Below are 57,671 nucleotides of genomic sequence, written 5' to 3' on the forward strand. Positions count from 1 at the left end.
CCCACCCACCACCACATCCCACAACCCCTCCGGCGACACCACCCCACCCGGCAACCGGCACGCCATCCCCACGATCGCCACCGGCTCGTCGGCGGTGGCCCGCCGGGGCTGGGCGGTGGCCGGCGCCTGCGTGGCGGCGGGTATACCGAGGAGCCCGCGCCGCAGCTCGGTGGCCAGGGCGAGCACGGTCGGATGGTCGAAGGCGACCGTGACAGGCAGCTGGAGCCCGGTGGCCGTAACGAGCCGGTTGCGCAGTTCGACCGTCGTCACGGAGGTCAGCCCCAGGTCCCGGAAGGAGGTGTGGGTGCCGACGACGTCCGCGGCGGACCCGCCGACGACCCGGGCCAGCTCGGCCCGCACCAGCGTCGTCAGCACGCCGACGCCGTCGGCCTCCGGGCGGCCGGCCAGCCGTGCGCGCAGCTGGGCCACCACCGTGTCGTCGGGGGCGGAGCGAGGGGCCGGAGCGTCGATGAGGTCGCGCAGGAGGGCGGGCGGTGCGTCGTCGGTGAGCGCGGCGGCGTCCGGACGCAGGACGGCGAGCACACCATGGTCGGCGGCAAGGGCGGCGTCGACCATCGCGAGGCCTTCTCGTACCCGCAGCGCACGCGTGCCGGGCAGCTCGGGTAGGCCGGTGTCCTCCCACGGCCCCCAGCTCAGGCTGGTCGCGAGCAGCCCGCGGGCGGCGCGGTGCTGGGCCAGCGCCGCGAAGAAGACGCCCACCGCGGCGCGCTCGGCCTGCCCGACCCCGCCGAGCAGCCCGGCGGCCGAGGAGAGGAGGACGAACGCCCGGGTCTCGGGGCCCGTGGCCAGATCATGCAGGTTGAGGGCGGCCGCCATCGCCCCCGCGAGCCGCCGCGTAGCCTCGTCGACCCCGCCGGCTGCGCCGGTGCCGCCAGCTGCGCTGGTGCCGCCGGCCGGGTCAGTGCCGCCGGCCGCGCCGGTGCCATCGGCCGCCTCGTCGATCCCCTGCGCGTGGAAGACCGCCCAGACTGCACGCGCGTGCCGCCGCAGCACGGCGCGCAGCGCGGCCCGGTCACCCAGATCGCACCGGACGTGCACGACGGCCGCGCCCGCACCGGCCAGCTCGGCACGCAGCGCCTCGGCGGCCCGCTCGCCCGGGGTGGCCTCCGGGATGGCGGCGGCCGGATTGTCCGCATCGCCGGGTCGGCTGATGAGCAACAGCCGCCGCACGCCGTACCCGGCGACCAGATGCCGCGCGAGGGCCGCGCCGGCCGGGCTGTCCGCCCCGGTCAGGACCACCGTGCGGCGCGGGTCCGCGACGAGGGGGCCGCCAGCTGCCTGCTCGGCGTCGGACGTCCCGGTGGCGACCCGGGCAAGCCGGGGCAGCAGCACAACCCCCTGCCGGACGGCGACCTGCGGCTCGCCGGAGTCGACGACGGCCGCCACGGCCGCCGCCGCGGCCGGGTCGTCCGCGGTGAGGTCGAACAGGACGAACCGGCCCGGATGTTCGGTCTGCAGCGCACGCACCACCCCCCACAGCGGCGCGCGGATCAGGTCCTCGACGTCGTCGTCCGGCCCGACCGCGACCGCACCCCGGGTGGCGACGACCAGCTGGACGTCGGCCAGGCGCTCCTGTGCGAGCCAGCCGGCGAGCTCGGAGCGCAGCCGGGCCACCGCCCCGGCCGCCTCGTCGGCGAGCACCCCGGCCGGTCCGAGCCCGGACCCGCAGGTCAGCACGGCGACATCCGGCAGCGGGTCGCCCTCGGCGGCGGCCCGGCGGACGGCGTCGAGGTCCGGGTAGGCGGTGACCTGCGCGCCGGACCCGGTCAGCGCCGGAGTGAAGCCGAACACGTCCCCACCGACGACGGCCCACCGGCGGCCGCCGTCGCGCACGATGCGGGCCCGGACCGAGGCCGAGGTCACCGACGGCCGGGGGATCCAGTCCACCCGGAACAACGCGTCGTGATAGCCGCTGCTCGCAGCCCGCAGCCGCGCCGGCCGGTCCAGCAGCACATGTCGGGTGATCTTCCCGGACGCGGTCCGCGGGATGCGGTCGATCTCGTACAGCTCCTCGGGAACCTTGAAGTAGGACAGCCGTTCCCGGCAGGTGGCCAGCACCCGGTCGGGGTCGAGCCCGTCCGGGCCAGGCACGAGGAAGGCGACGGGCACCTCTCCGAGCAGTTCGTGCGGACGTCCGACGACCGCCACGTCGGCGACACCGGGAACCTCCCGCAGCACCTCCTCCACCTCGCCGGGGTGGATGTTCTCCCCGCCCCGGATGATGAGCTCCTTGATCCGGCCGGTGATGGTGAAGTAGCCCGCCTCGTCACGGCGGGCGAGGTCACCGGAGCGGTACCAGCCGTCGCGTAGCACGGCGGCGGTGGCCTCGGGCTGGTTGTGGTAGCCGAGCATGACGTTCGGCCCGCGCACCCACACCTCCCCCTCCTGGCCGTGGGGGACGTCGAGGCCGCTCTCGRGGTCGACCAGCCGCACCCCCAGTCCGGGCACGGGCAGCCCGCACGAACCGTCCACGCGGGCGCCGGTCGGCCAGTTCATGGTGATCGACCCGCAGGTCTCGGTGCTGCCGTAGGCGTCCAGCAGCGGGACGCCGAAGGTGTCCTCGAAGTCCCGGCGCAGCGCCGCGGTGGTGATGGCGCCTCCGACGAGGCACATGCGCAGGCCGGGCGCGGTGAAACCGCGCTCGCGGGCGGCCCGGACGAGGTAGTGGTACATCGTCGGGACGCCGGCCAGGAACGTCGACCCGTCCTGTTCGATCGCGGCGAGCACCTCGTCGGCGGAGAAACCGTCCAGGATCCGGGCGCTGGCGCCGACCGCGGTGACACCGAGCACGCAGGCGATGTGGGACAGGCTGTGGAACAGCGGCAGCGGCCACAGCACCCGGTCCTGCTCCGAAAGCCCGGGGATCGGGACGTAGCAGGCCGCCACCGACCACAGGCAGCTCCGCTGGGTCGACAGCACTCCCTTGGGACGTCCGGTCGTCCCGGAGGTGTAGAGCATCCAGGCGACGTCGTCGAGGCCGAGGTCGTCGCGGGCCGCGGAGCGCGGCTGTGCCGTGGCCAGCGCCGTGAACGACTGCGCGCCGACCGGCGCCGCCGTGGGCAGGACGGGGTCTCCGGTCACGAGCAGCCGCACCTGCGGCCGGTCCCGCAGCACGCGCGCGACCAGGTCGACCCGGGCCGGGTCGGTGACGACCAGGCGGGCCCCGCTGTCGTCGAGCAGGTAGGCCAGCTCGGCCTCGGTGACCCGCGGATTGATGGGAACACCGACCACGCACGCGCGGGTGAAGGCCAGGTAGCTCTCCACCATCTCGACGCTGTTGCCGAGCACGATCGCCGCCCGGTCGCCGGGCTGCAGCCGCAGATCGGCCAGGTGCCCGGCGAGCCGGCCGGTGCGCCGCTCCAGGTCCGCGTGGCCGACGGCCCGGCGGGCGTCCTGGAATGCGATCCCGTCACCGAGGCGCTCGGCGTTCGCGCGCAGCAGTCGGGGCAGCGGCGAAATCAGCTCGGTGCGCAGCATTTCGCATTCCTCCGTCGGGTGCGAGGCCGCCGTCCGCCGGATGTACGAGCACAACCCCAGGTACGGACACAATGCCGTGGCGGTCATACGGCCATTACCAGTCTGACCGAGAAAACACTTTTCACCTCCCCTGCTGCACCCCTGTTCCCAGCCGGGGGCAGGGCGGTGAACCCCCTGCCCCCGCGGTGGGGACCGGCCGTTTCCTCCCCGGCCGCCACCCCTGTGCTCAGCGGGCGCGCGCGGACCGTTCCGGCAGCACCGCGAGCAGGTCGGCCGGCCGCCGCAGGACGATGTCCGGACCGGCGCGCAGCAGGTCCGCCTCGTCCGGGGTGCCCCACAGCGCCGCTGCCGAGCGGACCCCGGCGCCTTGGGCGCTGCGCAGGTCGTTCGCTGCATCACCGACCATCAGTGCCTGGTCAGGAGGGGTTTCGAGCAGCAGCAGAGCCCGCTCGACGATGTCGGGTGCGGGCTTCGGACGGGCGATCTCGTCCGATCCGACGACGTGGTGGAACCAGTGGAGCAGGCCGAGGTGATCGAGCAGGTCCCGGGCCCGGGGGCCGGACTTGCCGGTGGCCACGGCCAGGCCGAACCCCCGGCCGCGCAGCGCGCCGAGCAGCTCCGCCACCCCGTCGTACACCCTGACCTCCCCCCGCAGCCGGTGACTCTCCCGGACGAACGGCTCCTCCATCGCACCGGGAAGATTCATGATCCGCATGATGTCGGGAAAGTAGCGACCCTGATGTCGATGGTATTCCTCGAAAGGAGCGTCCCCGACTCCGACCACCTCTCGGTAAGCGATTTCAAAAGCTTCCCGCATGACGTCAAAGCTGTCGACGATGACGCCGTCGAGATCCAGGACGACGACCGTGGTGGAGTTCCACCGCGGCTTACTGAACGGAGCCGGGACGAACGGGCGGGTGGTGAGGGTCCTGTGTTCCATCATGTCCTCCGTGACCGGGGCCCGGGCCCCGCCGGCAGTGCGGTGCGGGAGTGCGCCGAGCCGTAGAACCGTTCGACGGCGTCGACGGCGCGGCGCGCCTCGGCGACGGCCCGCCCCGGGGAGTCCGGATCGGCGAGCAGCCCCGGGATCTCGTCGAGCTGACGGCGGTACTCGGTGCCCACCGCCTCGGGCGGGACCGGCACGCGGACGGTGTCGCCGTCGCGGGTGTAGGTCAGCACCGGGCCGCCGCGTCGGTTCGGGCTGAAGCCGAAGGTGCAGGCCAGTGTCGCCGTCCCGGCGCTGCCCTCCACCCTGATCACGGTGCTGTCCCACGCCTCGTGCGAGGCCCAGCTCGCCCGCAACGACACCGAGACACCGTTCTGCGTGATCAGAAAACCGCGCGCGGTGTCCTCCACGTCCACGCGTCGGACGGCCGACGCGAGGTCGGCGCCGGAGTCGGTGTCGGGGTGGGGGTCGGGGTCGGGGTGGGGGCCGGGGTCGGGGTCGAGGTCGCCGGCTCGCCGCCAGGTGGCGGCGCCGGTTCCGGCCCGGACGAAGTCCGCCGAGACCGTGCCCACGACCTCGTCGAACGACGCGGTTCCCAGCAGGGGGGCCGCGGTGTCGAGCAGGTGCCAGCCGAGATCGAGCAGCGCGCCGCCACCCGCCCGCCGGCTGTCGGTGAACCAGCCACCCGCGTCCGGCACGCCGCGCGCACGCACCCAGGACAGGTCAACATGCCGGATCGTCCCGCAGGCCCGCGCCAGGTCGTACAGCGCCCGGACGTCGGCCCGGCAGCGCGCGGCACTGCCCGCGAGGAGCACCGCCCCGCCGGCCCGCTCGGCCTGGGCCAGCTCGTCGGCCTCCACGGCGTTCAGGCACACCGGCTTCTCCAGGAACACCGGGACGCCCGCCGTCAGGAGCCGGGCGGCGACCCTGCTGTGCAGGTGGTTCGGCACGGCGACGACCGCCAGGTCGACGTCCCGCGCGGTCAGCAGGCCCGGGTCCGCCAGGAGCCGCGGGCCCGACGGATCATCCCGGCCGCCGCCGGTCGACCGGGCCGCCGCGACCGAGGCCCGGGCCCCCGCGTCCGGGTCGACGGCGGCGGCGACGGTGAACCGCGGATGCTCGTCGAGCCGCGGAATCCAGATCGAGCGGCCGGCCCAGCCCAGGCCGACGACCGCGACCCGCAGCGGGCCGGCCCCCGGCCGGGCAGGCTCCCAGGCCTGCTCCGCCAGTTGAGCGCCACTCACCAGCCGCTCCGGCTCTCGCCGACCGCCCACGCGATGATCTCTGCCACGTTCTGGATCTGGTCCTCGTCGGCGAGCAGCGTGCGGTGGTGCAGCCAGATACCGTCGGCCCCGAGAGCCTCCGCGTTCGGGCAGCGCCGCGCGAGCTCGTCCACGGAGGCCTGCGGCGCCCCCGTCTCCCAGAAGCCGTCGGACCGGTAGATCACCCGGAAGGTGGCGAACGCCGGCAGACCCGCGCCGACCAGCCGGTCGACGAGCTCGTTGCGCTGGATCTCGTTCAGCCCGGGAATCCGGAACATCGCCATGTAGTGCGAGGTGCGGTCGTTACGCCGGTCCTTGCCCCGAGGTTCCACACCGGGAATTCCGGAGAGCAGACCTGCCAGCAGCGGCCAGCGCTTCTCCCGCGTTTCGACCTGGYCGTCGAGCCGCGCCAGCTGGGCCCGGAGAACCGCGGCCGTGAACTCGTTCATCCGGAAGTTGGAGCCCGACGTCTGATGAAAGTAGAACCGATCGGTCCGGGGACGTCCACAGCTATGCCGAAGAAAGGCCTCCTCGTACAGGCCGGCGTCCGGGAAAAGAACCGCGCCGCCTTCACCGGCGGTCATGAGTTTTCCGTTCTGGAAGCTGAACGCGGCGATCGAGCCCAGCTCGCCGACCCGACGTCCCTGTCTGCGCGCACCGTGCGCGTGCGCGGCGTCCTGCACGAGCGGGACACCGGAGTCGGCGGAGAGCTTGGCCAACGCGTCGATGTCCGCGATCTCGCCGGCGATGTGGACCGGCATGATCGCCCGGGTCCGCGGGCTGATGGCGGCGGCAACGGCCGCCGGGTCGATGTTGTAGGTGTGCGGGTCGATGTCGACCGGCACGGCGACCGCCCCAAGGCGCTGCGCCGCCTGCGACGACGAGATGAAGGTGAAGGCCGGGACGATGACCTCGCTGCCCGGCCCGACCCCGAGGACCTGCAGGGCGAGTTCGAGCGCGTGCGTGCCGTTCGTGACCGCCAGGGCGTGGTCGGCGCCGTGGTGGCTCGCGAACTCACGCTCGAAGGCGTCGACCTCGCCGCCCCCCATCCGCCACCACTGACCCTGTTCGAGAGCGCGGACGAGCCCCGCACGCTCGTTGTCGTCATACTGCGGCCACGCGGGCAGCGGTGACCTCAGAACCGGGGCAGCACTCATCGTTCTCCTCTTTTCACAGCGAGACTGACGACCATGGAGGGAAGAATTCACCGGTACCGCAGAACCGATTTCGCGGTATTATCGGCGACCGCGCCGGATCACTGCACCAACCGGCCCGAAGAACACGATCAGCATAATTTTCAGACTATCTTGGGTGCAGTTGCGTGTCAGCCCCAGAGGCAACCCCTGAACCCCCCCTAAGACCGGAAACGGCAAAGCTCACGGGTATCCGGCAACGACGACAGCGGCTCTCCCGAAAACCGCACCCGGATAGCACCTAAAAGGCAGGCGAAAAACGGCCACCGCCGGCCACCGGCGGGCGGCCGGCTGCCGGCGGTGGCCGGGGTGAGGGTCGTGAGGCGGGGGTGAGGGTCGTGAGGCGGGGGTCAGCTGGCGGCGGCCGCGAGGCTGTCGGCCCGCCGGTGATGGTGCCGGCGCAGATCGTCCTCGGTGACCGGGCCACGCGGGGCCCGGTCACCCGTGACAGCGGTGACGGCCGCGGTGCCGGCGGCGCGGGCCGGGCGGCTCATCGCCGTGCGCGCCGCATCGGCCGAGCCGACCCCGGCGGCGGCACCGGGCGCGGTGCGGGTGCGCGGGCCGGGCATCGTGCCCGCCCGCCGGTCGTCGCCCAGCCATCGGGCGAAGCGCAGGTGCCACCGGCCGCGGGCCGCCCGGGGAATCTGCGAGTAGGCGACGTCCCGGACGAAGACATGCCGGAACTCGTAACGGGGGTCGGGATCGGCGAGCATCAGCACCTGACGCAGGACGCCCCGGCGCACAAGGTAGTCCAGCTCGCGCAGGATCTCCTCCTGGGGAAGCCCGCAGGCTGCCGCGACCGGCTCGGCCCAGGCGGTCGCCCCGAACACCGCCGCGCCCTGCAGGACCCGTCGGGTGCGCGGGGGCAGCGTGTCCAGCCAGGCGGCGATGACCCCGTGCACGGTACGGGGGATCCGCACCATCGCGGAGGCGGGGCCGACCGGTCCGGCACTGTCGATCTCCAGGGCCGGCGACGGACCCTTCCCGGCCGAACGGGCCACCTCGCGGAGCATGTCGACCAGCGCGACCGCGAACAGCGGGTTGCCGCCGACCTTCGCGACCGTCGAGCACTCGTGGGGCTGCCCGGACGGGGGCGGCGGGGCCGGTGTGGGGACCTCGACAGGCCCCGACTCGGCCAGCGCTGGTTCCGCGAGCCCAGGTTCCGCGGGACCCGGGCCCGCGGAACCTGATTCGGCACCGGACGGGAGCGGCTGGGGAGGAAGTGCCGGACGCAGGCCGTACCGCACCGCCAGGTCGACCATCAGGTGCTGGATCGCCGCCTCGGAGAGCTGGTCGATGTACATCGTCGTCGCGTCACGCTTGCCCCCGGCCCAGCGCGTGCGCCGCTCGAGCAGGTCCGGCCGGGTGCTGAGGACGACCAGCAGGGGGACCTGGCCGAGGCCCTCGTCGAGGCCCTCCAGGACGTCGAGCAGGCGGTCGTCCCCGCGGTGCAGGTCCTCGACGATCAGGACCGTCGGGCCGGCAGCCGCGAAGCGCGTGAGCACCCGGCGCCAGGCCGCGAGGACGGCCGGGGCCTGCTCACCTCCCGGCCAGGCGGGGTCGAGCAGCGGGGCCAGCTCGGCCGCCGCTCGGCGTGCCGTGCCCAGAGTCGCGCCCGTCATCCCGATCGCGGCGGCGAGCCGAGCCACCGCCGCCTCCCGGGAGTCACCCGCGGTGATCCCGGCCCACCGGCGGACGATGTCCGAGAGCACTTCGAACGGACCGGCGGGGAACCGTCCGATCCGGCCGTACAGGAACCTGACGTTGCCACCGACCGCTGCCTCGCCGGCCTCCCGGCAGAACTCCCAGAGCAGGCGGCTCTTACCGATCCCCGGCTCCCCCGAGATCGTGACCAGGCAGGGGCGCCGGCGGCGCCCCGTCTCGGCGAGCAGGCGGTGCAGCAGGTCCTTCTCGTGGTCGCGTTCGAGGAACGGGGTGCGGCGCGACTCCGCGACCGCGGCCGGGCTGTCCACGGCGGCGGGTTCCAGTCCGGCCGTGCGGACTCCGACCACCCCGCCCACGCCACGACCGTGCTCGTCGACCGACGCATAGGTGAACGCGCCGTCGGACGCCGCCCGGGTCGCCTCGCAGACCCGCAGCTCACCGCTGGGCACGGACGCCAGCAGCCGCATGGCCCGACCGGTGACGTCTCCGGACAGGCCGGCCGCGGTCGCCGCGCCGCTGTCGGTGAAGGTCGCCAGCACCTCGCCGGTCGTGACCGCCATCCGCAGGTCCCACGGACCCGCCCCGCCCGCGCCCGCGGCCGTCTTCGCCAGGGCCGCTGCGGCCCGGCGGATCGCCAGGCCGGCCCGGACCGCGCGCTCCGCGTCCTCCTCACGGGTGCGGGGCAGGCCGAAGACCACGATCCACACGGAGCCGAGCGCGGTGTACACCTCGCCGCCGAAACGGCTGGTCTCGGCCCGCACTCTGGCGGTGACCGCGCGCAGCACCGTGTCGACGTCCTCGGGATCGGAGGTCTCCACGCCTGTCCCGAGTTCCAGCCGGCCGGCCAGCACGCTGACCCATTTCCGGGCGGTGTACCCGCCCTGGGCCCGCGGGGAAGGAAGGTTGCGGGCCGGCCCGTCCGCCTGTTCGACCTCGGGGCAGTCCCGCGGGCCGCCCTCCCGCCCGGCGCCCATCCCTGCGCCGCACCCAGCTCCGGCCTCGAACGGGCCCGCGCCCGCGACCCCCTGCACGTCACGCCCGGGCCGGTCACCGGCCGGCGCCGGGGCGCTACCGCCAGGATGGACGGGGAGTACCGCCGCCGCCCGCGGGGTCAGCCACGGCTCGTGGTCGAGGATCGCGCGCTCCAGGCGCCGAAGCTCGTGGCCGGGGTCGAGTCCGAGCTGGTCGACGAGCGCCGTCCTGGTGCGCCGGTAGCACTCGAGCGCGTCGGCCTGCCGGCCGCACCGGTAGAGCGCCACCATGAGCTGGCCGGTCAGCCGCTCCCGCAGCGGCGCGGCCTCGGCCGCCGCCTCCAGCTCGGGCACCAGCTCCTGGTGCTGCCCGAGCGCCAGCCGGGCCTGTGCCCAGTCCTCGAAGGTGACCATGCGGGCGCTGTCCAGGGCCGCCGCCTCCGGCCAGACCAGGCCTTCCTCGACCAGATCGGCCAGCGCCGGACCGCGCCAGCACGCGAGCGCGCCGGCCAGGGAGTCGGCGGCAGCGCCCCACGAGCCGGCGGCCAGCTCGGCCCGGCCTCGGGCGCTGAGGCCCTGGAAGGCGGTGAGATCGACCTGGTCCGAACGGACGCTGAGCTGGTAGCCGGGCGGTCTGGTCAGCACGTCGGCGTCGTCCCGGACGGTACGCCGCAGCCCGGCCACCGCGTTCTGCACCATCTTGCGGGCGGTTACCGGCGGCTCGTCGCCCCACAGGGCCCGCAGGAGGCGGCTCGTGGCCACCGCCGCGTTCGGGTGCAGCAACAGGAATCCCAGCGTCGCACGCTGGTGGATGCCTGGCACGACGACAGGCCGGCCGTCCCGGACGACTTCCAATGGCCCCAGCACATGGAATCGCACTCTGTCTGCCTTCTGAGCGCGGACGCGGCCTCGACAGTCACCCGGCCTGGCTGTGCGGCGGGCGGCTCCGGGACGTTTCCTGACCTGCTTGCGGGAGAGGGTCGAAGCTCGGTCCGGACCGCTCCGCCCGAGGCGGCGCGCAGCTCACAAAGGAGGCGAGCGGGCCGCGCCGGGCGGTGACCGGTGCCCCGCGGAATGCCACGCGGTGCACCGGGGCGGCCACGGCGCTAGCGACAGACTGCGCCGTTCACATGCTCACAATCCAGATAGATACGGCGAGTCAGCAGAAGATCACCGCACACAGGATGAAGTGTAGGCTCCACCGCGATCAGCTGTCCACAAGTCAAAGCCAGGAGCGTGATCTGACGCGCCGACCGTCCCTGCCGAGCAGCAGCAGGCTGACGGCGACGGATCAGAGATTGATCATGTGGCCGGCGAGGCCGTGGATCGCCTCCTGCAGCGCCTCGCTGAGCGTCGGGTGGGTGTGCACGTTGCGGGCGAGCTCGAACGCGGTGAGGTCCCACTTCTGCGCGAGAGTCAGCTCGGGCAGAAGCTCGGAGACGTCCGGGCCGATCAGGTGGCCGCCGAGCAGCTCCCCGTACTTCGTGTCGGAGATGAGCTTGACGAAACCGCTGGCGTCGCCGAGGCCGTGCGCCTTCCCGTTCGCGGTGAAGGGGAACTTGGCGACCTTGATGTCGTGGCCCTCCTCGCGGGCCTGCGCCTCGGTCAGGCCGAAGCTGGCGACCTGCGGCTGGCAGAACGTGGCCCGGGGCATCATCCGGTAGTCGCCGAGCGTCTTCGTCTCGGCGCCGGCGATGGCCTCGGCCGCGACGACGCCCTGCGCCTCGGCGACATGCGCCAGCATCAGCTTGGCGGTCACGTCACCGATCGCGTAGATGTGCTCGACGTTGGTGCGCATGTAGTCGTCGATCGCGATCGCGCCGCGGTCGGTGAGGGCGACGCCGGTGTTCTCCAGGCCGAAGTTCTCGATGTTCGGCGCGAACCCGATGGACATCAGGACCTTGTCGACCTGCAGCGAGCCGTGCGCACCGTCCTTGCCGGTGTACTCGACGGTCACCGAGGAGCCGTTGTCGGTCACCGTCTCGACCTTGGTCGAGGTCAGGATCGGCACGCCCAGCTTCTTGTACTGACGGAGAATCTCCTTGGAGACGTCCGCGTCCTCGTTCGGCAGCGGCCGGTCGAGGAACTCGATGATGGTGACGTCGACGCCGTAGTTGCGCAGGACGTAGGCGAACTCCATGCCGATGGCGCCGGCCCCGACGATCGCCATCGAGCGTGGCAGGTCGCGGGTGAGGATCTGCGTCTCGTAGGTGACGACGTTGTCGGACAGCTCGACCCCGGGCAGCAGCCGCACCCGCGAGCCGGTCGCGATGATCACGCTGTCGAACGTCACCTGGTCGCTGCCGCCGTCGGAGAGCGCCACGTCCAGGGTGTTCGGGTCGCGGAAGGTGCCGCGACCCGTGTATTCCGTGATCTTGTTCTTCTTCATCAGGAAGTGCACGCCCTTGACCCGGCCGTCCGCCACCTGGCGGCTGCGGTCGAAGGCGGCACCGAAGTCGAAGCTCACCTCACCGGAGATGCCGAAGGTCTTGGCCTCGTGCGCGAACAGATGGGCGAGCTCGGCGTTGCGCAGCAGCGCCTTGGAGGGGATGCAGCCGACGTTGAGGCAGACCCCGCCCCAGTACTTCTCCTCGACGACGGCGACCGACATCCCGAGCTGGGCCGCGCGGATCGCCGCGACGTAGCCGCCCGGACCCCCACCAAGGACAACGAGATCAAAGTGCGCTGCCATAGGTCCACCCTACGATCGTCCTGGACGCCGGATCACGGCGCGGTGCGGAGACTTCAGCCACGCATGGTGCCAGCCTTGTTCGAGTCGCCCACAGATGGGCACGCCGGGCCCGCCGCCAAACGGGGCGGCCGCCAGCGCTCACTGCGATCAGGCCGGACTGACGACCGGGCGCACTATGACGCACTATTCACAGCCCGCGGACCGCGGAAGTCCCCCGGGCCGACCGCCACCCGGAAATCAGGCGGAGCCCCTCGCGTCGTCCCTGCTGGAGACCGGCGTCGAGCCCGGTGCCGGGCCGTGCGCCGGGCCCGGCGCCGGGCCCGCAGGCGGGTCACCGCCGGCGTCGGGTCCAGGTGTGCCGGCCGGCACCTGATCGCCATCGTGGCCGCCTGCTTCCCGACCGTAGCCGCGGTCACAGCCGTGGTCCTGACGCCAGGGCCGGAAGGCCGGCACCAGGTCGGGCCCTGCGGCCCGCTCCCACCCATCCGGGCGGCCCGTCGGGGCGACGGGCGCCTCGTCCGGACGGCGCACGGGCATCCCGCCAGGGTCCGGACCAGCACGGACGGCCCTGCCTGTCCACTGCCCGACACTGCCTGTCCGACGCAGGTGGCAGGCCCGGACACGGCCGCCCGCGGACGTCCGGCAATCCCCCGCGCGGCCGGAGCGGCGGTCCGGGAGCGGCTGGCAACCGGAGGTACGCCACCCGCACGAACAGGCGGTTGCCCTGGTACCCACCCATAAGATGCGATGACTGCCTTAATCCCATTTGCGATGACACGACCGTTCTCCAGGACGTGGTCATTCGATTTGGGCGCGGCCCCGGGAGGGGGACGATGAACAACACACCGCCAAGCGCGGTCGGGGTAGGTCCAGGCGAGCCGGCAGCGCCCGCCGGTCGGATCGAGCCCGTGCGCGATGCGGTGTTTACTCCGCTGACACCGCATGATCCGCACAGTGTGAGCCGATATCTGCTGCGGGCCCGGATCGGTGAGGGTGGCATGGGCGCGGTGTACCTCTCGTACACCCCCGGCGGGCGTCCGATCGCGCTCAAGGTCGCCCGCCCGGAACTCGCCACCGACCCCGATTTCCGCAGCCGGTTCGCCAAGGAGGTGGCGATCGCCCGGCGGGTCCAGGGGCCCTACACGGTGCCGGTCATCGACGCCGATCCCGAGGCCCTGCGCCCGTGGATCGCCACCGCCTACGTCGCGGCACCCTCGCTCGCGGTCGCCGTCGTCCGCCAGGGCGCCCTGCCGTCGGCGACCGTGCTCATGTTGATCGCGGGCGTCGCCGAAGCACTGCAGTCCATCCACAGCGCGGGCGTGATCCACCGTGACCTGAAACCCGGCAACGTAATCCTCGCCGACGACGGACCACGGGTCATTGATTTCGGTGTGGCGCGTGCGATCGAAACATCAACCGCGGCAATGACCCAAACGGGTGTACGCATAGGAACACCCGCATTCATGTCACCGGAACAGGTCCGCGGAAAGCAGATCGACGCGGCGGGCGACGTGTTCGCACTCGGCTCGACCGCGTATTACGCGCTGACCGGACGGCCGCCGTTCGGTTCCGACGCCGCGGTGTTCCACCGCATCGAGCACCAGCAGCCCGACTGGGATCACTGCCCGGAGAACGTCCGGGAGGTGCTCGCCCGGTGCCTGGCCAAGGATCCCGCGGAGCGCCCGACGTCCACGCAGGTCATCGATCTGTGCCGGTCCGCGATCACCGACGACCTGTTCCTCTCCACAGGGGGCGGGTGGCTGCCGCCGACGGTGGCCGCCGAGGTGACCCGCTACCGGATCTCCACCGTGCCCTCCCCGACGACGACGCTGCTGCCGGTGCCGCCGTCGACGTTCCAGTCCGCGCCGACCGGCGCACCGGACGCGATGGACGCCCTCGGCACGCCTTTCCCCAGCGAGCCCGCACCGACCGACGCGATCGCGGGACCGCACCCGTCGTCCGCGCCGTTCCCGCACCGACCGCCCGGCACTCCCGGCGGTCCTGGCGTGCCCGTCAGCGCCGGTGTGCCCGGCCTGCCGGCAGCACCGGCACCACTCGCCCAGTCAGCACCACTCGCCCAGTCAGCACCAGTCGCGCACGCGGCCCACCATGCTCTGCCACCCCACCAGACCCACCAGGCCCCTCGGGCGCTCAGCACAGCCGGCGCCCCCCGGGCGCTCACCGCGGGGCGGGTGCCCCGGGCACTGTGCGCGCCGCCGACTCCCCGCGCGCTGGAGGCCGCGGCCGGGGCACCGACCGACATCGCCGTCGCCGCCGTCGGGGCACTCGCGGCTGCCGGCGCAGGAGCAGGAGCAGGCAGCCCCGCAGGCGGTGGGCCGGCAGGCGCCGGTAGCCCGGGTACAGGTGCAGGCCAGCCGGACGCTCGAAGCCACTCCGACGGTGCTGGCCGTTCAGGCGAGGGCGGCGCCCCGGGGATCCCACCGGCTGTGGGCGGGGCGCACGCCGCGGGTGACCCGCCCGCGCCTACCGGCACGGCTGCGGCGGCAGGTGGCGGTTCCGCCGCGGCGGAACCGCCGGACGGCAGCGACCGGGCCGCCGACTCTGTCGCAGCCGCCGGCGTTTCGTCGGCATCCGCCGGAAGCGAGGCCGCCGGCGGGCCGGCCGAGCCGCCGCACCCCCGCCGTACTCGCGGACRCCGGCGCCGGTTCGTCACTGTCCTGCTGGCCGTGCTTGTCATCGTCGGCGCGGTGTTCTTCTGGCTGCTGTCGAAGCCCGTGGGCAGCGGCGAGCCGGTGGCGCTCGTGATCACGCCGTCACGCAGCAACGGCGTGGCGGGCGGCGGCGGCCGCGAGGCGGTACCCAGCACCGCACCGACACCCGCCCCGTCCGCCACCGACTCGTCCGACTTCGATTCCGACGGCGCGACCGGCCCCGGCCCGGCCAGCGGCAGTCCCGCCGCCGACGGGCAGGACGGGGCGACCGGCACTCCCGCTCGCCCCGTCCAGCAGCTGGGCTGCCCGGCCAAGCCGGCGACCCGGGCGAACAGCGACGGAACCGGCGTCCTGACCAGCGCCGCGGAGCTTCGGGACGGCCCCGACGACACCTGCGACAGCAGTGCGACCTACGTCCGCGGACGGAAGTTCTGGCTGTGGTGCAGCGTCGTCGCCAAGTCGGACGACGTCTGGTGGTGGGCCCGACTCGACGGCACCGAGACCTACGGCTGGGTCCGCGCCAGCTCGATGAGGATCAGTCACACGGACGACAACGACGACGACCGGATCCTCGTCTACAGCTGCGACGGCACCGTGGACGAGCGCTGACGACGCCCGGTGCCGGACCACCCGGTGTCGACCAGCCGCTGTGAGACAGCTGGTGTCAGGTCGCGGTGCGGTGTCAGGTTCGGGTGTGGTCGGCCGGTCGGGGGGCCGGGTCCGGCCCTGATCCGCCGGCGGCGATCGGGTCGGACCGGGCCGCCGGTGCTGGCCGGTGCCGCGGCGCCGGTGCGGGCAGCTCGACGGCGAGCAGCGCGACGTCGTCCCCGAGAGCGGACCTGGTCCACCGCTGCACCCGGCGGACGAGGTCGTCCAGGCAGTCGCCGAGGGGACGGTCCTGGCTGAGTGTCTCCGTCACGGCCGACGCCAGCGGGAAGAAGGCTCTCGACTCACTGTGGCGCGCCTCGGCGATGCCGTCGGTGTACAGCAGCACGCGGTCGCCGGCCTGGAGGGTGAACGAGGTGATGTCGATGTCTCCGGCGAGAAGTCCGAGCGGCGAGCTCCGGCCGTGCGGGGAGAGTGCCCGCGCGGTTCCGGCGCGCACCAGCAGCGGGTCGGGGTGGCCCGCGTTGACCATGTCCAGCCGGCCGTCGCGGATCTGCACGGCGATGGCGGTGACGAAGTCGTCGAGGCCGCTGACGTCGGCGACCTCCTCGTCCAGGTCGGCGAGGACGGAGACGAGACCGGCCCGGTGCTTGGCCACGAGCCGGAAACAGCCGAGCACGTGGCTGGCGATCCGGACCGCGTCCAGGCCCTTCCCCCGGACGTCGCCGACCAGCAGGCGGGTCCCCCAGGGGCTGTCGACGACCTCGTAGAGATCACCGCCGACCATCGCGTCGGTGGCGGCGCTCTCGTACCGGACCGCGAGGCGCAGATCCCCCGAGACTGTCGGTGCCAGGGGCAGGACCGCCCGCTGGGCCACCTCGGCGACTCTGGTCACGTTCTGCAGCTTGGTCTCGCGGCGGGTGTTGTACCTGCTGACCAGGACGGCCATCACGCCGCCGAGCAGGATGCCGGTCAGTCGCACCATCTGGGCGGGCAGACCGCCGTCCTGCACGGTGAACAGGCCGTCGACGGACCCCACCAGGGTGCTGCCGAGGATGGCCAGCATCACGTAGGCGCCGGTCAGCACCGGCCCGGACAGGGTCGCGGCGAGCAGCGGGGCCAGCACGGTGAGTTCCAGGATCGTCCAGTGGGTGCTGGCCAACTGGATCGCGAGGATCGCGCACAGGAGCGCCAGGGGAGCCGTCAGTGCGATCCCCTGGCGCACGAGCCCGCCCACCGGGCCGCTGGCAGTGCGGGCGGCCCGCCAGGCCGCCACCCTGCCGGTTCGCCCGGCGCCCTGATGCGCGCTCACCGCGGCCAGCCCGTGACGTCCATCAGCGGGCCCCGCTCCGCCGTGTCTCGTCCAGAACCACCTTTTCCCTGTTCCCGGCCCTCCCCGGCCGTACCCCTGCCGGCGGGGCTCAGTACCGGGGCAGGATGAGGCCCGGATGCACCTGGGCCAGCAGCAGCACGGCAAGCAGCAGGGTGACGGCCCGGAACTCGCGGGTGGTCAGGTCGTGTTCGCCAAGATGGTCACGACGTCCGGTGTAGCCGGCGAAGTACCACTTCATGATGGTTGCGCCGGAGCCGGCGACGGCCAGCACGAGGGCGCCGGCCAGCGGGACGAACCAGCCCCCGACACCGTCGAGGAGCAGGTCCTCCCAGATGAAGCCGACCGTCGCCGGGTAGCCGACGGCGGTGAGCCCGAACAGCAGGAACGCCACGGCCAGCCGCGGGGTGCGGGCGAAGCAACCGCCCTGGCCGGGCAGCGCCATCGGGCCGCGCCGGGCCTCCGTCGCCGCTGCGATCATGACCGCGCCGCCGGTGGCGACCGCGCCGACCTGCCAGGCGACGACCGCTCCGGCCTGCGCCAGCCCGGACCCGGCCAGCGCACCACAGGTCACGATGCCGGTCAGGGCGAGGCTGACCTGGGCCAGCGCGGTGCGGATGTCACGCGCGACGAGCCCGAGCCCGGCTCCCAGGAGCGCGGTCGCCAGGGCGGCGGCGACGGCGGGCCAGCCCCAGTCCCAGCCCCACCCCCCGGACCGGCCGGAGCCGGCCGGACCACCCGCGGGCAGCGCCGCGGTGATCTCGGGGAGCAGCAGCAGCCCCGCCGGCCCCGCCGTGAACGCGACCAGGATCCCCGGCGGGGCGGCCCGGGCAAGGGAGTCGTGCCACAGGTGCAGCGGCAGAAGACACTGACGGACACCCACACCTACGGTGACCAGCAATGCGGCCAGCGCGGTTGTTCCGGGCCGGTGGGCCAGCAGCAGGCCGCTTGTGCAGGCGCCCACCCCCAGCAGGTGATGCAACCCGAACAACCGCGCCGCGCCGCGCCGACCCGCCCCGCTTCCGCCCTCGCCCTCGCCCTCGCCCACGGCCACGGCCACGGCCACGGCGCCGGTGTGGGTGTGGGTGTGGGTGTGGGTAGGAGCCGCCGGGAGGATGTCGACCGAGGCCGGCGAGCCGTCGCGAAGCTCTCGCCAGACGACGAAGGCGGACAGTGCCCAGGACGCGACAGCCGCCGCGGGTGCGGTCACCGCCGTGGCCGCGACGCCGCAGGCCAGGATGAGCAGAATCCGGGCGAACGTGCGGCGACCGTGGGACGGGACGGGGGCGAGCGCCGTCGCGGCCAGGCCGGCGAGCAGGGTCACCAGCGGCATCCAGCGCCCGGCACCGGACGCGAACAGCACCGCCCCGGTCACGCCATTCGGCGGGACCACGCGCTCCGCCACCATCGCGGCGGCAGCGGCGGCGGCCGTCACGGCGACGCAGCCGGTCGCGACCGCCCGGGCGGCCCGGGCGTCGGGGGCCCGGCGCACCGCGGCCGAACCCGCCAGCAGGCCGCCCGCGGCGACGAGCGGGGCGACCGCCAGCGTCACCACGGTCCGCCCGCGCGCGGCCGGACGGGACGGACGTCGGTCGGGAAGCGCGGCCGGTCCTCCGCGGGCAGCGCCGGACGGGTCCCCCCACCGGCCGAGTCACGCTGCGCGGTGAGGCGCCGCGGGGGCTCGTTCTCCGGCCAGGCGGGTCGGACGTCCGCCGCCCTCGCCAGCGCCTTGTCCGCGCCGGTCGGCCTGCCGGCCGGGCCGGCGCTGGTACCCGGCTCGGCCTCGACGTCGGCCGCAGCCTCGGCCGTCATCGGCTCCGCCACCGCAGGATCGGCCGCGGCAGGATCAGGCATCCCAGGATCTTCCGCTGGCGGCTCGACCGCCGCACCATCGACCGCCACCAGCTCGACCGCCACCAGCTCGACCGCCACCAGCTCGACCGTCGCGGGATCGGCGTCGACCGGCTCGACGGAGGCGGGTCCGGCGGCGGGGCGGGAGGCGACGGCGACATCGTCCACCGCCGGGCGCGGCACCGGGAGCCGGGGCGGCACGGACGGCCGGGTGGTCTCCGGCAGGCCCGGCGGGTCTTCAGGTCGGGAAACGGCCCCCGGACGGGAGACCGCCAGCGGACCCGGCTGCCCGGGAATCCGGTGCGCCGCAAGGGCCGATGGGGACGGTTCAGAGGTGGTTTCAAAGGTGTACGAGTCCGCACCGTAGGGCCCGGAGCCTTCCTGCGCCCGGCGTCCCGCAGGGCGGGACGTCGTCACCGGCGCCGAGTGCTGCGGCGCTGCTCCACCGTCCAGCGACCCGCTGCTGGCCTTCGGCGGTGCCGACTCGGCCGGCGGTGTCGACTCGGCCGGCGGGGCCTGATCTGCCGGCGGCGGAGCCGGTGCCACCACGGTGTCCGTCGTCGCCCACGGCCACCAGTCCCCGTGGACCGGTTCCGGCCCGCAGGCGGAACCACCCGGGCCGCCGGCGGCGCCGACCTGCCCTGTCGCGGCGGTGGCGGGGTGAGCGGGCGCGAGGGCGGTGCCGTTCCCCCCGCTGATGATGCCGGCAGCCTGCCGCTGCCAGCGGTCGATCGCCGTCAGCGCACGCGCGGCGGCTCCTCCGACCTGGCGAAGCACCACGTCTGCGTCTCCCCTCTCGAACGCGTACCGGTACAGCCGGGGCTGCCACCGCGCGGGCGTGATCCGTCCCGGCCGGGATGCGGATGTGGGGGCACCACTCTGTGCCTGCTCCAGGCGCTGGCTGTCGCGCAGCGCACTGGGTGAGCGAAGGATCTGCGCACAGCGCAGCGTCGCGTGGACGAGGATGTGCGTGAGCGCAAGGGTGTGCAGCCCCAGCCCGATCTCGGCGACGATCAGCCCGACCTGGGTCATCGACCCGTAGGCCAGCCCGCTCTTGACGTCGCTCTGGGCCCGGCTGACCACGGTGGCGTGCAGGGCTGTCAGCGCCCCGACGAGCACCACCGCCACGCGGGCGGCCGGAGCGTGCGCGAACAGCGGCTCGGCGCGCAGCAGCAGGTAGGGGCCGAGGTGGATGGACACCGCCCCGTAGAACACCGCGCTGGACGGGGTCGGCCCCTCCATCGCCCGCGGGAGCCAGCCGCCGACGGGGATCAGGGCCGACTTGGCCAGGACCGCGGCCAGCAGCAGGAAGCACAGCGCCGGCGCGTGGGCGACCACGCCCGGCGCGGTCAGGATGGCGTCCCAGCCGTCGGCGTGCGCGGGATCACCCCCGTCGGGTGAGCTCGCGAGCTGCCCGATCCAGATCGCGGCCACCAGCAGACCGGCGTCGCCGGCGCGGTAGGTGAGGAAGGCCCGCAGGCCGTGGCGCACCGGCGCCCGCCGCTCGACGAAGAACGCGATGAGCAGCGCGGACGTCAGCCCGACGAGCTCCCAACCGAAGTACAGCGCCGGCGGGTCGCCGGCCAGGACCGTCAGCTCGACGCTGCCGCCGAACAGCAGCAGAAGCAGGTGGAACCGGGCGAAGCCGGGCTCCCGGTGCAGGTAGCGGGCCGACACCGCGCCCGTCAGCCCGATGAGGACGGCGGCGACGAGCGCGAACGGGACGGAGACGGCGTCCGCACTCAGCTGCCAGGTGAACGTGTGTTCCCCGGCGCCGAACCACGGACCGGCCTCGGCACCGATCGACTCGTGGCCGGTGAGGACCATGCCGCCGGCGAGCAGCGCGCAGGCGAGGGCCACGACGGTGAAGGACGACGCCACGATGGCCCTGGTCAGCCGCTCCGACCGGGCCCGGTCGAACCACATGAGGCCGGCGAGCGCCGTGACGGCGACGGCGGGAGTGGCGACCGCGGCCACCAGCGCTGCGGGCAGGAGCCCACCGGAGGTTCCGCCTGCCCAGGCGCCGGTCATGAACTGTCCTGCCGGACCGGTCGCGGTTCGTGGGCCTGTTCGGGCAGCCGGATGACCGCCGCCGGCCGGCGCCCGCCCGCGCCCGGCTCCGCAACCGGCTCGGGAACCGGCTCGGGAACCGGTGTGCCGAAGGCTGCGAGGACGTGCGCGGGCGGCAGATGGTCACGCTGGCCCGCGTAGTAGTGCTCCGAACGGGCCACCACGGGCAGGCGCAGGTTCTCCGGCTCGTGCGCCTCGAAGCCACCGTCGCGGTGGACCCAGGTCCGTGGCGAGTACGGATCCCAGGCGACGAGCTGGATCCAGCCACCCTCGACGAGCCTGCGCAGCGGCGGACTGTCCCGCACGACACGGGCCAGCAGCTCCGGTTCCGCCTCCACGATCACCAGCAGCCGCATCGGCTCGTGGATCTCCACCGACTGCCAGGGCATGCCGGTGCGCAGGTCGGAGGCGTGCCCGTCCATGACGCCCACCAGACCGCTGATGTTGTGCGGGAGCTTCGACCCGGCGCCGAACCCGATGGGGTCGACCCGGCTGAAGTAGTACTCGAGGCTGATGCCGGCACCGACCGGCCCCGCGGACAGGAGCAGCCGGGTGAGCACCGACCCGTCCGCATCGGTGGTGGGGTCGTAGGAGACCAGGAAGGATCTCCGGTCGAGGTACAGCCCGCGGGTTCGCGAGCGCCGCCCGATCACGCAGGTGGCGTTGGTGCTGTGCCCGTACTCGGGGCGTGACTGGGCGATGTCGGTCGAGCGCCCCCGCACGTGGGCGTGCGCGGCACCCGCGGCCACGTCGGGTCCGACCGTTTCGAACCGGCGGCAGCGCTCGTGCGCGTCGAGCTCGACGGCTGACCGCAGCGCCTCGGTGGCCTGGGCGAGCGGGGCCTGCAGGTGCGCGGGCACGAGGTCGGTGTCGTAGCAGGCCAGYGAGCCCTCGCAGGTGTCGTGGTGGCCGCCGACGAACCAGGTGCCCGGCCCGATCGGGCGTCCGCGGCGCGCCAGCTCGGCGCGGACCTGCGGGTGGTTCGCCATGGCGGCGAACGCCCGCGCGTTCGGGCCGCTGCGGCCGCCGCCGGTGGCGCTGCAGTCGTAGGCCGCCGCATGCGGGTTGTTGACGCTGGACGAGCCGTGCCCGATCACGAAGACGAGGGGCCCCGCGGGACCGGTCATGCCGATCGTCGTGAGCAGCGTGTCGACGATCTCGGTCATCTCCGCGACGGTGAACCCCGGCCGCAGCGGCCGCTTGCCCACACCGGGCACCAGGCCGACCGTTTCCACGGCTTCGGCCGTCTCGGTGGCTTCGAGAGCGAGGCGCGTCCGCGGGCGCTCGCCGTCCCGGCGATCGCCAACCTGGTGATCACCGGTCCGCGGCCGGCCCCGCTCACCGGCGCTTCTCGGCGCGACGGCGCCGACCGCCAGCGGGACCAGCCCGGCGAGCCCGGCCACCGCGGCGTAGCCGGCGGGACGTCCGGAGCTGCCGCGGGCGGCTGTGAGGATGTGGTGGCGGTGGGCGTCGCGGCGCCGCGTCCGCTCGTAGGCCGCCACCTCGCCGGCCTCCACGGCATGTTCGACGACCAGGGTGGCGGGCGTGATGGTCATGGGGCACAGCGCCCGCGGGCGGACGTCGTCGAGGCCCTGGTAGGCCATCGCGACACCGAAGAATCCGGCGGCGCCGAAGGTACGGACCCGCGGGTGGATCTCCTCCAGGTGCCGGCGCAGCGATTCCTCCCGCTCGTCCATGCAGAACACGGCCTGGAAGTCGGYGGGCGGGGCGATACCGGGGAGGCGCTGGTCGTGCGCGGCGAGGGCGTCGAGGATCTGGGTGCGGTAGCGCCGCTCGTACGCGAGGTGCAGCAACCAGCGCCGCTCCCGCGGCCCGAGCCCGGCGACGGCGCCGAGCCAGGCTCCCGCCCACCGCGGCTCGCCGAGCAGCTCGGTGTCGACGTCCATGATCTGGGCGAGGACGAACGCCTCGTAGACCAGCTCCAGGTCCGCCCCGCTCTGCGCGCCGGGGCCGAGCGGGCCGAGCGGGCCGAGCGGGCCGAGGACCTCGGGGCCGGCACCGGGGCCGACGAGGCGTCCCAGCAGATTGTGGGTGGCGACCGCCTCGAGCGTGAGCTGGACGGCGAGATAGTCCATGAGGCGCGCCGGTGCCGGCTGGGACGGGGCCCGGTCGGGGTGGCACTCGAACTGGCGGACCATTCCCGCCCAGCCGCGCAGCGACACCAGCGTCGCCCGGATCGCGTCCGCCCAGGCATGCACCGGCACGCCCAGCGACCACAGCGCCCAGGCGACCGTCCGTGGCGCCGACCAGTCGCCCCGGAGCTGTTGACGGAGATGGCCACCGAGCAGGGCCCAGAGCGGGTCGCGAGGGGCGCCCATCGTGCCGTAGAGGTGCCGGAACGCGGTGAGCAGGCCCTGCTCGCGGTGTGGCAGATCCCAGGCGGCCATCCCCTGGTCGAGGAAGGCCGCGCACAGCGCCGTCAGCACCGGGTGGACGGCCTCGTCGACGTCCACGCCGAAACGCTTGAGCAGCTGGTCTCGACGGCGCGGGAGGGCGGGCGGCGGGACGGCCGGCGGGGCGTGGCGCGCCAGGTCGGCCCACAGTTCGGTCAGCAGCCGGGCCCGCAGGGCGGCGCGTGCGGTGGTGCGGCCCAGCCGGGTGCGCCGCCGCTCGGACGGGAAGCGCCGCCGTGCCTGCCGGGTCAGCTCGTCGCGGCGCGCCGCGGAGACCAGCGGGTGGAACTCACGCAGCTCCCCGCCGTCCGACAGCCGCCACGGAACCCCGGCGGCACGGGGGACGTCGACGAACAGCCCGAGCCGGGCGAGCCGGAAGTCGTCCCAGCTGGGCCCACCCGGGACGATCTCGGTTCCAGGACGCGTCCCGGTGCCGCCGATCGCCGGCACGGAACTGTCGTGCTGCGCCAGAACGGCGACGAGGTCACGGGCCAGGATGCGGCCGGAGGACAGGTGGGCGGCGAACGACTCCTCCGTCTGGAAGGCCTGCGTGCCCAGCATCGCCGAGGCGTGCTCGACCGCGTGCGAGAACGGGAGCTCCTCCAGGGCGTGCAGCGGGTTGTGATGCGAGAAGTACCCGAGGGGGGCCTGCGGCGGCAGAAGCTCGGCCACCTCCTCGACAATGCGGGTGATCAGCTCGCTCTGGTCCTCGACGTGAGCCATGTCCCCTCCCGTCCCCGATGGTGGCGGCCCGGTTCTCCGGTTTTCTCCCAGGTCCCGCGGGTACCGCGGGATCGGGGACGAATACGCGCCTCCCGGCGCCGTGGGAACGGTGCCGACCGGCCTTTTCCGCCGGTGACGGGCGGCCCGCGCCGGCCTTTCCCCGCCGGCGGGGCCGACTGGGCCCGCTGCGCTGCGAAAACCCCTGCCGAAGGCGGCCGCGCATCCCGCGAGAAATGCGCGGCCGACTCCGCCCCACCCCAGGGCCGACCAGGCTGACCGGTGCGCCACCGGCACTCCGATCGCCCGACATGTATCAGTATGGGGGACTCTGGGCCCACTCGGCACGTGCCGATCATCGCGGTGGCGAGAATCACCGGAACGCTTTCGGCGACCATCGCCCCGGGCCACCTGGGAATTCCAGTGCATTCCGTCGGCCGTCGAGGTCGTGACCTTGCACAATGCTTTACGGCAAGCACCGCCGGAGGATTGCGCGAAGATCCCGCCCGACATCATCGGCGGCGCCGGAGAACGGAAGGCGGCCACGGGGGTGGTAAGTTTGATTTTCGGATGGACCACGGCCGATCCGGCACCGGGCAGCCCACGCCGCCCCGGTGCCGGGCCACGGCCGGGCGAGGAGGCCGACGATGGGGCGAACCGCGCGGGAGTGCTCGATCGCGAACGCGCTCGCCGTCGTCGGCGAGCGGTGGAGCCTGCTCACCCTGCGGGAGATCCTGCTCGGGGTGCGCAGGTTCGACCAGATCGTCGAGAACACCGGGGCGAGTCGGGACATCCTGGCAGCGCGGCTGCGCACCCTGGTCGAGGCCGGCGTGCTGGAGAAGAGGCAGTACAGCGAGCATCCGCCGCGACACGAGTACGTGGCCACCGAGGCGGGCCGGGCGCTGACGCCGGTGCTGCTCGACCTCATGGACTGGGGCGACCGGTACGTGACCACCGGCCCGCCGCCGACGGTCTGGACCCACGAGTGCGGCGCGGAGCTGCGCCCCCGGTGCGTCTGCGCGCACTGCGGGGAGCAGGTGGACATGCGAAGGACGACGGTCACCCGGATCGGTGAGGTGCGGGCCCGCCCGTAGCCCGGCCGCGCCGACTGGCGCCGGCGGTGCGCCGCCCGGCCGAGCCGGGCGGCGACCTACCTGCCCGTCTGTTCCTTATCCGTTCTTTGGAAACCCGCTCGGGGCTCCGTGGAACCGGCTCAGACGAGAACGGAGTCGAGCTCGCCGCGGATCTCCTCGGGCGTGACGTTCGGCTCGAAGCGACGGACGACCTTGCCGTCCCCGTCCACCAGGAACTTGGTGAAGTTCCACTTCACCTCGTCGGTTCCGATCGCCTCGGGCCGCGAGCGCTGGATGTGCTCGAAAAGAAAGCCGGAGTCGGGCCCGAAGTCGCCGGGGTCCTGTGCCCGCAGGTAGGTGTAGAGCGGGTCCGCGCCGGGGCCGTTGACCTCGATCTTGGCGAACAGCGGGAAGGTCACGCCGAAGTTCGTCGAGCAGAAGTCCTGGATCTCGGCGCTGGTGCCCGGCTCCTGCCCGGCGAACTGGTTGCACGGGAAGCCGAGGATCTCCAGGCCGCGCCCGTTCAGCTCGCGGTACAGCGCCTCCAGGCCCTCGTACTGCGGGGTGAGGCCGCACTTGCTGGCGACGTTGACGATGAGCAGCGTCTTGCCGGCGTAGTCACGCAGCGGGCGGGGGGCGCCGTCCGTCGCCTCGACGGTGAAGTCATGGACAGTCATGGTCGACCTGGCTCTCGATGGGCGGACCCGGCGGCGGGCCCGGCGGCGGGCGCCGAACAGGCGCGGACACATCGGACGCTACCTGCACCGCCAGGATTCTGTCACCGCCATGGTGACGAAATCTGGCGGGCAGCCCGTCAGGCCAGCGGCGTGCGCATCTGGACGAACGACATCTCCCGCCGCGCGGTGAAACCGAGCGTCTCGTACAGCCGGATCGCATCCATGTTCGACACCACGACGTGCAGGAACGGCCGGTCGCCGCGGGCGTGCACGCGCAGGGCGGTCGCCAGGATGAGCCGGGTGGCGAGCCCCTCGCCGCGGTGCGCCGGATCGGTGCACACGGCGCTGATCTCGGTCCGGCCGGGGAAGCGCATGCGCTCCCCCGCCATCGCGACAAGCCGGCCGCCACGGCGGATGCCCAGGTAGGTGCCGAGCTCGACGGTGCGCTGCCCGAACGGCCCCGGCTGGGTCCGCGCGACCAGGTCGAGCATCTCCGGGACGTCCGCCACGCCGAGCCGGACCGCCTCCGGGTCGGCCCGGGGCGCCAGATCGTCGCCCAGCAGCTGGACGGCGGGCACCGCGGTCACCACGTCCCACCCGGGCGGCGGCAGCGACTTGAGGCCGGCGAAGCCGAGCAGCGCCCCGGGCCCGACGAGCGCAGCGAGGTCTCCCCAGGCGTCGGGATCCTTGTCGTCACTCACCGCCGCGAACGGCGACATCTCGGGTGGGTACCGCGCCGCCCGCCCGTGCGCGATGGCGACATGTGCGTGGACGCCTGACAGCGATGCCCAGACCGGGTTGTCGAGCGCGGACTCCGGGGTGGTGACGGCCACCGATCCCGCGAGAGGCTCCGGCAACGCGCTCGGGCTCGCGCCCGTCGGACCCATCCAACCTCCCGCCAGCGACGGGCGCTGAAGGACGCCCCCCGGTCAGACTATGCGCCGCCGCCGAATCGGCGCGAAAGGCCCACCCAGGTAACACGGGCGCCGGCACACGAGCCTGCGCGCGGACGCCCTCGCCGCCCGCCTGAGCCAACCGGGGGGCGACCGCAGGTGGTGTTCCGACCGGCGACACGCCGCGCCGCGCGGACGCACGATGCTTGACACGCAGCAGCCGAACCCTCCGACCTCGGGCACTCGGGGCTCCCCCGGACCGGCCCGGGTACCCCCGTCCGGAGGTGCCCGCGGTCACCCCACCCGCCGAAACCGCGCCCGAATTGTGCCTGGATCAGGCGAATCCCGCATCGCTCCAGGCCCGCTCGAGGCGTGGTCTGCGGAAACTGAGAACGAATTTAGCACATAAGCAGCGCAGCCGGTCGCGGTGCAAACAGGTCGCCAGATTAGCCGCCAGGTAACACGGTCGGGCCAGAGCGGCCGACAAGAATGCCAGACTGTCAACTCCGCACACAGCCGCACCCGTTCGATCCGGGCGATCGCACGGGATTCCAGCAAAACAGACACAATCCACCATCACTACAGAAACACAACGGAAACACTCTGATACCACTTTCGGCTATCGCCCGCCGTGGGGCCGAAGCGCCCGCCAGGCAAYCCGTCCGACCTGTCCCTAGCATGTGCAACGCRCATATGACCTGCACTGATGGTTCGGTTTCGGCTCGGGACCGACCCAGACGCAGCGGCGCATCGGGGCGACGGCGAGGGGGCGAAGATCGACGCGGTCAGCACGGCCGAAGACGGGCTCCAAACCGGTGCTCACCAGCACCGGAATGCACCGCGGAGCGGCCAGGTAGACATATTCGTCCACGCCGGCGACAGACGTTGGAACAAAGGCGTCTGTGACCGGTCGGGGACGCTTCATCGGGATTCCGGGGCGACCCCCGGAAGCGGCTCCGGGGCCACCGGTCGGGTCGGGAACACGCTGCGGCCGAATGCATTCACCGTGGCTTTTCCGGACCGCGGCGGACCGGTCCTGAGCCACCGACCACCGACGACGAGGACCTGATCGATGTCAGAACACGCAATCGCTCGTCATCAGGTGCAGCGGCCACCGACCGCGCGTGAGCTGATCGGGCCGCCGGTCGCGGCGGTCCTGGCCGTGATGCTCATCGGCCTCGCCACTGCTGCCTCCTCGCCCGCCGGGGCGCGCGGGCCGGTGCTGTTCTGCGCCTGCGTCGCCGCCATGATCGTCGGGTTGGCAACCGTCATGGCCGTCCGCAACCGGCAGCTCGCCCGCGAACTGCGTAACCGGATCGTCGCCCTCGAGTCACGGGCCAGGACCTCGTCCGCACACACCGAGCGCCTCTCCCGCGAAGTCCTCCCCCTCGTCGTCACCCGTCTGCGCGAGGGCACCACGGTCCAGACGGCCCTCGCCGAGGCGCCGCGCGGCACGGACGACGCCCACCTGCACATCCTGCGCACGGTGGCCGAGGAGGTCAGCCGCGGCGAACGCATGCGGTCCGCCGCGATGGCGGCCTGCGCGAGCGCCGCCGGGCGCATGCAGGCGCTGAGCACCAGCATGCTGGCCGACCTGCGCGCGATGGAGGAGCGGCACAGCGAGGAGGTCCTCGGCGACCTGCTGCGGCTCGATCACCTCACCGCCCAGGCCAGCCGGCTCGCGGACAGCATCGCGGTGCTCACCGGCGGGCGCTCCGGCCGCCGGTGGACGAAGCCGATCGTCATGGAGAGCATCCTGCGCGGGGCGATGGGACGGATCAGCGCCTACCAGCGGATCCGGCTGCACTCGACCAGCACGGTGGCTGTGGTCGGCTACGCCGCCGAAGGCGTCATGCATGCGCTGGCCGAGCTCATGGACAACGCCACCAGCTTCTCCCCGCCCTCCGAGGAAGTGCACGTCTACGTCGAGGAGGTGCAGACCGGCGTCGTCATCACGATCGAGGACGGCGGCCTGGTCATGGGGCAGGCGGCACTGGCCCGAGCCGAGCGTGCGGTCTCCGCGGAGGCGCTCGACCTCACCACTCTCTCCGGCACACGCCTGGGACTGGCCGTGGTCGGCGTCCTCGCCCGCAAGCACGGCCTGACCGTGTCCTTCCGCCCCTCGTCCCGGGGCGGCACCGGGGTCATCCTGATGATCCCGCGCCAGCTCATCACAGCCCCGCGCTCCGTGGAGCCCCCGCCCGCGCTCGCGGACACGACCGACGCGGCCACCACCGGCCTGCGCACCGCCGTCACCGCCAGGACCCCGCGGGCCCTGCCCCCAGCGCCCGCCGCGGCCGCCGCGGCGGCGAGCACTCTCGTCCCGCGCACGGGGCCGGCGGGCGGAGCCGACCTGCGTGGCCTCAGCCTCCCGCCACGGCGTTCCGACCGGGCGGACCGTTCCGACCAGCCCAACCGGACCGACCAGCCCAACCGGACCGACCAGCCCGAGCGGACCGACCGGCCGTTCGCCGCGACGGCCGAGGGATCCCTGCCGACCCGCGGACACGGCGCGTTCCAGCACCGCGGCACCACCAGGAACCTGCCGCCGGACGTCCACGGCACGCCCCGTCGCACTCTGGACGGGGACGTCTCCACCACCGCCGATCTCGGCACCGCGGGAACGTTCGCGATGACCGGCACGCTGCGCGCCGTCGGCGGGCTCGGTGCCGTGGACGCGGGCGCCGTGACCGCGCGGATCACCCTGCCCAAGCGGGCCCGCGGCCAGTCGCTCACCGCCAGTACCAGCCGGGCCGCCGCGCCGACGACCACCCGTCCACGCTCGCACCGGGCCCGCCGCAGCTCCATCGCGAACTTCGCGGCGTTCCGCCGGGCAATGCGCCCGGCGGGATCCGCCAGCACACGGACATCGCCCGCCCGCCCAGCTCCCGCGCCGGCGGAGTCCGCCTCAGCCCCGTCGCCCCTGACCCCGGTACCGACGGCGTCATCGCCCGTGACCCCGGCACCGACGACACCGTTCACCGCATCATCCGGCGAGGCCGCCGGCCTGCCCGCGCCCATCGAGGCGGCACCCGTCGAGCCGACAGCCGCCGGCAACGGCCCGGACGACATCGCACCCGCACCCACGCCCACGCCCGAGCCCGGCGCCAGCGCCAGCGCCAGCGCCAGCGCGACGCCAGACGCGACGTCCACCGTTCGAGCACTTGCCCTGGCGCCTCCCCCCGCCCTTGCCCTGGCCCCTCCCCCTGCCGCTGCGCCCACACCGACGCCCGAGCCTGCACCGATCATGGACGAGGCGAACCACGCCAAGCCGGACGACGGCGTCGAGCCCACCGGCCACGGCACCTCCGCCGCCCACGCCGAACCGGCCGCGGGCAGCACCGAGCCGGATTCCGGCAGCACCATGCGCTCCACCAGCACCGCGGAAACGGATGGAACCGGGGGAACCAGCACCGGCCGGGCCATGGGCACCCGAAAGAGCGCAGCCGCGGGCAGCAGCGTGGCGCAGGACGGACCGCGGGACGCGGCGGTCCCGGCAGCCGCACCGACCTCCCGCGGCCCCGGACGCGACGGGCGGGCAGCCGTCCCGCGCCCGGGGCCGGCGCGGGCGGGCCGGCCGAGGAGGCCCCGCCGCGACGACGGCGACGACGTCCCGGCAGGCCGGTAGTGGCGCCGGCCGGCCTGCCGGACGGCCGGGCCAGCCCGACCCTGGCCCGGCTGCCGGCAGGCAGCAGCAGCGCCGGCACCAGCACCAGCACCAGCACCGGCAACGGCAACGGCGCCGGATCGAACGACCAGGGCTTCCCAGAACGACCAGACCAGCACTGGACGACCCGATTGGAGGCAGGGGCAGGCCGGGCGGGCACACCGCACGGCGCCCCGCAATCCCGATGAATACCACTGAGAGCGACCTTGACTGGCTGCTGGAGAATCTCCTGGCGCGTACCCCCGGGACCCACCACGCCCTGGTGCTCTCCCGGGACGGGCTCAAGCTGTGCCGGTCGGCGGGCCTGAGCATCGACCAGGCCGACCAGCTCTCCGCGATCGCCTCCGGCATCCAGAGCCTGGCGCACGGGGCGTCCATCGAGTTCGGGGACGGCACCGGAGGCGTCCGGCAGTCGATGACCGAGTTCCACGGCGGACTGCTGTTCATCGTCGACGCCGGCCAGGGCGCCCACCTGGCCGTGGTCGCGACCGACGACGCCGACGCCGGCATCATCGGCCACAACATGAGCGAGCTGGTCGAACAGATCGGCGAGTACCTCAGCGCGGCACCCCGCGACCCCGTCCAGCCCGTGCGACAGCCGTGATCCGTCGGCTCGTCGACAGTGAGGACCCGGACCGGCTCTACACGCTCACCGGCGGTCGCAGCCGGGTCGGCCACAACGCTTTCGACCTCGTCACCCTCGTCACCAGCCGGGCGGACCCCGTCCCCGGCATGCAGTCCGAGCATGTCCGGATCCTGCGGGTGTGCCGCGCCCCGACCGCTGTGGTGGAGCTCTCGGCGGACCTCAAGCTCCCCGTGAGCATCGTGAAGATTCTTCTCTCCGATCTGCTGGAGCGAGGCCTGATCTTCGCGAGCCACCCGACCAGCCCGACCGACCCCTTGCAACTTCCCGATCCCGCGTTCCTGAAGCAGGTGCTCGTTGGACTCCAGAAGCTCTGAGCCTGTCGCCCGGCCACCGCTGCAGACCACGGCCAAGGACGGCGTCAAGATCGTGATCGTCGGTGGATTCGGCGTGGGCAAGACCACCATGGTCCGCTCCGTCAGTGAGATCCGCCCGCTGAGCACCGAGGAGGTCATGACCGAAGCCGGCGTCGGCATCGACGACACCGGCGCCGTGGAGGAGAAGAACACCACCACCGTCGCGTTCGACTTCGGACGGATCAGCCTCGACGCGCAGATGGTGCTCTATCTGTTCGGCGCCCCGGGGCAGGAACGCTTCTGGTTCCTGTGGGACCGGCTGTTCGCCGGCACCCTCGGCGCGGTGGTCCTGGTCGACACCAGACGGGTGTCCGACTCGTGGTACGCGATCGACCGGCTGGAACACCACCGGATGCCGTTCATCGTGGCCCGGAACAACTTCGGTGAGCCCGAGCACTCGCTGGACGACCTGCGCGAGGCGCTCTCCCTCTCCCCCGACGTGCCCATCATCGACTGCGACGCGCGGCACCGCTCGTCCAGCAAGGACGTGCTGATCACCCTGGTGCGGCACCTCTACGACCAGGCCTCCGCCCGCAAGGAGGCATCATGAGCACGATGCTCGACCCGGGTGGCCGAGCCCGGCCGGAGACCGGCGGGCCCGCCACCACCCAGACCCTCGCGGACGTGCCCCAGGCCCGGCGCTGCCCCGTCCGGGCGCCGCGCACCACCCAGCGCGACGGGCACCAGGGCCTGCAGCGCGACCTGCGGCCGGACCAGCCCCGTCACGACCAGCCGCGTCACGACCAGCCGCGTCACGACCAGCCGCGTCAGGACCGGCCCCGCGGTGACCGGGCCCGTCACGACCAGGCGCGCCAGGATCAGTCGCGCGAGCAGCACCGCGACCCGCCCCGGGACGGCCGGCGGGACGGGAACCGCGACCCGCGGCGCGCGCCCAGCCCGATCGTGCAGGTGTCGCTGGACGGCAACCGGCCAGCCTGGCTGGTCCTGGGCTACCGGGAGCTGCACTTCGTGCTGAGCAGCCCGGAGATCTTCACCTGCGACCCGCGGCACCGGGCCCGCCGCGGGCCCGTCTCGCCCGACTGGGCGCCGCTGCCCGGGGCCGGGCGGCGCCCGTCCCTGCTGCACACCGACGGCGACGAGCACCGGCGCCGGTACCGGGCGATCAACGACGTCCTCAGCGACGTGGACGTCTTCCTTCTCCGGGCCCGCGCGGAGGCGGTCACGGACAGTGTGATCGACGAGTTCGCCGGGACTGGCTCGGCCGACCTGATCTCCGCCTTCGCGCATCAGGTGCCCGCGCTCGCGCTGGCGTCACTGTGCGGGCCGGACGATCTCGGCGCCGACGAGATCGCCGAGGATCTGGTCGCCCTGGTCGACAACCGCTCGGACGCCGTCCGCGGCCACCGCCGGCTCCTCGACCGGCTGCGCGGCCTGCTCGCCGACCGGCTCGACGAGCCCTCCGACGACATCATCTCCACCCTGGTCGACCACCCCGAGGAACTGACCGACGATGAGATCGTCGAGGATCTGGCGGTCGTCCTCGGCCTCGGGATGCGCACGGTGACGGCCTGGATCGGCACCTCGCTGCGCCTGCTGCTGACCGACGGATCGTTCGCCCTGGAGCTGTCCGGCGGTCGGCGCAGCGTCATGCAGGCACTCACCCAGGTCCTCTGGGAGGACACCCCGGTGCAGGTCGCCGCGGGCCGCTGGGCCGCCCGCGACATCCAGCTCGGCGGGCAGCACATCCAGGCCGGCGACATGATCGCCCTCGGCCTGGCCGCGGCGAACTCCGACCCGCGGGTGACCGGAGCCGGCACCAACAGCGCCCACCTGTCCTTCGGGCACGGCGCCCACCGCTGCCCCTACCCCGCGCAGGAGATCGCCGAGGTCATCACCCGGACCGCGATCGAAGTGCTCCTCGACAGACTGCCCAACATCCGGCTCGCCGTCCCGGCCGAGGCGCTGGTCTGGCGGCGCACCGCCTGGAACCGGGCCCTGACAGCCCTGCCAGTGCGGTTCAGCCCCGTTTGACGACCGCGACCGGCCGCGCCGCTGCGGCACCACGCTGAACCCAGGCCGGAGACTGCCCATGACCCATCCCCATCCCCGCCAGCTCGGCGCATGCGCGAGCGGCATGCCCCGTGCGCTCGGCGCCGCGCGCCAGTACGGCGCGCTGCGCCAGTACGGCGCGATCTGCCCGCAGCCGGCGACCCGCCGCGGCGGCGGCACGGCGGCGCCCGACGCACCGACCACCCCCACCCCGACCCGTGCACCAGCGCCGCCCCGGACGCCTTCGCCGGGAAACGCCGCGGGCTCCGCAGGCGCGGCGGGCGCGGCAGGCACTGCAGGGGCCGCGGGCTCCGCGGTCCGACCCGCGACCCGCCCCGGCGCCGGGGCGCCATCCCGGCAGGTCGCCGGGCCGGCTGCCGGCCCCTCCATGGCCAGGAGCCCGGCCCTGTCTCTCCCCCCCTCGGCCCCGCCGGTCCCGCCGGTCGCTCCGCCCGGAGAGGAAGGCCGGGGCCGGGAGCGGGCCCAGACACCCGGCCGCTCTGACTTCGGTGAGCGCTGGCCGGCGCACGGCGCGGCCGTGCGACTGCCGGGCGGCGGGCCCGGCAACGACCTCGCCGGCTTCTACCGGCGTCTGCGCGACCAGCAGGGACCGGTCGCGCCGGTCCTGCTGGAGGCGGACATCCCGGCCTGGCTTGTCCTCGGCTACCGCGAGGTGGTCTACGTCGCCGGCACCCCGGCGCTGTTCGGGCGGGACTGCCGGATCTGGAACGCCTGGGACCTCGTCCCGGCGGGCTGGCCGCTGCAGTCGGTGGTCGGCCAGCGGCCGTCCCTGCGCAGCCTGGACGGGCCGGCGCACACCCGCCGGCTGGAGGCGATCGGCGACGTGCTCGGCATGTTCGAGCCGCACGAGCTGCGGGCGCGGGCGACCCGCGGCGCCGACACCCTCATCGACGCGGTCGCCGGCACCGGCCGGGCCGAACTGATCACCCAGTACGCCGGCCCACTGCCGGCGATGGTCACCGCCGGCATCTGGGGCCTGCCGGACAGCGACCTGACCGGGCTGGCCCGGGACCTCACGCTGCTCGTCAGCGGCGGCACGGGTTCGCGGGACGCCCGCCGGCACGTACACGCGATGCTGATGCGGGTCGTCCGCCGCCGCCGCTCGCAGCCCACCGACGACGCCGTGTCGGCACTGATCAGCCATCCGGCCGACCTCGGCGACGACGAGATCGTCGAGGACGTCATGGCGACCCTGATCGCGGGCCATGCCCCGACCGCCGACTGGATCGGCAACACCCTGCGGCTCATGCTGACCGACGACCGGTTCGCGGTGGATCTCTCCGGGGGCCGGCTCAGCATCGGCAGCGCGATGGCCGAGGTGCTGTGGGCCGACCCGCCGATCCAGAACCTCGTCGCCCGCTGGGCCCGCCGGGACGTCCGGCTCGGCGGCCGGTGGATCCGGGCCGGGGACCTGCTGCTCTTCGGGCTCTCCGCGGCCAACGCGGACCCGCGGGCACGACCGCAGCCGTCCGGGCGGGCCGCGGGCAACAACGCGCACCTGGCGTTCGGGCACGGCGAGCACCGGTGCCCGTTCCCCGCGCAGATGGCCGCCGAGACCATCGCGACGACCGCCGTCGAGGTGCTTCTCGACCGCCTGCCAGGCCTGGAACTCGCCGTGGAGCCCGCGGCACTGCAGTGGCGCCCGTCGGTCTGGGTCCGCAGCCTCGCCGCCCTGCCGGTGCGCTTCACTCCGCTGTGACCGGAGCGGCCAGGCCCGCCTCGCGCAGGACGCCCGCGACGTGCGCCAGCACCGCCGGCGCGGGCGGATCGGCGTCGACGACCACGCAGTCGACACCTGACATCACCTCGTCGTACCGGGCGCACAGCGCGGTGGTGTGACGCAGCAGTGCCGCCTCGTCGCGGCACAGCACGCGGGCCAGCCGCGCGGCGGCGACCCGCGGCGACACCCGCAGGTAGAGCAGGACGTCAGGAGGCGGCACCTGCGCGGCTATCTGCAGGTACCACTCGGCATACTCGCCGATGTCTCCGCAGTAGACCTCCCAGGTCTGCAGCCAGCGGTCCGCGACGACCAGATCGGCTCCGGCGAAGGTCTCCCGCGCGTACTCGAACTGGACGGCGCACTCGACCAGGCTGGCGGTGTGCAGCAGGTTCGCCGGCACCCGGCCCCGCTGCCCGTCGGGCCCGGCCAGGCGCCCGGCGAGCTCCTCGAGTGCGGCGGACGTCCGCGGCGCGAGCCGGAGCCCCGCGGCCCCGGGGCGGGCGGCCAGCCACCGCGCCAGGGCCCGCTTCCCGCAGCCCGCCGGTCCCTCGACCGCCACCAGCGCATACGGGAGTACCGGTGTCGTTCCGTCAGTAAAGGCTTCGCTGGCCACACACATCCCGACCGGATCGGCTGCCCCCCGGCGCCTGGCAGACCCGATTCTGCTGCCCTGCGGGCGGTACGGCAAGGGATGCCCGCCGAYGCACCGGACACCTCGCCCCGAAACCGGTTACTTGCTTCAGCACAGAAACAGGGCGCATCCGCCACGAAACCGTCAAAAACGATCTACAGTCCGGACATGACCGGGCGCGACCCACTTCTCGTGGYGGTGGAAGGTGTGGACGGGGCGGGGAAGACCACACTGATCCGCGGTCTGGAGACACTRCTGCGCCCGCTGCGTGGCAGCCGGCCCTCGCGCGTGACCGCGGACATCTTCCGGGCCATCGCCGAACCAGACGACACCGTCCTCTACCAGGCTGTCGTCCCCGGACCGGTGCGCCGGCTCGCGCACCTCGTCGAGCTGTCCGCCCAGCTGCACTACCGCTCCGGCCCGGGCGGGCGTCCCGACCTGCTCTTCGAGGGATGGGTGCAGTCCTGGGAGGTGCAGTGCGGGCCGTACGGAGAGCAGCACCGCGCGTGGCTGGAACAGATGGAGGACCTGCTTCCCCGGCCTGACCCGCTGCTGTGGCTGCGGGTCCCACCGGCACTTGCCTACGAGCGGATGATCGCCCGGGGCGACCGCCGCACCCGGGTCCTGACCCCGGCCGCGCTGCGGGCCCGGCTCGTCGAGCAGACCGACAGCTACGAGCAGGTGATGGCCCGGGCGGACAACGTCGTGGAACTGGACGGCACGCAACCGCCGGACAAGGTGCTCGCGCAGGCGGCCTCCGCCCTCGAGGCGTTGACGCGACGCCCGTCCGCCCAACCCGGGCCGGGAAACGCCTCAGGGCCCGTGGAGTGATCCCACAGGCCCTGAAGGACGGTTCTGTCTCACCGACCGGACGCCCCGGCAGAGGTACCTGCCGGGGCCGGTGCGGCTGTTCGGCTACTCGCGGCCGAACTGCTCCCGCAGACGCCGCAGCGCCTCCTCGTCGATAGCCGAAGCCGGCTGCTCGGACTGCGAGGTGTAGGAGGACGGCGCCGCCGCAGCCGCGTCCGCCTCCTGCGCGGCCCGGATCTGGGCCTGGTGGGCCTCGAACCGGGTCTGAGCCTCGGCGTACTGCCGCTCCCACTCGGCCTGCTGCTCCTCGAAGCCCGGCAGCCACTCGCCGGTCTCGGGGTCGAAGCCCTCGGGGTAGACGTAGTTGCCCTGCTCGTCGTACTTGGCTTCCATGCCGTACTGRCTCGGGTCGAACGACTCGCCCTCACCAGCCAGCCCGGAGGCCTCGTTGGCCTGCTTGAGCGACAGGCTGATCCGCCGGCGGTCGAGGTCGATGTCGATGACCTTGACCAGGATCTCGTCGCCCACGTTCACGACCTGCTCGGGGATCTCGACGTGGCGCTCGGCCAGCTCCGAGATGTGCACCAGGCCCTCGATGCCCTCGTCCACCCGGACGAACGCACCGAACGGAACGAGCTTGGTGACCCGGCCGGGAACGACCTGGCCGATGGCATGGGTCCGCGCGAACTGGCGCCACGGGTCCTCCTGCGTCGCCTTCAGCGACAGGGAGACCCGCTCGCGGTCCAGGTCGACGTCGAGGACCTCGACCGTGACCTCCTGGCCGACCTCGACCACCTCGGACGGGTGGTCGATGTGCTTCCAGGACAGCTCGGAGACGTGCACCAGACCGTCGACGCCACCCAGGTCCACGAAGGCACCGAAGTTGACGATCGAGCTGACCACACCCTTGCGGATCTGACCCTTGGCGAGCTGCGCGAGGAACTCGGAGCGCACCTCGCTCTGGGTCTGCTCCAGCCAGGCGCGGCGGGACAGAACCACGTTGTTGCGGTTCTTGTCCAGTTCGATGATCTTGGCTTCGAGCTCGCGGCCCACGTAGGGCTGCAGGTCGCGGACGCGGCGCATCTCCACGAGCGAGGCGGGGAGGAAGCCACGGAGGCCGATGTCGAGGATGAGACCACCCTTGACGACTTCGATGACGGTGCCGGTGACGACGCCGTCCTCCTCCTTGAGCTTCTCGATCGTGCCCCAGGCGCGCTCGTACTGCGCACGCTTCTTGGACAGGATCAGACGGCCTTCCTTGTCCTCCTTCTGGAGGACAAGGGCCTCGACGTGGTCGCCGACCGTGACGACCTCGTGCGGATCGACATCATGCTTGATCGAGAGTTCCCGTGACGGGATGACACCCTCGGTCTTGTAACCGATGTCGAGGAGCACCTCGTCGCGGTCCACCTTGACGATGATGCCGTCGACGATGTCGCCGTCGTTGAAGAACTTGATCGTCTTGTCGACCGCGGCGAGGAAGTCCTCGGCCGAGCCGATGTCGTTGACCGCAACCTGTGGTGTGGTCGGGCTGTGCGAGGTGGTCACGGTCTCCACGGGTCGTACGTCGGTGGTGCTCGTCAAGGGGTCGGCTCCGACTGGGAATCGTCTCGTCGCGCGAGGGCCGGGTCGAACCGCCGGGACGGAGGGACAGGCACCGCGCTGAGAACGACACTGTCAGAACCGATAACGACTGCTCGAGTGGATCCGCTCGGTCTGAGACCCACGAACCCTCGTGCAACTCCCAAGTCTAGGGAGCGGTGTCCCGGGTGGTCAACGGGAGAGCGCACAGACTCGGAGCCAGTCCGCCGCCGGACTCACCCTTTGGCGCTCTCATAGTACGAAAAGTCACCGGGTCTCGTCCCGGAGACGCGAGCGAATGTGGCCCAGTCGGCGCCCCGGCGCGGCGCTGGCTGAACCCTCACCGAACCGCCGAACCCACCGCCCGGGCTGCCCCTCGCCGTCGGACGGCGCCCGCGGCGCCGGCGCGCTCGGCGCGGGGTCGGGTGGCACCCGGGTCGCGGGCACACCACCCGTCCGACCGCGGACGGACCATCGGTCCGTGCCGTGGGTGCGTCGCCCGTAGGTGGCCGCTCGGCCGCCCGTGCGCAGCGGGAAGGTCCGCGCCGGATCCCGGTCGGAGCAGTCGATCGCCCCGTCGCGCGGGCCTGTCGCGGTGAGGCGGGGGTGACCACGACGCGCCGCCACGGCCAGGGTGCCGTGGCCGGTGCTGGAGACCTCCCGGCTCCACCTCCCGTCGGTGGCGGACCGCCCCGACCCGGCTGCCGCGCCACCGGGCCCGCCGCCCCCGCTGCCCCCGCCGGCGCCGGGCGACCCGCTCCGACTGGCCCGGCGGGCCCGGAGAGCCCGCGCCCACTCCCGGGCCAGCACCGTGCAGGGCCGTTCGACCAGGAAGTAGGTCAGGGTCGAGACGGCACAGGTGATGGCGATCACGACCAGGAGGAACGGCACAAAGGCGAGCGCGCCGTCCTGCGGGCCGGTGTGCTCCATGACCAGCTCGATCACCGTCGTGTGCCACAGGTAGATGCCGTACGAGATCAGTCCGAGATAGGCCATCGGCCGGCAGGACAGGAACCGCCGCACGAGCCCCTGGCGGGGCGGGCCGAAGACCGCCGGCAGGACAAGGAAGAACCCGAACAGGCCGTAGAAGAGGTGGCGCCCCATGTCCTGGGAGCGGTCAGGCACGAACATCGGGTCGCGCGGGAGGTCGATGCGGGTGCTCGCCACCCAGAAGAAGAAGGCGGCGGCCAGCCAGCAGGCTCCGCCGAACCATCGCCACCGCGCCCACGCCGGAGTGCGCCCGTTCTGGGCGTACCAGCACGACAGGACCGCCAGCAGCATGCCCATCGCGAACAGGTCCCACCAGACCGGCAGCCAGACCGTCCAGCCGTCGGCCCACCAGACATCCGAGCCGATCAGCCTGTAGTGCAGGACCCGGCTGACCACGAAGATCACACCAAGGGCCACGAGTTCCACCCGCAGCTGGTCGCGGGGGGCGCGCCGGCGGCGAACCAGCAGCCAGGCGTAGACGGGGATCGACAGGTAGAAGGCGAACTCGATGTTGAGGGTCCAGGCCTGGGTCAGGCCCTGGATGGCCGTCTCCCTGCGGTAACCCTGCAGGAAGAAGGCTGTCTGCAGCAGGCCGGGGAGGCCCTGCACGCCCAGCCTGTCGTCCGGCAGGACGTTGAGGGCGACCACGAGTGCCAGCCAGTACAGCGGGATGATCCGGAGCAGGCGGCGGACGAAGAAGCCGGGGGCGTCCGGCGCCGCGTGCCCGCCCAGGTGTGCCGCGGCGAACGGCCGGTACAGCAGGAAGCCTGAGATCAGGAAGAAGACCTCGACACCGATCTCACCGCGGGCGGTGTAGACCCCGACGGGGCTGGTGAACGTCAGACCGCTGTAGAAGGCGACGTGGACCACCATCACGAGCAGCGCCGCGATCGCGCGCAGCCCGTCGAACCCGGGGAAGACGACGGTCGCCGCCGACCCGGCGGAGCGCTCGGTGGGTTCCGCGGCGGTGCCCCCGCGGCGTGCGGCGTCGGCCGGCCCGTCGGGCAGGCGGGTGGACACTGACCCGCTCCGGGGAGGGAAGCCAGCGGTCACCTACCGCGACCGCCACTGTCGGTGATGTCAGGCACGCTCGCAAGGTACAGCTCTCCACCCGCCATCTGGAGGCTCGCGACCCCGACGGCGAGCCGCCCGGCGACGTGGCCGGACGCCACTCCCAACACAAACCCGCAGGCCGGCTGCCCTTCCTCGGGGCTTTGAGACCCTCACCACGGCTGGCACTTCCCGGCCTGCCGCGGTGGCGAGGGCCGGGCCGGTGACATCTGAGGACGCATCCGGACTCGATTCATCCAGCACAGAGAGTGATATATGCCGCCTCACTGGTCGGCGCCGGTCCCCCGTGGCTGCCGCAGGGACCATCCGGAGTGTGTGCGATCAACGGCCAGAACGTTCTGGTCAGYAGGGCCCCAGCGGCAGGCAGGGTCAGCACGGACGTTCCCGTGCCAATACATCGGAAGTGGTACTGCGACGACATTCCCCGCGCCGGCCCGGCTGTCCGGACCGCCGGCGCGAACAACCGGCGCAGCCGGCGTTGCGCGGGCGGCGCGACCCCGGGCGGAACCGGGCGCAGGTGCCGGCCGGGCGACCCCCGTCCCCAGGAGYCGAAAGGTCTGTGATCCCATGAGCTGGCGGGCATCCGGGAGCTTCCGGGTGCCTGACGGCAGTCCCGCCGGGGAGTTGCCGGCAGTCCCTGGGGAGCGGCCCGCGCCGACCAGCCAGGACGGTCTTCGGCCCCGCCGCGGGATGACCGGTGGGGCCGTAGCGTGACACCCCACGGGTGTCACGGCCCCGTCGTTCCGTCGTAGCCTCGACGGCGGGACGGCAGGGACCCGGACATACTTGTATACATGTTGTCGAATCAGGATGACGACATTCAGGCCATCGGCCAGCGCCGCCTGTGAGGTGAAGTCAGGCGTCCACGACGACATCGGGAAGGGGACTGGGCTGAGCCGCCGAGAGTTCGACACCTACCCGCTGGCCCGCCCCGAACCCGGCCTGCGCCGGCGGGAGCGCGATCCCGCACGGACCGGGCCGGGCCGGGCCGGCGACCAGAGCCAGGCCCTCGGCCCGGGCGCGGACGGCGACGAGTCCCAGGACCACCTCTCGGGCCTGTTCCTGGACCGTTCCCACCTCGATGCCGCCTACCAGGACGACGCCTACCTCGATCCGGAGGGCCGGCTGCGTCAGCCGCGCGGGTACCAGGGCGATGAGACGGAACGGATCGAGCGCCGCCCGATGAGGGCCGACCGGGCCAGGGAGAAGCCTCGCGGCACCGGGGGCGGGCGCCCGGGGGTCCGCGTCCCCGCGCCGACCAGCCCCACCCGGTCGCCGCGGCCAGGCGCCCCGCGCCCCGGCCCGCCAGGCGGTCACGGCCGGGCCGGCGTGGCGGACCGTGCGGGAACGCGCCGCAGCGTCCCGGCGGCGGTGGAGGCGGTGCCGGCCGCTCGGCGCGCGCCGAGCGAGCCGGAGACGGGGCCGTTGGAGACCGGGCCGCTGACGGCCCCGGTGCTGGCCCCGCTCGGCCACTCCCCCGCGCTGGACGGACTGCGGGCGCTGGCCGTGCTCGGGGTCATGGCGTACCACGCGGGTCTGAGCTGGATGCCCGGCGGTCTGCTCGGCGTCGACGCGTTCTTCGTGCTTTCCGGCTTCCTGATCACCGGACTCCTCATCGCCGAGTACCGCACCACCCGGCGCATCGACCTCCGATCGTTCTGGATCCGCCGCACCCGCCGGCTGATGCCGGCGCTGCTCGCGATGATGGTCGGAGTGGCCGCGTACGCCCAGTGGGTGGCCGCGCCCAGCGAGGTCACGACGCTGCGCACGGACGCGCTGGCGACCCTCGGCTATGTCGCCAACTGGCGGTTCGCACTGTCGGACCAGAGCTACTTCGACCACTTCTCCACGCCGTCCCCGCTGCTGCACACCTGGTCGCTGGCGGTGGAGGAGCAGTTCTACGTGCTGTGGCCGCTGTGCGTGTACCTGCTCATGTGGCACAGCGGCCGGACGGCGGCCCGCTGGCGCACCCAGCGCCGGAAGGCGCAGACGCTCATCCTGACCGTCGCCGTGCTCGGGGCGGAGGCGTCGGCCCTGCTCGGGCTGCTGCTGGTGGTCCTCGACACCGACCCGTCCCGGATCTACTACGGCACCGACAGCCGGGCCCAGGCGCTGCTCGTCGGTGCGGCGCTCGCCGTCTGGCGGATCCAGCGCCGGACCCCGCTCACCGACCGGACGAAGAAGGGCCTCGCGGTCGTCGGCGCCCTCGCCGGGGCGACGATGCTGGGCATCTGGGCGACTGTGGACGGCGAGAGCCGCGTCCTGTACTCGGGTGGGTTCCTCGGAGTCGCCGTCGTCGTGATGCTCCTGGTCGCCTCGATCGTGGAGGTGCCGAGAGGGCCGGCTGCCCGGGTGCTCTCCTGCCCGCCGCTGCCCGCCATCGGGCGGGTCTCCTACGGCCTGTACCTGTGGCACTGGCCGGTCTTTCTGACCGTCACAGCGGGCCGGACGGGCCTGAGTGGCGTGGCGCTGCTCGCCGCGCGGGTCGCTGTGACGGCCGCGGTCACCCTCGTCTCGTTCCATCTGGTCGAGAACCCGATCCGGCGCCGGAAGTTCCGCTTCCCGGTACCACGGGTGACCGTCCCGGCCACGATCGGCGCGGTCGTCGCCGTGGTCCTGGTCGCGACTGTCCCGGACCCGTCCGCCGGGCGTGGCGCCGACGATCTGGAGCGGCTGGCGGCGCAGGCCGCGAACGCCGCCCCGCCCACGGTGAACGCCCAGGCAGTGGGCGGCGGCCGCCCCCTGCGGGCGATCCTGGCCGGGGACTCGCTGGCGCTCACGCTGGGGTTCAGCGAGTTCTCGGTCACCGCGGCGGGCGCGGGGCTGGAGGTCCATGACGCAGCCGAGCTCGGCTGCGGGGTGTCTCGGGCCGAGACGCGCTTCCTCGGCGGCGAGCCGTTCCCGCCCCCGCACACCTGCGTCAACTGGCCCACTAGGATCCAGCAGAAGGTGGACGAGATCCGTCCTGACCTCGCGCTGCTGCTGGTCGGGCGCTGGGAGGTCACCGACCAGATCCTGAACGGTCGGCGAACCCAGATCGGCGATCCGAAGTTCGACGCCTACCTGGGGCGGGAGCTCGACCTGGCGATCACCACGATGTCCGCGCGCGGGGCCAAGGTCGTACTGCTGACCACACCGATGTTCGAAACGGGCGAAAGCTCATCCGGTAGCATTTTTCCGGAAACTCGGACTGACCGCGTGATCAAGTTCAATGCTCTGCTCCGTCAGGCCGCCACCCGGCATCCCGGGGTGACCACTGTCATCGATCTGGCGGCGGTCCTCAGCCCGGGCAACGAGTACCGCGGCGAGATCGACGGTGTTCAGATCCGCGACGACGACGGCGTGCACATCAGCAACGGCGGCGGCGCGCGGGCCGGAAAATTCGTAGTGCCGCAGCTACTTCAGCTGCTGCGCCCGGCCGCGGGTGGCGCGGCGGGCGCGGGGCAGCAGCCCGGGCCGGCCGCCAGCGCCGGCCCGGCGGCCCCCGCGGGCCCAGACCCCGGTTGACCTGCTCGTTTCACCTGGCGCTAACCTTCCGCAGCAGTACTCCACGGTCCACAGGAGGATGATCGTGCCTCGTGCGCTGATTACGGGAATCACCGGCCAGGATGGCCTTTATCTGGGCGAGCTGCTGGTGGGGCGGGGTTACGAGGTGTTCGGGCTGGTGCGTGGGCAGTCGAACCCGAAGGTGGAGCGGGTGGAGCGGCTGGTGCCGGGGGTGGTGCTGTTGGAGGGTGATCTGACGGATCTTCCGTCGTTGATCGGGGCGGTGGAGATCTCGCAGCCGGACGAGGTGTACAACCTGGGCGCGATCTCGTTTGTGGGGCTGTCGTGGAAGCAGGCGGAGCTGACCGGCGAGACGACGGGTATGGGTGTGTTGCGGGTGTTGGAGGCGCTGCGGATCGCGGGTGGTAACGATCTGTCGCGGGTGCGGTTCTACCAGGCGTCGTCGTCGGAGATGTTCGGGAAGGTGCGGGAGACGCCGCAGCGGGAGACGACGCCGTTTCATCCGCGGTCGCCGTACGGGGTGGCGAAGACGTTCGGGCATTATCTGACGGTGAACTACCGTGAGTCGTACGGGTTGTTCGCGTGTTCGGGGATGCTSTTCAATCACGAGTCGCCGCGGCGGGGGATCGAGTTCGTGACGCGGAAGATCTCGCGGGCGGTGGCGCGGATCTCGTTGGGGTTGCAGGAGTCGGTGTCGCTGGGGAATCTTGAGTCGCGGCGGGACTGGGGCTTTGCGGGGGATTATGTGGATGCGATGTGGCGGATGCTGCAGCAGGATTCGCCCGATGACTTCGTGGTGGCGACGGGGGAGACGCACAGTATTCGCGAGCTGTTGGATGTGGCGTTCGCACGGGTCGGGATCGAGGACTGGTCGGGTTATGTGCGAACCGATCCTCGGTTCTTCCGGCCGGCAGAGGTCGATGTACTGGTAGGTGATGCGTCGAAGGCCCGGGAGGTGCTCGACTGGAAGCCGCGTGTGGGTTTTCGGGAGCTRGTGGAGATGATGGTGGACGCCGACCTCGCCACCGAGGCCGCTGCTGCGGGACAGACACTGACCGACCGGTGACCGACATTTCCCGGACCCTCGTCACGTGCCGCGCGCGCTCACCGCGCAGACCCGGCGCGGGTGAGTTGGCAGCCGGGCGCATGTCACGTCCTGTGATGGGGAGGGTACGCGCGTGCGTGACTCCGGGGGACAACCAATGAATACCGGCCCTGCCACCGGATCTCTCCCGCCGCAGTCCCGCGGGCGGCATCGACTCGGTCATCGGGCGTCGGAGCGCCCCTCGGCACCGGGGGCCGCCGGCGGAACCCGCGGCCGTTCCGGTGCGCCCGGTACGCCAGCCCGCCTGGCCAAGCCGTCCGAGCCTGTCTCGGTGCCCACCGGTACGCCGAGCACCTGGCCGCCGGCCGGGGCACGTGCGCCGGCCGGGGCACGTGCCCCGGCTGAGGCGTCGGGTCCGGTAGAGGCAGAGACGGCGGCGCCAGCCGGGCGCACTGGCCGGGAGCATCCGGGCCACGCGGCCTCCCCGAGGCTGGCAAACCTCGCCCCGCGGCGGCTGCGCGGCCAGAGCGACCGGATCCGGGCCGCGATGCGGGGCGCCATCCCCCTCGCGTTCGCCGGCCTGATCGCCAACGCGGCGAACCTGGGGGTCACCCTGGTCATCGCGCGGGCCCTGAGCACCCGCTCCTACGGCGCCGTCGCCCAGCTCGTCGCCATCTTCTTCGTCGTGTCGATGCCGGGGAACGCCCTGCTCGTCGGCGTCGTCCGGCGGATCACGAACTGGCAGCACACCGGGCAGGTCGACCTGATTGACGAATGGATCACCCGGGTGCGCCGAGCCGGCGTCGTGGTGCTCCTCACCGTCGCGGTACTGGCGATCCTGGCCCGCGACTTCGTCGCCACCGAGCTGTCGCTGCCGGGTCCCGGCGGCGTGGCGGAGATCATCATCGCCGGCGCCGCCTGGTGCCTGCTCTGCGTGGACCGCGGGCTCATGCAGTGCGGGCGGCTCTACCCGTCGCTCGCCGCGAACCTGCTCGTCGACGCGGTGGTGAAGAGCGGCGCCACGATCGCCCTGGTCCTGGCCGGCCTGGACGAGGCGGGCGCGGCGATGGCGGTGCTGTTCGGGGTACTCGCGGCACTGGCGCACACCCGCTGGTGCCTGCGCCGGCACCCGTCCGCTGTGCGGCACGGCGGGCCGGTGGGCTGGCAGCCGCCTCCGGTCCCGGTGGTCCCGCCACCCCAGGGCACGGCGGGCCCGCGGGAGTCGCTGCCGGCGTCCGCCATCCGGCTGCGGTCACCTGGTGCCGACACAGCCGCGACGACGCTGCCCCTGCCGGTCGCCGGGCCCGCGTCCGTCGCGGAGCCCCGGCGCCTGGCTGTGGAGGTCGGCGCAGCCCTGGTGACACTGGGGTTCCTGGCTGTCCTGCAGAACATCGACGTCCTGCTCCAAGGCCGGCTCGCTCCGGACGAGTCCGGCTCCTACGCGGCCGTGTCGGTCGCGGCGAAGGTGATTGTGCTGGCCGCAGTGGTGCTCGCCGGTTTCCTCCTGCCGGAGGCGGCCGACCGCAACCATCTCGGGCAGCACGCCCTGCATCAGCTCGGTGCAACCCTGGCGATACTCGCCGTGCCGGCAGCCGGGCTCCTCTCCGTCGCCGCGATCGCACCCGACACACTGCTGTCGCTGGCCTTCGGGCCACGATTCACCAATGCCTCCGGTGCCATGTTTCCCCTGGCCGGAGCGATGACCTGTCTCGGAGCGACTGTGTTGTTCTCCCACTATCTACTCGCCCTCGGCGAACGGGCCGTCCTCGCCGTCCTCGCCATCGCGACCGGCGCAGCCGTGTCACTGATGGTCTGGGCACAGGGCTCCCCTGTCCTGACCGCCCGGGCGAACTTCGGCTGCCAGGCGGTGCTGGCCGTCGTCACCGGTCTGATGGTCCTGGCCGCCGCGCGCCGGACGGCCCGCGCGTGAGCACGCTCCCGGACCGCTCGCCGCAGCTCGACGCCGCCTCGCTGCACTCCTGGCCGCTCGCACCCGGGACGCGGGACGCAGCCGCGCCGCGCACTCCGCTGCGCGTGGCCGCGCTGCCGGCCCAGAACGGGTCCGCCGCGGCGTCGCGGCTGGAACTGGCGGAGCTGGCGGGCCCGGTACCCAGCCTGGCCGAGCTGGTCGAAGCCTCGGGGCTGCGCCGCATCCACATGCTCGCGTGGCGTGACCTCGACGACCCCGAGTCCGGCGGCTCGGAGCTGCACGCCGACAAGGTTGCCGAGCAGTGGGCCGCCGCCGGAGTCGACGTCAGCATGCGCACGGCGCTGGCCCCCGGCCACCCCGAGTCGGCGAGCCGGCACGGCTACCAGGTCGTACGCAAGGCCGGCCGATACTCGGTGTTCCCACGGACCGCCGTCTCCGGCGCGCTCGGGCGCTCCGGGCCGTGGGACGGGCTGGTCGAGATCTGGAACGGCATGCCGTTCTTCTCCCCCGTCTGGGCCCGCTGCCCGCGGGTGGTGTTCCTGCACCACGTGCACGCCGAGATGTGGCGGATGGTGCTCTCCCGCCGCCTCGCGCCCATCGGCGAGACCATCGAGTTCCGGATGGCGCCGCCGATGTACCGCCGGACCAGGATCCTCACCCTCTCGCAGTCGTCCCGCGACGAGATCATCGAGCTGCTGGGCCTGCCGGCCCGCAACATCTCGGTGATCCCGCCGGGGATCGACCCGACGTTCAGCCCCGCCGGTGAGCGGTCGCCGCACCCGCTGGTACTCGCCGTGGGCCGGCTGGTTCCGGTGAAGCGGTTCGACGTCCTGATCGAAGCACTGATCCGCGCGCACGACGAGCACCCGTCGATGGAGGCGGTGATCGTCGGCGAGGGCTACAAGCGGCCGGCGCTCGAGGCCCGCATCGCGGCCGCGGGGGCTTCGGCCTGGCTGCGTCTCGTCGGCCGGGTGGACGATGACACACTTCTCGGTCTGTACCGACGCGCCTGGGTGCTCACCTCGGCCTCGGCCAGAGAAGGGTGGGGCATGACGATCACCGAGGCGGCCGCTTGCGGAACTCCCGCCGTCGCGACGAAGATCGCCGGGCATACCGACGCCGTGGTGGACGGTGCGTCCGGCCTGCTCGTCGAGAACCCGCACGACCTCGGGAAGACCCTCGCGGGCGTGCTCTCCGACAGTGAGCTGCGGTTGCGGCTGTCCACCGGTGCGATGGCCCACGCGGCGACGTTCACCTGGGAGCAGACCGCTCGCATGACGTACCTCTCGCTGGTCAACGAGGCCGCCCGCCGGCGTCTCGTACGCCGCCCGGCTCCAAGCGCGCAGCCGGGTGCGCCCCGGTGACCTTGACCGTGCCGGCGTCCGGCCCGGCCCACCCGAGCGGGCCCGGCCAGGACGCCACGCCGGGCCCCGGCGCCGCGATCCCGGACGGCCGCCCGGGCACGACGAGCCGCCTGCGCCGCCTGCTGCCGTCCTGGCCGGTGCTCGTGCTGGCCGCGCTGGCCTACATCCCGCTGCTGGCGACCTCGCCGGGCCGGGTCGGCGCCGACACGAAGGCCTACCTCTACCTCGACCCGGGCCGGATGATGGCCCGGGTCTCGTCGATGTGGGATCCCGACGTCGGGATGGGCACAGTCACCCACCAGAACATCGGCTACCTGTTCCCGCAGGGCCTCTTCTACTGGCTCGCCGAGATCGCCGGCCTGCCCGACTGGGTGGCGCAGCGGCTGTGGACGGGCTCGATCCTGTTCGGGGCCGGCACCGGCGTCCTGTTCCTGCTGCGCACGTTCCGCTGGCCCGACCGGTACGCGTTCATCGCCGCGCTGGGTTACATGCTCACCCCGTACACGCTGGAGTACGAGGCGCGGATCTCGGCAATCCTGCTACCCTACGCCGGCCTGGGCTGGTTCATCGGCATCACCGTGCGGGGCCTGCGCGAGGCCGGCGTGGACGAGCTGGCCCGCGACCCGGGCACTCCCCGGCTGGTGCGATGGCGCTCCGGCTGGCGATGGCCGGCGGCGTTCGCCCTGATGGTGACGCTGGTCGGCAGCATCAACGCGTCCAGCCTGATCTTCATTCTGGTGGCGCCGATGCTGTGGGTGYCGTTCGCGGTGTGGGGCACCCGCGAGGTGCGGCTCGGCACCGCCCTGACGCTGAGCGCGCGGACGGCGGTGCTGATCCTCGTGACGTCCGCCTGGTGGATCGTGGGGCTCTACACGCAGGCCGGCTATGGGCTGAACGTACTCTCATACAGCGAGACGGTGAAGACCGTCGCGAGCAGCTCGCAGGCCTCCGAGGTACTGCGCGGCCTGGGTAACTGGTTCTTCTACRGTCAGGACGCCCTCGGCCCCTGGATCGAGCYGGYGACCGACTACACCGGCAACCTCGTCGTGATGGCGATCAGCTTCGCGGTGCCGATCCTCGCGCTGGCTGCCGCGGGCTGYGTGCGCTGGGGGCACCGTGCCTACTTCGTCGCCCTGATTACGCTGGGCACGACGATCTCGGTCGGTGTGTATCCGTACGACAACCCGTCACCGTTCGGTCGGCTGTTCCGCGCCATCGCCGAGGGGTCGACGGCGGGCCTCGCGCTGCGGTCGATGCCCCGCGCGGTTCCCATGGTCGCCCTCGGGCTGTCGGTGCTGCTCGCGGGCGGGCTGGCCGTTCTCGACCAGCGGCTGGCGGCCCGCCGCGCCCTCCCTGCGCCGGTGCCGGCGGCCTCGGGCGCGCCGCGTACGTCGAGTGCGTCGTGGCTGCGGCCGTCGGCGGCGGGAACGCTGGCCTTCGGGGGCGTCGCGCTGCTGCTGGTGCTGAACATGTCACCCCTGTACCGGGGCCACTTCATCGAACCTCTGCTGGACCGCCCGGAGGACCTCCCCAGCTACGAGCAGGAGCTCGCCAGCGCGCTGGACGCCGTCCCCCCCGACGCGACCGGCGAGCAGACCCGGGTGCTGGAGCTGCCCGGCTCCGACTTCTTCCACTACCGGTGGGGAACCGTCCTCGACCCGGTCACCCACGGGCTGATGGACCGGGCGGAGGTGGTCCGCGAGCTCATCCCCTACGGCGACGCCAGCTCGGTGGACCTGCTGCGTGCGCTGGACCGCCGGCTGCAGGAGGGCGTGCTCGACCCGGCCTCGATCCCGGGCATCGCCCGGTTGATGAGCGCCGGCGACGTCGTGTTGCGCAGCAATCTCGCCTACGAGCGGTTCCGGACCCCGCGCCCCCGGGCGACCTGGGATCTGATCGCGGGCCAGCGCCCGGCCGGGCTGAGCGAGCCGCGTACCTTCGGTCCCCCTGTCCTGGAGGACCCGGGCATCCCGTACACGGACGAGATCACCCTGGGCACGGATTCGGAGGTCGTCGACCCGCCGGCACTCGCCGACTTCACCGTCGCCGACCCGCACTCGATCGTGCGCGCCCAGAGCACCCGGGCCCCGCTGCTCGTCAGCGGCAACGGAGAGGCGCTCGTCGACGCGGCGGCCACCGGCCAGCTCGCCCCCGTCCTCGACGGCGGGCGCACGATCCTCTATGCGGGCAGCCTCGCCGGCCAGCCCGACCGGCTGCGCCAGGCCCTCAACGACGGGGCCGAACTGCTCGTCAGCGACACCAACCGGCTGCGAGCCGAGCGCTGGACCGGCCTCCGGGAGAACTTCGGCTATGTGGAACAGCCCGGGGTGACCCCGCTGGCCGACGACGTGAACGACAACCGGCTGGAGGTCTTCCCCGAGGCCGGCCACGCGTCCGAAACGATCATGCAGACACACGCGCCCGGTACCGAGGCGCAGGTCGAGAACGTGCGGGCCTCCGACTACGGCAACACCTTCTCCTACGGGGTCTCCGACCGGCCCGTCGGGGCGATCGACGGCGACCTCCAGTCCGCCTGGCGGGTCGGCGCGTTCAAGGACCCGACCGGCGACGACTGGCAGGTCGAGCTCGCGAAGTCGACGACCACCGACCACATCCGCGTCGTCCAGCCGATCAACGGCCCGCGCAACCGGTGGATCACCCGCCTCACGCTCACCTTCGACGGCGGCGCCCCCGTCACCGTCGATCTGCGCGACTCGTCCCGCACCGAGATCGGGCAGACGATCACCTTCCCCCGGCGGACGTTCACCACCCTGCGGGTACACATCGACGGCACGAACTTCGGCGAGCAGCGGGAATACGACGGCCTGTCCGGCGTCGGCCTCGCCGAGGTGGAGATCCCGGGCGTGGACGGCAAGCCGATGACTGCCGAGGAGGTGCTGCGGCTGCCCACCGACACCCTCGACGCCGCCGGCGCCGACTCGCTGGAGCACCGGCTGAGCCTGCAGATGTCACGGGACCGCGCCAACCCGGCGGAACCGTTCCGCAGCGACCCGGAAAGCACGCTCCGGCGTACCTTCACCATTCCCACCCCCCGCGCCTTCGCCCTCACCGGGACGGCACGGGTCTCCGCCTACGCCGGCGACCAGATGATCGACGCGACGCTCGGCCGGGCCGGGGCCGCGCCGGTGGTCACCTCGTCCGGACGCCTGCCCGGTGACCTGGACGCCCGCGGGTCGAGCGCGTTCGACGGCGACCCAAGCACGGCCTGGAGCCCGGGCTTCGGCGAGCAGGCCGACACCTGGGTGCAGGTCAGCACCCCGACGCCGGTCACCTTCTCCTCGATGAACCTCGCCCTGGTCGCCGACGGACGGCACTCGGTGCCGACCAGGATCGGGATCGTGGTGGACGGGCGGCGCGTCGGCGCGGTCGACGTCCCGCCGGTCACCGACACGCCGGTGAGCTCCGGCACCCGAGACGCCACCCGGACCGTCGCCCTGTCCTTCCCCGCGGTCACCGGGAACACGATCCGGCTGGTCGTCGAGGAGGTCCGCACCGTCACCAGCAAGGACACGATCAGCGGCCTGATCACCAACCTGCCGGTCGGCATCGCGGAGATCGCCGTTCCCGGCCTGGACGGCTCGGCCGGCGGGACGGGGCGCAGGGAGGCGGCCACCACCGCGCCCGGCGCCGCCGGCACGCCCGGAGCGACCGCCAGCGCCGCGAACGGCACGATCACCGCGCAGCCTGCGGCAACCGCGCAGGCCGGGCCCCCCGGGCTGGCCGCGGCCGGCCCGCAGGACATTCCGGCGCCGTGCCGCACCGACCTGATGACCCTCGACGGTGCACCGGTCGGCCTGCAGATCACCGGTAGCATCCGGAACGCCACCGATCGTCATGGCCTGGAGGTGCGCACCTGTGGCACACCGGTCACGCTCAGCGCGGGTGATCATGTCGTCCGCACTGCGAACGGTGCCCTGACCGGCCTCGACATCGACCGCCTGCTGCTCGCCTCCGAGGCTGGCGGCGGCGCCTGGCTCGACGCCACCGGCGTCAACGCGATCACGGGTGAAGCCTCCGGCACGACCGGCGGCACCAGCGCGGGCGCGGGCACCGGCCTACCCACGCTGAAGGTGGAGGCGACCAGCGACACGTCGTTCCGGGTCGACGTCACCGGCGCCACGCCGGGCACTCCGTTCTGGCTGGTTCTGGGTCAGAGCCGATCCGCCGGATGGAAGGCGGACGTCGACGGCCGCGACCTCGGCGAGTCCCGCCTGATCGACGCCTACGCCAACGGCTGGCGGGTCAGCCCGACCAGCGGCAGCTTCACGATCGACATCGACTGGGTCCCGCAGCGGACCGTCGAGCGTGTCCTGAGGGCGTCCGTGGCGGCCGGCCTCCTGACCGCGGTCGTGCTGTTCGCCGGCACCTACCGGCGGCGACGCGGGCGCACCTGGCGTGACCTCGACCTCGCCCCGGCGGGAGGCGTCGCGGGCCTGGGCGGCGCCGCGGGCTCGGCGCCCGGCCTCACCGCAGCGCCGGTTCGGGTCTCGTCAGCGCCGCCCCCCAGGGCCGAGCTCCCGACCGCCGAGCCGTGGCGGGGCGGCACCGTGACGACCTCGGTGCGGTCGGCGATACTGCTGGCGCTGGCAACCGGCGCGGTCAGTGTCGTGCTGGTCAGCCCGGTGGCCGGGCTGGTCGTCGCACTGCTGACGGGCGCGGCTGCCCGGGTGCCACGGGCCCGGCTGGTGCTGCGGGCCGCCCCGGCCGTCTGCCTGGCGGTGAGTGCTCTCTATGTGCTGCAGGCACAGGCACGGCACGACCTGCCGGCCGACGGTTCCTGGGTCTCCTCGTTCGACCGGGTGGCCACGCTGTCCTGGCTGGCCGTCCTGTTGCTCGCCGCCGAGGCCGTCCTCACCGTGGCAACCCGCCGCCGGGCCAGCTCCTGACCGCACCCCGCCGCACAGCGGCGTCCGACCGGCGTGGCCAGGTGGCCACGCCGCGTCCGGTCAGCCCCTGATCGGCGTGGCCGCGCCTGACCGCGCGGTCACGCCGGGCAGGGCCTGACCGACCGTCCCCCTGAGACCGGATGCCCGGCGGGACCTGCTCCCAGGGCGCCACGGAAACGGCCAGCGCAAGTCCGGCCACGGCCGGTCGAATCTCCGACTCAAGAGTAACGGAGAGTAGTTTCCGCTTACTCTCCGTATAGCATCGCCGCGTCATCTGCTAGAAGCGGCTCTGGTCGACGAGTGCACCGACCACGGGTCCTGACGAAGGGATGAGGCGCGGGGGTGCCACACGCAACCACTTCGGATCGGGGGATTTCGCCACAGGAGGTCATCGACTGCGGCGAGCACAACCCGAGGCATGCGAAACATCGACAGCGCCGGAGATCCACCACCTGGCGGATCCGGGCCGGTCGAGCACGCGGCACAGCTCAGCACGACGGGGGGAGTCACGATTCGGCGAGCGGAGAAACCGGCGGCAGCGACGCCACGGGCAGGCGGATCGGGCGTGGCGCTCCGCCCAGGCACCGACGCCGTCCGCCGCGCAGATCACCGCGACGGACGGCCCTGCTGCGGCTCGCCGTCCTCGCGCCAGTCCTGTTCACCGGGGCGGCGATCACCGGCGCGGGCGCCGAGGCCGTTCCCGCTCCCGGCGTTCTCATCGAGGACACCGCGGTCGGCTCCGGGGTCAACCAGGTCAGCTATTTCGGTGACTGGTCGGCCGTCACAGGTGGGCCACCGGCCACGCCCAACGGGAGCTACCGCCGTTCGACACAGGCATCCAGCGGCGCCGTGCTGCGGTTCACCGGGGTGCAGCTGGACATCTACGGCCTTCTCGGGCCCGACGGCGGTATCACGACCATCAGCGTGGACGGCCAGACTCCGACCGCGGTGAACACCTTCGCCTCGTCCGCGAGCGTGGCCCGCATCTACCAGTCCGGCCTCCTCAACTCCGGTGTCCACACCGCGGTGCTGGTGAACGTCGGTTGGCATGACCCGGCGTCCGGCGGCATTCAGGTCACTTTCGACCGGGCGCAGGTCTATGTCGACTCGGGTCCGCCACCGGGTCAGCGCTGGCTCTCCGGGGCGAACGGCGACCCCGTTCAGAACGCACCCAATGTGGATGCGTTCTGCTCCCTCCGTGGCAGACCCTGCGACCTGGCGCATGTCTTCGTCAGCCGCAACAACTGGCAGAACATCGTGCAGCCGTCCTGGACCCAGGCCAACTTCGSGGGTTGGCCGGGCCGTCTCGTCATCTCGGTACCTCCCTTCCCCGAGAACTCGGGGCACACACTCACCGCCTGCGCCGCGGGTGCCTACGACTCACAGTGGCGCACCTTCGGCCACACCCTGAACAGCACCGGGAGGCAGAACTCCATCATCCGGATCGCCTGGGAGGCGAACGGCAACTGGTACCAGTGGTCGGGCAGCAACCCCGCCGCCTACGTGGGCTGCTGGCGGCACATCGCCGATGCCATCAACTCCACCGCGGAGCCCGACCCGCTGCTGGACTGGACCATCAACGCGCACTACTCGCAGAACCCRCCCAGCCGCAATCCGCTCGATCTCTACCCGGGTAACGACTGGGTGGACATCATCGGCATCGACGCCTACGACCACTACCCGCCCTCCCGGACCCTGGCGGAGTTCAACAACCAGGCGAACGCTGTCGGCGGAATTACCTGGCTCTACAACTTCGCCCGGGCGAACAACAAGCTCTTCGGAATCGGGGAGTGGGGCGTCGTGAGCGGGCGCAACGAGAACGGCGCCGGCGACAACCCGAACTTCATCCGCTTCATGCGTGACTGGATGGAGGCCAGGGCGAACGCGGGTCTGTACTACGAGAACTACTACAACACCTGCGAACCGCCCAACGTCGGTTCGAATCTCTACCGGCCCACCGATCAGCACTGTCTGTTCGTCAACAACGCGTCCGCCCAGCTCTACACCCAGCTGTGGAGCATTCCGTAGCGGGAGGCGCATGACCGGCGCGTCGCTCGCGGGTACGTGGGGGACCCGCGAGCGACGCCGCCACCTGTCCGGGGTCGATCGGACTCCGGCCCGATCAGACTCCGGCCGATCGGATTCCGGCCGCCGGCCCGGGGCCGTCAGCCCGTGAGCGGGCCGGGGCGGTCGACGAGCAGGGCCACCAGCCGGTCCAGTTCGGCCGCCGGATCCTCGGTGAGGCCGCTGTGTACGGCTGACGCCTGGACGACGGTGCTGCGCGGTGCGGTCAGCCAGCGGAACCGCTCCCCCCCGGAGAGCTGGCCGGCGGGTCCGGCCTCCGGGCCGCCCGCGCAGACCCGGCGCAGCGCGGCGAGATGCGCCGCTACCGCGGCCAGGTCGAGGAACGGATCGAGGCTGACCAGCCGCTCCCGGTCGAGGACGCACCGCGAGCCGAGGAAGGCAGCCCGCTGGCACCACAACAGCACCCCGACGTTGACGCATTCGCCGCGCTCGACCCGCGGCACCACCCGGACCATCGCGTACTCGAACAGGTCAGGCACCGCGCCCTCCCGTGAGCCAGCCGGGACGCGCCGAGGGCCGATCAGCGACCCGCTCCCCCGCCGAGGGCACCTGTGTCGCCGGGACGAGCATCGGCTCCAGCCAGGGCCGGGCCCCGCCCACCCGGGCCAGCAGCCAGTCGATGTAGGCCGAGCCCGGCACGTCGGCCCACTCCCCCGGCACCAGCTCGAGCACCCGGGACAGCAACGCGGCCGTGACCGCGGGCGCCAGCTCCGCGTCGGCCGCGGCGAGCAGCTCGGCGGCGCCGGCACCGAGCCCCGGCAGCAGCACATGCTCGGCGAAGCGGGGCAGCGGTCGGTCGACGGCCGCCCCGGCACCCGCCCAGTCATGGTGCGGGTACAGCGCCGCGCCGTGATCGATCAGCCACAGCCGGCCGCCCCACACCAGCAGGTTCGGGTTCCGCCAGGAACGGTCGACGTTCAGGGTGAGGGCGTCGAGCCACACCACCCGGGCGGCGAGCTCCCGCTCGACGTCGAAGGCCAGCGGGTCGTAGGTGATCGAACCCGGCAGGTAGTCCATGCCGAGGTTGCTGCCCGGGCTGGCCCGCAGCAACTCCTGGACCTCCTGGTCGGGCTCGGTGCGGCCGAGGTCGGGATCGACGTCCACCACGACCAGCTCGGGCACCGCGAACCCCAGGCCGCGCGCGAGCTCACCGACGACCACCTCGGCGACCAGCGACTTCGGGCCCTGGCCCGCGCCGGTGAACTTGACCACCCAGGTCCCGAGATCGTCACCCTCCATCAGACCGGGCAGACTGCCACCCTCCCGCAGGGGCGTGGCGTAGCGGATCGCGCGGACATGACGCAGCACGCCCCCAGCATGCCTGCCGACCGGCTCTCCGCGGCAGGCGGGGCCGGCGGGTGGGCTGCCCACGGCCGGCCCGCGAGCACAGGGCCCTCTCCGCTCGCCCGGGCACCGGTTCGTCTGGTCACCGGGCCTCCCGTCCGCCGCCAGGTCACCAGGGCGCGGCGGTGCCTCCGACCGGCGCGGGCGACCGGCGTGTGGAGACCCAGGCCAGCAGGTCGGGGCCTGCCAGAGGCCCGGGCACGGTGACCTGCCGGAACTCGCTGCGGCGCAGATCGGCGTGGTCCTCGCCGACGACGTCGTCGAACAGTTCTGCGGACACGATGAACGCCAGATCGTCTCCCGGGCTGGCCGCCAGTTCCCGGCGGAGCACCTCGGCGTCGAGCAGCTGGCAGGCCTTCACCACCGCTCGCCCGCTGTAGCCCCCCTCGTCACAGCGGGTGATCCCCTGGTGCAGCGCGACCCGAAGCCGCAGCCGCACCGCGCCACAGCCAACCCGGTCGCCGCCAACCCGGTCGCCGCCAGCCCGAACGTCGTTGACCTGGGCGTCGTTGACCTGGGCAACCGCACGGCACAGCTCTCGGGTGAACGCGGCGACCACCCGACCCTCGTCGATCCCAGGCGGAAAGACCCCCAGCTCGCCGCCTTCCGGCCAGGGGACCCAGTGCACACGCTGCACACCCGCGGCGCCGCACGCCTCGTCGAGGACCGCGCCCAGTGAGGCCCGCGGCGACGGGGCGCCCGGGAACGCGGCGAGCCCTCCCCAGGCTTCCGGACCATCCGGCCGGTGGCCGGGGAAGAGGGCAGGGGCATCCGTGGCGATGGCGATGCAGAGCCGCCGGATGCCGGGAGCCGCTTCGTTCACGCTCAGCCTCCGAGAAGGACGTTTCGCTGAGAGCCACTGTTCACCCGCGGGAGGACGAAGACGTCCTCCTGCGATGGTTTTCACCGAGCGGAGCCGACCGGACAACGATGTGGCACCGGCACCAGTTCCCCAGCGGTGCCGGTCGCGGCGCCGGCAGGGGCAGGTGACGACAGGGGCAGGTGACGACAGGGAAGGGTGCCGGCGGGGTGCCGGCTCGGGAGGTAGGTCAACACCTGCGAGCCGCAGGTCAGCGGCGGCGGGGTATGCCGGCGGCCGTGTAGAGCGCGTCGACATCGCGGATCACGATCGCCCGGTAGCGGGTGTCCACGACGCCCTGCTGGCGCAGCTCGCGCAGAACCTTGTGCACAGTCGGCTCGGCGGCGCCGACGAGGCCGGCGAGTTCCGGCTGGGTGAGGGAGATCTGCACGCGGCGGCCCGTCCCGTCCGTCGCGTCGGCGCCGTAGGCGTGCTCCAGCTCGCAGACCACGCGAGCCAGTCGCATCGCCACCGTGCACCCACCGAACTCGACCCGGCGCCGGGTCGAGTTGCGCAGCTTGGCACTGACGGACTGGAGCACAGGGGTGTTCGCCTCGGGGGCGCGCCGCAGGAAATCCAGAAAGGTCTCCAGCGCGA

The 57,671-nt window shown here is 73.0% G+C and carries 34 protein-coding genes (1 of these 34 running past the window's edge); 15 read left to right on the plus strand and 19 right to left on the minus strand.

Annotation, left to right across the window (positions count from 1 at the left end; all coding sequences use genetic code 11):
- The 6 genes from CC117_RS34960 to lpdA all read right to left on the minus strand — a co-directional run.
- The coding region (locus tag CC117_RS34960; protein ID WP_116287820.1) for an AMP-binding protein at positions 1-3,498 on the minus strand (3,498 nt) is incomplete at its 3' end.
- Between the two features lie 226 nt (positions 3,499-3,724).
- On the minus strand, positions 3,725-4,438 hold the full coding sequence (locus tag CC117_RS16760; RefSeq protein WP_084132255.1) for an HAD-IA family hydrolase: 714 nt from the start codon (positions 4,436-4,438) through the stop codon (positions 3,725-3,727).
- On the minus strand, positions 4,438-5,688 hold the full coding sequence (locus CC117_RS16765; protein WP_241830176.1) for a Gfo/Idh/MocA family protein: 1,251 nt from the start codon (positions 5,686-5,688) through the stop codon (positions 4,438-4,440). Before CC117_RS16765 ends, CC117_RS16760 begins: the two co-directional genes overlap by 1 nt.
- Positions 5,685-6,863 carry a DegT/DnrJ/EryC1/StrS family aminotransferase gene (locus tag CC117_RS16770; protein WP_071085221.1) on the minus strand — a complete coding sequence of 393 codons (1,179 nt, stop codon included), beginning with the start codon at positions 6,861-6,863 and terminating at the stop codon, positions 5,685-5,687. The genes CC117_RS16765 and CC117_RS16770 overlap by 4 nt, the downstream gene beginning before the upstream one ends.
- Before the next feature lie 386 nt (positions 6,864-7,249).
- Positions 7,250-10,414 carry a BTAD domain-containing putative transcriptional regulator gene (locus CC117_RS16775; protein WP_241830177.1) on the minus strand — a complete coding sequence of 1,055 codons (3,165 nt, stop codon included), beginning with the start codon at positions 10,412-10,414 and terminating at the stop codon, positions 7,250-7,252.
- Between the two features lie 412 nt (positions 10,415-10,826).
- Positions 10,827-12,227 (minus strand): dihydrolipoyl dehydrogenase, encoded by a 1,401-nt coding sequence (lpdA, locus tag CC117_RS16780; RefSeq protein ID WP_071085224.1) that lies wholly within the window; start codon positions 12,225-12,227, stop codon positions 10,827-10,829.
- Between the two features lie 956 nt (positions 12,228-13,183).
- Between lpdA and CC117_RS16790 the strand changes: the two genes are divergently transcribed.
- On the plus strand, positions 13,184-15,508 hold the full coding sequence (locus CC117_RS16790) for a serine/threonine-protein kinase (RefSeq protein WP_071085228.1): 2,325 nt from the start codon (positions 13,184-13,186) through the stop codon (positions 15,506-15,508).
- Positions 15,509-15,581: 73 nt separating this feature from the next.
- Here the strand turns inward: CC117_RS16790 and CC117_RS16795 are convergent, their stop codons facing one another.
- The 4 genes from CC117_RS16795 to CC117_RS16810 all read right to left on the minus strand — a co-directional run bounded on the left by CC117_RS16795 (position 15,582) and on the right by CC117_RS16810 (position 23,893).
- Entirely contained in the window at positions 15,582-16,817 is a 1,236-nt protein-coding gene (locus CC117_RS16795) for a PP2C family protein-serine/threonine phosphatase (protein WP_407673546.1), read from the minus strand.
- A 109-nt stretch (positions 16,818-16,926) separates the two neighbouring features.
- The gene (locus CC117_RS16800; RefSeq protein WP_084132257.1) at positions 16,927-18,390 is read right to left on the minus strand and encodes a proton-conducting transporter transmembrane domain-containing protein; all 1,464 of its coding nucleotides are present in this window, start codon (positions 18,388-18,390) and stop codon (positions 16,927-16,929) included.
- A complete protein-coding gene (locus CC117_RS16805) occupies positions 18,384-20,717 on the minus strand; it encodes a proton-conducting transporter transmembrane domain-containing protein (protein ID WP_071085232.1) in 2,334 nt (777 codons plus the stop codon). The genes CC117_RS16800 and CC117_RS16805 overlap by 7 nt, the downstream gene beginning before the upstream one ends.
- Positions 20,714-23,893, minus strand: coding sequence for a DUF2309 domain-containing protein (locus CC117_RS16810; RefSeq protein WP_071085234.1), 3,180 nt, complete (start codon positions 23,891-23,893; stop codon positions 20,714-20,716). The genes CC117_RS16805 and CC117_RS16810 overlap by 4 nt, the downstream gene beginning before the upstream one ends.
- A 644-nt stretch (positions 23,894-24,537) precedes the next feature.
- On the opposite strand from CC117_RS16810, the gene CC117_RS16815 reads away from it, so the two are divergent.
- Positions 24,538-24,984 carry a winged helix-turn-helix transcriptional regulator gene (locus CC117_RS16815; RefSeq protein WP_071085236.1) on the plus strand — a complete coding sequence of 149 codons (447 nt, stop codon included), beginning with the start codon at positions 24,538-24,540 and terminating at the stop codon, positions 24,982-24,984.
- 119 nt (positions 24,985-25,103) lie between these two features.
- On the opposite strand, the gene CC117_RS16820 is transcribed toward CC117_RS16815, so the two are convergent.
- Together CC117_RS16820 and CC117_RS16825 are read right to left on the minus strand one after the other, a co-directional pair.
- On the minus strand, positions 25,104-25,640 hold the full coding sequence (locus CC117_RS16820) for a glutathione peroxidase (protein WP_071085238.1): 537 nt from the start codon (positions 25,638-25,640) through the stop codon (positions 25,104-25,106).
- Between the two features lie 137 nt (positions 25,641-25,777).
- Positions 25,778-26,527 (minus strand): GNAT family N-acetyltransferase, encoded by a 750-nt coding sequence (locus tag CC117_RS16825; RefSeq protein ID WP_198541883.1) that lies wholly within the window; start codon positions 26,525-26,527, stop codon positions 25,778-25,780.
- Positions 26,528-27,605: 1,078 nt separating this feature from the next.
- Between CC117_RS16825 and CC117_RS16830 the strand changes: the two genes are divergently transcribed.
- The 6 genes from CC117_RS16830 to CC117_RS16860 all read left to right on the plus strand — a co-directional run bounded on the left by CC117_RS16830 (position 27,606) and on the right by CC117_RS16860 (position 34,929).
- Positions 27,606-30,161: an ATP-binding protein gene (locus CC117_RS16830; RefSeq protein WP_241830178.1), complete on the plus strand. Its 2,556-nt coding sequence runs from the start codon at positions 27,606-27,608 to the stop codon at positions 30,159-30,161.
- 223 nt (positions 30,162-30,384) lie between these two features.
- Positions 30,385-30,804 (plus strand): roadblock/LC7 domain-containing protein, encoded by a 420-nt coding sequence (locus tag CC117_RS16840; protein WP_071085246.1) that lies wholly within the window; start codon positions 30,385-30,387, stop codon positions 30,802-30,804.
- Complete coding sequence (locus CC117_RS16845; RefSeq protein WP_018639446.1) at positions 30,801-31,160, plus strand: DUF742 domain-containing protein; 360 nt, start codon at positions 30,801-30,803, stop codon at positions 31,158-31,160. Before CC117_RS16840 ends, CC117_RS16845 begins: the two co-directional genes overlap by 4 nt.
- Entirely contained in the window at positions 31,141-31,749 is a 609-nt protein-coding gene (locus CC117_RS16850; RefSeq protein ID WP_018639445.1) for a GTP-binding protein, read from the plus strand. Before CC117_RS16845 ends, CC117_RS16850 begins: the two co-directional genes overlap by 20 nt.
- Positions 31,746-33,191: a cytochrome P450 family protein gene (locus CC117_RS16855; protein ID WP_071085247.1), complete on the plus strand. Its 1,446-nt coding sequence runs from the start codon at positions 31,746-31,748 to the stop codon at positions 33,189-33,191. The genes CC117_RS16850 and CC117_RS16855 overlap by 4 nt, the downstream gene beginning before the upstream one ends.
- A gap of 58 nt (positions 33,192-33,249) precedes the next feature.
- The gene (locus CC117_RS16860) at positions 33,250-34,929 is read left to right on the plus strand and encodes a cytochrome P450 (RefSeq protein WP_071085249.1); all 1,680 of its coding nucleotides are present in this window, start codon (positions 33,250-33,252) and stop codon (positions 34,927-34,929) included.
- On the opposite strand, the gene CC117_RS16865 is transcribed toward CC117_RS16860, so the two are convergent.
- The gene (locus CC117_RS16865; RefSeq protein WP_116287821.1) at positions 34,916-35,569 is read right to left on the minus strand and encodes a nucleoside/nucleotide kinase family protein; all 654 of its coding nucleotides are present in this window, start codon (positions 35,567-35,569) and stop codon (positions 34,916-34,918) included. The two genes, CC117_RS16860 and CC117_RS16865, sit on opposite strands and share 14 nt — an antisense overlap.
- Before the next feature lie 219 nt (positions 35,570-35,788).
- Here CC117_RS16865 and CC117_RS16870 point away from each other — a divergent pair, with 219 nt between their 5' ends.
- Entirely contained in the window at positions 35,789-36,412 is a 624-nt protein-coding gene (locus CC117_RS16870; protein ID WP_241830179.1) for a nucleoside/nucleotide kinase family protein, read from the plus strand.
- A gap of 84 nt (positions 36,413-36,496) precedes the next feature.
- On the opposite strand, the gene rpsA is transcribed toward CC117_RS16870, so the two are convergent.
- Both rpsA and CC117_RS16880 read right to left on the minus strand, forming a co-directional pair.
- Positions 36,497-37,975 (minus strand): 30S ribosomal protein S1, encoded by a 1,479-nt coding sequence (gene rpsA / locus CC117_RS16875; RefSeq protein WP_071085255.1) that lies wholly within the window; start codon positions 37,973-37,975, stop codon positions 36,497-36,499.
- Positions 37,976-38,239: 264 nt separating this feature from the next.
- Positions 38,240-39,982, minus strand: coding sequence for an acyltransferase family protein (locus CC117_RS16880; protein ID WP_071085257.1), 1,743 nt, complete (start codon positions 39,980-39,982; stop codon positions 38,240-38,242).
- Between the two features lie 861 nt (positions 39,983-40,843).
- Here CC117_RS16880 and CC117_RS16885 point away from each other — a divergent pair.
- From CC117_RS16885 to CC117_RS16910, 6 genes are all read left to right on the plus strand, one after another.
- Positions 40,844-43,540, plus strand: a complete 2,697-nt coding sequence (locus CC117_RS16885; protein WP_241830180.1) for an acyltransferase family protein — start codon at positions 40,844-40,846, stop codon at positions 43,538-43,540.
- Between the two features lie 64 nt (positions 43,541-43,604).
- Positions 43,605-44,606, plus strand: a complete 1,002-nt coding sequence (gene gmd / locus CC117_RS16890) for a GDP-mannose 4,6-dehydratase (RefSeq protein WP_071085304.1) — start codon at positions 43,605-43,607, stop codon at positions 44,604-44,606.
- Positions 44,607-44,916: 310 nt separating this feature from the next.
- Entirely contained in the window at positions 44,917-46,515 is a 1,599-nt protein-coding gene (locus tag CC117_RS16895; RefSeq protein WP_407673548.1) for a lipopolysaccharide biosynthesis protein, read from the plus strand.
- Between the two features lie 149 nt (positions 46,516-46,664).
- The gene (locus CC117_RS16900) at positions 46,665-47,879 is read left to right on the plus strand and encodes a glycosyltransferase family 4 protein (protein WP_241830185.1); all 1,215 of its coding nucleotides are present in this window, start codon (positions 46,665-46,667) and stop codon (positions 47,877-47,879) included.
- Positions 47,876-52,786, plus strand: coding sequence for an alpha-(1->3)-arabinofuranosyltransferase domain-containing protein (locus CC117_RS16905; RefSeq protein WP_071085265.1), 4,911 nt, complete (start codon positions 47,876-47,878; stop codon positions 52,784-52,786). Before CC117_RS16900 ends, CC117_RS16905 begins: the two co-directional genes overlap by 4 nt.
- A 342-nt stretch (positions 52,787-53,128) precedes the next feature.
- Positions 53,129-54,814, plus strand: coding sequence for a glycoside hydrolase family 26 protein (locus tag CC117_RS16910; protein WP_241830181.1), 1,686 nt, complete (start codon positions 53,129-53,131; stop codon positions 54,812-54,814).
- A gap of 137 nt (positions 54,815-54,951) precedes the next feature.
- Here CC117_RS16910 and CC117_RS16915 read toward each other — a convergent pair whose 3' ends face one another.
- From CC117_RS16915 to CC117_RS16930, 4 genes are all read right to left on the minus strand, one after another.
- The gene (locus CC117_RS16915; RefSeq protein ID WP_071085267.1) at positions 54,952-55,350 is read right to left on the minus strand and encodes a DUF3037 domain-containing protein; all 399 of its coding nucleotides are present in this window, start codon (positions 55,348-55,350) and stop codon (positions 54,952-54,954) included.
- Positions 55,343-56,179 (minus strand): HipA family kinase, encoded by an 837-nt coding sequence (locus CC117_RS16920; protein WP_071085269.1) that lies wholly within the window; start codon positions 56,177-56,179, stop codon positions 55,343-55,345. Before CC117_RS16920 ends, CC117_RS16915 begins: the two co-directional genes overlap by 8 nt.
- Positions 56,180-56,324: 145 nt before the next feature.
- A complete protein-coding gene (locus CC117_RS16925) occupies positions 56,325-57,038 on the minus strand; it encodes a hypothetical protein (protein WP_084132262.1) in 714 nt (237 codons plus the stop codon).
- A gap of 247 nt (positions 57,039-57,285) precedes the next feature.
- On the minus strand, positions 57,286-57,671 hold the 3' portion of the coding sequence (locus tag CC117_RS16930; protein ID WP_071085271.1) for a Crp/Fnr family transcriptional regulator. Its footprint extends 355 nt past the window's final position; 386 of the gene's 741 nt are visible here — the last part of the coding sequence; its start codon lies beyond the right edge, outside the window; it ends in the stop codon at positions 57,286-57,288.

It is taken from the genome of Parafrankia colletiae (assembly GCF_001854655.1).
Taxonomy (GTDB): domain Bacteria; phylum Actinomycetota; class Actinomycetes; order Frankiales; family Frankiaceae; genus Parafrankia; species Parafrankia colletiae.

Bases quoted from the DNA above. Each gene is read 5' to 3' on its own strand.
- CC117_RS16760 (WP_084132255.1), bottom strand. From the start codon at position 4,438: ATGGAACACAGGACCCTCACCACCCGCCCGTTCGTCCCGGCTCCGTTC.
- lpdA (WP_071085224.1), bottom strand. From the start codon at position 12,227: ATGGCAGCGCACTTTGATCTCGTTGTCCTTGGTGGGGGTCCGGGCGGC.
- CC117_RS16805 (WP_071085232.1), bottom strand. From the start codon at position 20,717: ATGACCGGCGCCTGGGCAGGCGGAACCTCCGGTGGGCTCCTGCCCGCA.
- CC117_RS16815 (WP_071085236.1), top strand. From the start codon at position 24,538: ATGGGGCGAACCGCGCGGGAGTGCTCGATCGCGAACGCGCTCGCCGTC.
- CC117_RS16820 (WP_071085238.1), bottom strand. From the start codon at position 25,640: ATGACTGTCCATGACTTCACCGTCGAGGCGACGGACGGCGCCCCCCGC.
- CC117_RS16825 (WP_198541883.1), bottom strand. From the start codon at position 26,527: ATGGGTCCGACGGGCGCGAGCCCGAGCGCGTTGCCGGAGCCTCTCGCG.
- CC117_RS16830 (WP_241830178.1), top strand. From the start codon at position 27,606: ATGTCAGAACACGCAATCGCTCGTCATCAGGTGCAGCGGCCACCGACC.
- CC117_RS16840 (WP_071085246.1), top strand. From the start codon at position 30,385: ATGAATACCACTGAGAGCGACCTTGACTGGCTGCTGGAGAATCTCCTG.
- CC117_RS16855 (WP_071085247.1), top strand. From the start codon at position 31,746: ATGAGCACGATGCTCGACCCGGGTGGCCGAGCCCGGCCGGAGACCGGC.
- CC117_RS16860 (WP_071085249.1), top strand. From the start codon at position 33,250: ATGACCCATCCCCATCCCCGCCAGCTCGGCGCATGCGCGAGCGGCATG.
- CC117_RS16865 (WP_116287821.1), bottom strand. From the start codon at position 35,569: ATGTGTGTGGCCAGCGAAGCCTTTACTGACGGAACGACACCGGTACTC.
- CC117_RS16885 (WP_241830180.1), top strand. From the start codon at position 40,844: ATGACGACATTCAGGCCATCGGCCAGCGCCGCCTGTGAGGTGAAGTCA.